This is a genomic window from Providencia sp. PROV122, from assembly GCF_028482365.1.
In the GTDB taxonomy this organism is placed as follows: domain Bacteria; phylum Pseudomonadota; class Gammaproteobacteria; order Enterobacterales; family Enterobacteriaceae; genus Providencia; species Providencia stuartii.
Window position 1 is genome coordinate 1 of record NZ_JAMPQI010000014.1, and the last position, 57,671, is coordinate 57,671.

53 protein-coding genes and 1 pseudogene (1 of these 54 running past the window's edge) are annotated in these 57,671 nt (G+C 41.9%); 14 read left to right on the forward strand and 40 right to left on the reverse strand.

Annotated features, from left to right (window positions below; all coding sequences use genetic code 11):
• The first annotated feature begins 406 nt into the window (after positions 1-406).
• A complete protein-coding gene (locus tag PSE69_RS11575) occupies positions 407-1,558 on the forward strand; it encodes an immunity 26/phosphotriesterase HocA family protein (RefSeq protein WP_272675241.1) in 1,152 nt (383 codons plus the stop codon).
• Between the two features lie 34 nt (positions 1,559-1,592).
• Here the strand turns inward: PSE69_RS11575 and PSE69_RS11580 are convergent, their stop codons facing one another.
• The 4 genes from PSE69_RS11580 to PSE69_RS11595 all read right to left on the reverse strand — a co-directional run bounded on the left by PSE69_RS11580 (position 1,593) and on the right by PSE69_RS11595 (position 7,102).
• Positions 1,593-1,940 (reverse strand): YfiM family lipoprotein, encoded by a 348-nt coding sequence (locus PSE69_RS11580; protein ID WP_014657697.1) that lies wholly within the window; start codon positions 1,938-1,940, stop codon positions 1,593-1,595.
• A gap of 73 nt (positions 1,941-2,013) precedes the next feature.
• The gene (gene pssA, locus PSE69_RS11585; protein ID WP_004917572.1) at positions 2,014-3,369 is read right to left on the reverse strand and encodes a CDP-diacylglycerol--serine O-phosphatidyltransferase; all 1,356 of its coding nucleotides are present in this window, start codon (positions 3,367-3,369) and stop codon (positions 2,014-2,016) included.
• 168 nt (positions 3,370-3,537) lie between these two features.
• On the reverse strand, positions 3,538-6,183 hold the full coding sequence (locus tag PSE69_RS11590) for a bifunctional acetate--CoA ligase family protein/GNAT family N-acetyltransferase (protein ID WP_004917574.1): 2,646 nt from the start codon (positions 6,181-6,183) through the stop codon (positions 3,538-3,540).
• A 205-nt stretch (positions 6,184-6,388) separates the two neighbouring features.
• Positions 6,389-7,102, reverse strand: coding sequence for a tRNA-uridine aminocarboxypropyltransferase (locus PSE69_RS11595; protein WP_014657699.1), 714 nt, complete (start codon positions 7,100-7,102; stop codon positions 6,389-6,391).
• A 180-nt stretch (positions 7,103-7,282) separates the two neighbouring features.
• On the opposite strand from PSE69_RS11595, the gene PSE69_RS11600 reads away from it, so the two are divergent.
• Positions 7,283-8,326, forward strand: a complete 1,044-nt coding sequence (locus PSE69_RS11600) for a tRNA/rRNA methyltransferase (protein WP_072502896.1) — start codon at positions 7,283-7,285, stop codon at positions 8,324-8,326.
• A gap of 122 nt (positions 8,327-8,448) precedes the next feature.
• Positions 8,449-8,985 (forward strand): hypothetical protein, encoded by a 537-nt coding sequence (locus PSE69_RS11605; protein ID WP_053110344.1) that lies wholly within the window; start codon positions 8,449-8,451, stop codon positions 8,983-8,985.
• Here PSE69_RS11605 and PSE69_RS11610 read toward each other — a convergent pair.
• The 12 genes from PSE69_RS11610 to nrdH form a co-directional block, all read right to left on the reverse strand.
• Complete coding sequence (locus PSE69_RS11610) at positions 8,971-9,399, reverse strand: hypothetical protein (protein WP_053110343.1); 429 nt, start codon at positions 9,397-9,399, stop codon at positions 8,971-8,973. The two genes, PSE69_RS11605 and PSE69_RS11610, sit on opposite strands and share 15 nt — an antisense overlap.
• A gap of 90 nt (positions 9,400-9,489) precedes the next feature.
• Positions 9,490-11,025 carry a multidrug efflux MFS transporter permease subunit EmrB gene (emrB, locus tag PSE69_RS11615; RefSeq protein WP_036943452.1) on the reverse strand — a complete coding sequence of 512 codons (1,536 nt, stop codon included), beginning with the start codon at positions 11,023-11,025 and terminating at the stop codon, positions 9,490-9,492.
• A 14-nt stretch (positions 11,026-11,039) separates the two neighbouring features.
• Entirely contained in the window at positions 11,040-12,221 is a 1,182-nt protein-coding gene (gene emrA, locus PSE69_RS11620; protein WP_004917588.1) for a multidrug efflux MFS transporter periplasmic adaptor subunit EmrA, read from the reverse strand.
• A 218-nt stretch (positions 12,222-12,439) separates the two neighbouring features.
• Positions 12,440-12,964: a transcriptional repressor MprA gene (gene mprA, locus PSE69_RS11625; protein ID WP_004917591.1), complete on the reverse strand. Its 525-nt coding sequence runs from the start codon at positions 12,962-12,964 to the stop codon at positions 12,440-12,442.
• A gap of 656 nt (positions 12,965-13,620) precedes the next feature.
• Positions 13,621-14,820, reverse strand: a complete 1,200-nt coding sequence (locus tag PSE69_RS11630; RefSeq protein ID WP_014657703.1) for an MFS transporter — start codon at positions 14,818-14,820, stop codon at positions 13,621-13,623.
• A 157-nt stretch (positions 14,821-14,977) separates the two neighbouring features.
• Positions 14,978-15,976 (reverse strand): glycine betaine/L-proline ABC transporter substrate-binding protein ProX, encoded by a 999-nt coding sequence (gene proX / locus PSE69_RS11635; protein ID WP_014657704.1) that lies wholly within the window; start codon positions 15,974-15,976, stop codon positions 14,978-14,980.
• A gap of 86 nt (positions 15,977-16,062) precedes the next feature.
• Entirely contained in the window at positions 16,063-17,241 is a 1,179-nt protein-coding gene (gene proW / locus PSE69_RS11640; RefSeq protein ID WP_014657705.1) for a glycine betaine/L-proline ABC transporter permease ProW, read from the reverse strand.
• A complete protein-coding gene (gene proV / locus PSE69_RS11645; RefSeq protein WP_004917599.1) occupies positions 17,231-18,433 on the reverse strand; it encodes a glycine betaine/L-proline ABC transporter ATP-binding protein ProV in 1,203 nt (400 codons plus the stop codon). The genes proW and proV overlap by 11 nt, the downstream gene beginning before the upstream one ends.
• A 726-nt stretch (positions 18,434-19,159) precedes the next feature.
• Positions 19,160-20,131, reverse strand: coding sequence for a class 1b ribonucleoside-diphosphate reductase subunit beta (gene nrdF, locus PSE69_RS11650; protein WP_004917602.1), 972 nt, complete (start codon positions 20,129-20,131; stop codon positions 19,160-19,162).
• A gap of 13 nt (positions 20,132-20,144) precedes the next feature.
• Positions 20,145-22,277 (reverse strand): class 1b ribonucleoside-diphosphate reductase subunit alpha, encoded by a 2,133-nt coding sequence (gene nrdE, locus PSE69_RS11655; protein ID WP_071599640.1) that lies wholly within the window; start codon positions 22,275-22,277, stop codon positions 20,145-20,147.
• Positions 22,278-22,287: 10 nt separating this feature from the next.
• Entirely contained in the window at positions 22,288-22,701 is a 414-nt protein-coding gene (gene nrdI, locus PSE69_RS11660) for a class Ib ribonucleoside-diphosphate reductase assembly flavoprotein NrdI (protein ID WP_004917606.1), read from the reverse strand.
• A 9-nt stretch (positions 22,702-22,710) separates the two neighbouring features.
• Positions 22,711-22,938 (reverse strand): glutaredoxin-like protein NrdH, encoded by a 228-nt coding sequence (gene nrdH / locus PSE69_RS11665; RefSeq protein WP_014657707.1) that lies wholly within the window; start codon positions 22,936-22,938, stop codon positions 22,711-22,713.
• Positions 22,939-23,228: 290 nt separating this feature from the next.
• On the opposite strand from nrdH, the gene PSE69_RS11670 reads away from it, so the two are divergent.
• The gene (locus PSE69_RS11670; RefSeq protein ID WP_004917609.1) at positions 23,229-23,699 is read left to right on the forward strand and encodes a methylated-DNA--[protein]-cysteine S-methyltransferase; all 471 of its coding nucleotides are present in this window, start codon (positions 23,229-23,231) and stop codon (positions 23,697-23,699) included.
• Between the two features lie 206 nt (positions 23,700-23,905).
• Positions 23,906-24,115 carry a transcription antiterminator/RNA stability regulator CspE gene (gene cspE / locus PSE69_RS11675; RefSeq protein ID WP_014657708.1) on the forward strand — a complete coding sequence of 70 codons (210 nt, stop codon included), beginning with the start codon at positions 23,906-23,908 and terminating at the stop codon, positions 24,113-24,115.
• Positions 24,116-24,257: 142 nt separating this feature from the next.
• On the opposite strand, the gene lipA is transcribed toward cspE, so the two are convergent.
• The 9 genes from lipA to rsfS form a co-directional block, all read right to left on the reverse strand.
• Positions 24,258-25,223 carry a lipoyl synthase gene (gene lipA, locus PSE69_RS11680; protein WP_004917612.1) on the reverse strand — a complete coding sequence of 322 codons (966 nt, stop codon included), beginning with the start codon at positions 25,221-25,223 and terminating at the stop codon, positions 24,258-24,260.
• Positions 25,224-25,346: 123 nt separating this feature from the next.
• A complete protein-coding gene (lipB, locus tag PSE69_RS11685) occupies positions 25,347-25,991 on the reverse strand; it encodes a lipoyl(octanoyl) transferase LipB (protein ID WP_014657709.1) in 645 nt (214 codons plus the stop codon).
• A 260-nt stretch (positions 25,992-26,251) separates the two neighbouring features.
• The gene (gene ybeD / locus PSE69_RS11690) at positions 26,252-26,515 is read right to left on the reverse strand and encodes a DUF493 family protein YbeD (RefSeq protein ID WP_004917614.1); all 264 of its coding nucleotides are present in this window, start codon (positions 26,513-26,515) and stop codon (positions 26,252-26,254) included.
• A gap of 99 nt (positions 26,516-26,614) precedes the next feature.
• The gene (dacA, locus tag PSE69_RS11695; protein ID WP_004917615.1) at positions 26,615-27,823 is read right to left on the reverse strand and encodes a D-alanyl-D-alanine carboxypeptidase DacA; all 1,209 of its coding nucleotides are present in this window, start codon (positions 27,821-27,823) and stop codon (positions 26,615-26,617) included.
• Positions 27,824-28,049: 226 nt separating this feature from the next.
• The gene (rlpA, locus tag PSE69_RS11700) at positions 28,050-29,027 is read right to left on the reverse strand and encodes an endolytic peptidoglycan transglycosylase RlpA (RefSeq protein WP_004917617.1); all 978 of its coding nucleotides are present in this window, start codon (positions 29,025-29,027) and stop codon (positions 28,050-28,052) included.
• A gap of 12 nt (positions 29,028-29,039) precedes the next feature.
• Positions 29,040-30,152: a peptidoglycan glycosyltransferase MrdB gene (gene mrdB, locus PSE69_RS11705; RefSeq protein WP_272675242.1), complete on the reverse strand. Its 1,113-nt coding sequence runs from the start codon at positions 30,150-30,152 to the stop codon at positions 29,040-29,042.
• Positions 30,153-30,156: 4 nt separating this feature from the next.
• Positions 30,157-32,046, reverse strand: coding sequence for a peptidoglycan DD-transpeptidase MrdA (gene mrdA / locus PSE69_RS11710; RefSeq protein ID WP_121874618.1), 1,890 nt, complete (start codon positions 32,044-32,046; stop codon positions 30,157-30,159).
• Positions 32,047-32,078: 32 nt separating this feature from the next.
• Positions 32,079-32,549 carry a 23S rRNA (pseudouridine(1915)-N(3))-methyltransferase RlmH gene (gene rlmH, locus PSE69_RS11715; protein ID WP_004917624.1) on the reverse strand — a complete coding sequence of 157 codons (471 nt, stop codon included), beginning with the start codon at positions 32,547-32,549 and terminating at the stop codon, positions 32,079-32,081.
• A gap of 2 nt (positions 32,550-32,551) precedes the next feature.
• Entirely contained in the window at positions 32,552-32,878 is a 327-nt protein-coding gene (rsfS, locus tag PSE69_RS11720; RefSeq protein ID WP_004917626.1) for a ribosome silencing factor, read from the reverse strand.
• 315 nt (positions 32,879-33,193) lie between these two features.
• On the opposite strand from rsfS, the gene PSE69_RS11725 reads away from it, so the two are divergent.
• On the forward strand, positions 33,194-33,916 hold the full coding sequence (locus PSE69_RS11725; protein WP_259465980.1) for a YbgA family protein: 723 nt from the start codon (positions 33,194-33,196) through the stop codon (positions 33,914-33,916).
• Here PSE69_RS11725 and nadD read toward each other — a convergent pair.
• Genes nadD through leuS form a run of 4 tightly spaced genes read right to left on the reverse strand, consistent with a single transcriptional unit; the run spans position 33,907 to position 38,721 of the window.
• Positions 33,907-34,563: a nicotinate-nucleotide adenylyltransferase gene (gene nadD, locus PSE69_RS11730; protein ID WP_053110339.1), complete on the reverse strand. Its 657-nt coding sequence runs from the start codon at positions 34,561-34,563 to the stop codon at positions 33,907-33,909. The two genes, PSE69_RS11725 and nadD, sit on opposite strands and share 10 nt — an antisense overlap.
• Entirely contained in the window at positions 34,553-35,587 is a 1,035-nt protein-coding gene (holA, locus tag PSE69_RS11735; RefSeq protein WP_014657714.1) for a DNA polymerase III subunit delta, read from the reverse strand. The genes nadD and holA overlap by 11 nt, the downstream gene beginning before the upstream one ends.
• Positions 35,587-36,126, reverse strand: a complete 540-nt coding sequence (gene lptE / locus PSE69_RS11740) for an LPS assembly lipoprotein LptE (RefSeq protein ID WP_014657715.1) — start codon at positions 36,124-36,126, stop codon at positions 35,587-35,589. Before lptE ends, holA begins: the two co-directional genes overlap by 1 nt.
• A 12-nt stretch (positions 36,127-36,138) precedes the next feature.
• Positions 36,139-38,721, reverse strand: a complete 2,583-nt coding sequence (gene leuS / locus PSE69_RS11745; protein ID WP_004917635.1) for a leucine--tRNA ligase — start codon at positions 38,719-38,721, stop codon at positions 36,139-36,141.
• Between the two features lie 431 nt (positions 38,722-39,152).
• Here leuS and PSE69_RS11750 point away from each other — a divergent pair.
• Positions 39,153-39,553 (forward strand): annotated as a pseudogene (locus PSE69_RS11750) (GFA family protein).
• Positions 39,554-39,563: 10 nt separating this feature from the next.
• Here the strand turns inward: PSE69_RS11750 and PSE69_RS11755 are convergent.
• The 5 genes from PSE69_RS11755 to PSE69_RS11775 form a co-directional block, all read right to left on the reverse strand.
• On the reverse strand, positions 39,564-40,097 hold the full coding sequence (locus tag PSE69_RS11755; RefSeq protein WP_040132900.1) for a GNAT family N-acetyltransferase: 534 nt from the start codon (positions 40,095-40,097) through the stop codon (positions 39,564-39,566).
• A 159-nt stretch (positions 40,098-40,256) separates the two neighbouring features.
• Positions 40,257-40,982 (reverse strand): amino acid ABC transporter ATP-binding protein, encoded by a 726-nt coding sequence (locus tag PSE69_RS11760; protein ID WP_004917638.1) that lies wholly within the window; start codon positions 40,980-40,982, stop codon positions 40,257-40,259.
• Positions 40,979-41,659 (reverse strand): glutamate/aspartate ABC transporter permease GltK, encoded by a 681-nt coding sequence (gene gltK / locus PSE69_RS11765; RefSeq protein ID WP_004917639.1) that lies wholly within the window; start codon positions 41,657-41,659, stop codon positions 40,979-40,981. Before gltK ends, PSE69_RS11760 begins: the two co-directional genes overlap by 4 nt.
• A gap of 1 nt (position 41,660) precedes the next feature.
• The gene (locus PSE69_RS11770) at positions 41,661-42,401 is read right to left on the reverse strand and encodes an amino acid ABC transporter permease (protein ID WP_004917640.1); all 741 of its coding nucleotides are present in this window, start codon (positions 42,399-42,401) and stop codon (positions 41,661-41,663) included.
• Positions 42,402-42,515: 114 nt separating this feature from the next.
• Positions 42,516-43,409, reverse strand: a complete 894-nt coding sequence (locus tag PSE69_RS11775) for an amino acid ABC transporter substrate-binding protein (RefSeq protein ID WP_014657717.1) — start codon at positions 43,407-43,409, stop codon at positions 42,516-42,518.
• A 482-nt stretch (positions 43,410-43,891) separates the two neighbouring features.
• Between PSE69_RS11775 and PSE69_RS11780 the strand changes: the two genes are divergently transcribed.
• From PSE69_RS11780 to PSE69_RS11795, 4 genes are read left to right on the forward strand one after another with little or no spacing between them, the layout of a single operon-like run.
• On the forward strand, positions 43,892-44,287 hold the full coding sequence (locus tag PSE69_RS11780) for a hypothetical protein (RefSeq protein WP_040132901.1): 396 nt from the start codon (positions 43,892-43,894) through the stop codon (positions 44,285-44,287).
• A gap of 47 nt (positions 44,288-44,334) precedes the next feature.
• Positions 44,335-46,392 (forward strand): protein-disulfide reductase DsbD family protein, encoded by a 2,058-nt coding sequence (locus PSE69_RS11785; protein ID WP_121874615.1) that lies wholly within the window; start codon positions 44,335-44,337, stop codon positions 46,390-46,392.
• A complete protein-coding gene (locus PSE69_RS11790) occupies positions 46,389-47,117 on the forward strand; it encodes a DsbA family protein (RefSeq protein WP_004917644.1) in 729 nt (242 codons plus the stop codon). Before PSE69_RS11785 ends, PSE69_RS11790 begins: the two co-directional genes overlap by 4 nt.
• Positions 47,118-47,124: 7 nt before the next feature.
• Positions 47,125-47,625 carry a protein disulfide oxidoreductase gene (locus tag PSE69_RS11795; protein WP_004917645.1) on the forward strand — a complete coding sequence of 167 codons (501 nt, stop codon included), beginning with the start codon at positions 47,125-47,127 and terminating at the stop codon, positions 47,623-47,625.
• A 74-nt stretch (positions 47,626-47,699) separates the two neighbouring features.
• Here PSE69_RS11795 and PSE69_RS11800 read toward each other — a convergent pair whose 3' ends face one another.
• Complete coding sequence (locus tag PSE69_RS11800) at positions 47,700-48,413, reverse strand: NUDIX hydrolase (RefSeq protein ID WP_004917646.1); 714 nt, start codon at positions 48,411-48,413, stop codon at positions 47,700-47,702.
• Positions 48,414-48,563: 150 nt separating this feature from the next.
• Between PSE69_RS11800 and PSE69_RS11805 the strand changes: the two genes are divergently transcribed.
• Complete coding sequence (locus tag PSE69_RS11805; RefSeq protein ID WP_121874614.1) at positions 48,564-49,586, forward strand: SPFH domain-containing protein; 1,023 nt, start codon at positions 48,564-48,566, stop codon at positions 49,584-49,586.
• Positions 49,583-50,506, forward strand: coding sequence for a sugar kinase (locus PSE69_RS11810; protein WP_036943472.1), 924 nt, complete (start codon positions 49,583-49,585; stop codon positions 50,504-50,506). Before PSE69_RS11805 ends, PSE69_RS11810 begins: the two co-directional genes overlap by 4 nt.
• Positions 50,507-50,576: 70 nt before the next feature.
• Here the strand turns inward: PSE69_RS11810 and lnt are convergent, their stop codons facing one another.
• The 5 genes from lnt to miaB form a co-directional block, all read right to left on the reverse strand.
• Positions 50,577-52,121: an apolipoprotein N-acyltransferase gene (gene lnt, locus PSE69_RS11815; protein ID WP_076914340.1), complete on the reverse strand. Its 1,545-nt coding sequence runs from the start codon at positions 52,119-52,121 to the stop codon at positions 50,577-50,579.
• Complete coding sequence (corC, locus tag PSE69_RS11820) at positions 52,121-53,005, reverse strand: CNNM family magnesium/cobalt transport protein CorC (protein WP_272675243.1); 885 nt, start codon at positions 53,003-53,005, stop codon at positions 52,121-52,123. The genes lnt and corC overlap by 1 nt, the downstream gene beginning before the upstream one ends.
• Positions 53,006-53,186: 181 nt before the next feature.
• Positions 53,187-53,654, reverse strand: coding sequence for an rRNA maturation RNase YbeY (gene ybeY / locus PSE69_RS11825; RefSeq protein WP_004917654.1), 468 nt, complete (start codon positions 53,652-53,654; stop codon positions 53,187-53,189).
• Positions 53,651-54,652, reverse strand: coding sequence for a PhoH family protein (locus tag PSE69_RS11830; protein ID WP_223854883.1), 1,002 nt, complete (start codon positions 54,650-54,652; stop codon positions 53,651-53,653). Before PSE69_RS11830 ends, ybeY begins: the two co-directional genes overlap by 4 nt.
• A gap of 86 nt (positions 54,653-54,738) precedes the next feature.
• A complete protein-coding gene (gene miaB, locus PSE69_RS11835) occupies positions 54,739-56,169 on the reverse strand; it encodes a tRNA (N6-isopentenyl adenosine(37)-C2)-methylthiotransferase MiaB (RefSeq protein WP_004917657.1) in 1,431 nt (476 codons plus the stop codon).
• Positions 56,170-56,563: 394 nt separating this feature from the next.
• On the opposite strand from miaB, the gene ubiF reads away from it, so the two are divergent.
• Positions 56,564-57,671: the 5' portion of a 3-demethoxyubiquinol 3-hydroxylase gene (ubiF, locus tag PSE69_RS11840; RefSeq protein ID WP_061064325.1), read on the forward strand. It continues 80 nt past the right edge of the window; the window shows 1,108 of its 1,188 coding nt (coding positions 1-1,108); it begins with the start codon at positions 56,564-56,566; its stop codon lies beyond the right edge, outside the window.

Genomic DNA, 57,671 nt, shown 5'->3' on the forward strand with positions numbered 1-57,671 from the left:
GGAGCACAGTCATACTGTAATCCTTTTACCTCCACTGTCACCACTAACCCCATTGATGGCTCTTTCTCGCCAATCCTGTGCCAGCGAACTGCATATTGGTAGCAAATATATTGAGTAGAGATAAAGGAATGACTCACCATTAGACATTATTTTAATGTTTGATACCATTTTATATGGAATGACTGGTATTTATTTTTTATGGATGGCAATCTGTATCTAAATAACATAATGGTTTAGATCGCTTTATCATACAGAGTACTCGATATCAATTTTATCTACTTATAGGTAAATAACTAGCAAAAATAAAAAAACTTTCTGGTATTGATAGAGGGAATGGATGATGTTGATTACCTACATTTTAGGTATTTTTACAGTTCAAATATTCAGATTTATAGAGGTATAGGTTATGGGTAGTCAATACATGGAAAATATCATCCTCACCAATGATGAAAGAGAGCTTTTTGGCTTGGAATTGATATCCGCTAAATGGGATAGAGTTGAAATCAAAAAAGGGATGGTTGTTTATTTTGATGGTGATGCTATCTGTAAAATTATCTATAACTATGAGCATAGTGGTGAGGGTTTTATCAATACCCTATATATTGAAGAAGATAATTTGATTAAAACGAGAAATAGAGAGTTTGTTTTGCCTAGAACAGCAAAAGGCAAAGAGAAAAAATTAAATTATACATCGATTAATGGAATGAAAAGTACGGGTTGTCGTTTTAGTTTAACTTTAAGCACTTCAGGAATTGGTGCGACGTTAAATGTGACGAATAGCCAAAATAGCCTTCGTTTACCTATTCCATTTCCTCAGCAAATTGGAACTGTTGATGCGTTTCGCCAATGGTTAGCCACATTTATGTCTTCAAGAGATGAACGTTATTTCTCTAAAGTGGAACGTATGAAAAATGCCCCACGAAAAAATGTTAAATATAAGAATGGCGATATTTTTTGTTATGAAATAGACCTAGAATATTATGGATTTGCTCTGATTATAGGTCAGATCACTAAGATAAAAAAAGCAGGCGTGCTGAAGCAAGAGCATATTTGGAATGATCTCATGACGGTTCCCTTAATTGTTCGAACGTATCAGTTCAAAAGCCAAGAAAAAAATATGCCTATTGAAGAAATTATACAGCACAGCTTATCGGATTCATTTTTCATGATGGATGACCATGTTATGAGAGGTGTATACGAGATTATTGGAAATAAACTTTTAACTGCCGATGATATTGATTTTCCCATTCAAGCGGGAAGATCACTATCTAATGACTCTTTTACTCGATTATGTTGGGGAGTTGGAATAAAAAGCCATCCAAATGAACACGCATCAATGCTACCTAGTGGTATTCAAGATATGGAATTGTTGAGACATGGTGTTAATTTTGGTGTCAGTTTTTCAGAAATAAAAACAGTAGAAAGTCGTAAAACACCGTTGGAAAAACTGGCTTTTGCTCATTTTGGTATATCTGAAGATATAACATTTGATGATTTTAATCGGCAATTCGGCGGTATGACTCGTGAAGAATACGCGCTATATGCGAATAAAAAGTAGGGAGCAAATAAATTTGCTAAATCATTACTGGTTCTTATTTTAAACTTTGATATAAACTATACCCAGCAACGGCTCCAGCGACATCATAAGCAAAGTCATGCCAGCTCCATCCCGTACCATTAGGTCGACTGTCATACAGCTCTTTTGCTGCTCCTAGGGTAATGGAAAATAAAACGCCAAATTGCGCAGCATCTCGATGTTGCCAATTTTGCCTATCAGCATAAGCATTGCCGGCCATCGCCATTGCGGCTGAAAAAGCAAAATGCTGTGCCTTATCCTTACCTTGCCAATTATCATTTGCCCAGTGGGCCCCTGAACAGCCTGTTATCGTAAAAATTAAGCCAATAAGTAAATAAGATAATAATGTTTTTAGCAGATTCATTTGTTTATCAACGGGTCTAATATAAAAAGCACCACAGTCGTGGCGCTTTTTATAGATACAAGATACGGATAAATTACAAAATACGACTGATCAAGCGGTCTACTCTAATTCGTCTTAAGCGGCGAATGAGTTTTTTCACTTTGATTGGATAGGTTTGGATACTATCTAATTCACGATAATGACTCACAATTTTTGTATGAGTGCGAATACAGTCAAGTTCATGCTGACGCTGCTCTTGCATCTCTTGATTTGGGTCGTGAATTAAAACCGCATTTTCAAGATCCAATCCCCACGCTCGTGGGTTAAGATTATTACCTGTAATAAGTTGCCATTGGCTATCAACCCACATCCCTTTTAAGTGATAAGTATTATCACCATCTTTCCACAGACGAATTGTTAATTGCTTACTATCAACAAATTTTTGTAAGCGGCTAACAAACCGCCGTAGATTAATCTCATAGAGGTACGGCAAAGCCCCAATAATTTTAAATGGCTCTTCAGGGGGAATATAGAAATCATTAGCAGTTTTATCACCAATAATAATTTCCACCTGCTTACCTTCACGTAATAGTCGGCTAATAATCCTAACTAATACGGCTGGAAGATTGAAATAAGGGGTACAGATTGTGAGTTTATTTTGTGTTGAACTCATTAGATGGGTAATTGTTCGGTTTAGGTCATTTTTTTTGCCTAAACCAACTAGAGGCGTGACGGCTAATTCACCATTAGTCGCATTACCCTTAAACTGATATGAGCTTCCTCTAAGTGAAAGACGGAATTGTTTGATGATATTTTTGAATTCGGCGGTTTTGGGTCTGTTTGCCTTATTCAATAGCTGAATCGCATCCGATTTTAGTAAGGCATCATCAATATAAGTCTTCATTGATGTCGTTAATGCCTTATTTTTGATCAGCTGATACCGGTCGTAGCGATATCTTTCATGGCGTTGTAGATAGACATCATTAATACTAGCGCCACTGTACAATAAAGTATCATCAAAGATAAAACCTTTTAGATGCAAGACACCTAACGCTTCCCGTGTATTCACAGGAATACCATAAATAGGGATATCAATGTCCGGGTATTGTTGCGAAACATCATAGTACCAGTCTGCATTCGTTGAATTAGCGGCTGCACCAATTCTTCCTCGTTGCGCACGGTGCCAATCAACAAGTATTTTAATCTCTAATGATGGATTCGCTTGCTTAGCGGCATACAGTGCATGAAGAATATCTTTACCTGCATCATCTTGCTCTAAATATAACGCAGTGATGTAGATGCAATGTTGAGCAATAGATATTTGTTCAAGTAGAGCATCACGAAAATCTTCTGTCTTATATAGCGTTTTAACATCAGCAATAGACTGAGCCAGTTTAGGTAAACTCGCTAAATATTGTTGATGTTTTGCTTGTTTTAATTTTGACAACATCACAGTGTAAATTTTCTCTTAATTAGTCTAATAGCAAATCGCTTGTATAAATATACACTCAGGTATTGGTAAGCGAATGATCTGTCGATGATAGCATACTTAGCCAAACCATTTAGAATAAATTAAAAACCTGTTTAATTGTTGTACAGGTTTATTTAGGCTATCGGGTTATAAATGTAATGTTAAGTTTACAACCCCATCTTCAAATTGAACGTCAATCTCGAAACCTAACTTTTTCGCTAGGCTGATCATATTACGGTTTTCGGGCATCGTGATTGCTGTCAATTTTTTTATACCATGTGAACGGGTATAGCTCAGTAATTTAGTCATTAATTGATAGCCAAGAGTTAGCCCTTTCATATCCGATCTGACGAGAACCGCAAATTCTGCCTCTTGGTTATCAGGATCTGCCATTGCGCGAGTCACCCCTATAATTTCAGGGTTTGAATCAGGATCCCTAACAGCCACGAATGCCATTTCGCGGTCATAATCAATTTGCGTCATATTGGCGAGATCATCATGCGTAAACTCACTGATTTCACTAAAATAACGATAATAAAGATCCTCTTTAGTCACTTGCTCAATAAATGATTTTAATAGTGGTTCATCTTCCGGCAATATTGGTCTTAGCAAACAAGTGAGATCATCTTTGAGTGAGATAGTTTCTTCTAGTTCGCTTGGATAAGGGCGGATCGCTAACCTTGATTTTTGGTTCTCTTGCTCTGGAATTAATGTCATTGAGACATCAAGTAAAGTGAATTCATCTCCAGAGGCGAGTAACGGATGAATATCTAGTCGTGCAATATTTGGGCAATCAATAATTAGGTTTGAAACCCTCACCAGCAAACTCGCCAGCCCTGGGATATTGAGTGGTGCCAGTGCACTGCGCGCTTTGATTTTATAGCCTTTAATGGCTTGAATAACTAGGTATCGCGCTAGGGCCAAATTCAATGGTGGTAAAGCGACCGCAGCTTGGCTCTCTTGTTGCCATTCAATACCGCCTTCCCCTAGCATAATTAATGGGCCGAAGACGGGATCAAGTTCAACGGCAATACGCAACTCTTGGGCGCCAGCACGGTTCGCCATACTTTGCACCAGTAAACCTTCGATACGTGCATTGGGGAAATTGGTGGATACACGCTCCATAATGGCTTTAGCAGCATCTCCCACTTCTTTAGCATTACGTAAGTAGAGCATTACCCCTTGTACTTCTGATTTATGCACAATATCTGGTGAACGTAATTTTAATGCGACGGGGTAGCCAATTTTCTCTGCAATTTCAATTGCCTCATCACTAGAATGAGCTATCCAAGTCGGTAGGCTGTTTAAACCATAAGCCTGTAAAATAGGCTGAACTTCATGTGTGTCTAAGTGTAAGTTGTTATTTTGTAGAGCCTGTTGAATATATTCATGTGCTTGCTGAGTGTTGGCTGTGATACCAATTGGAAGCGCTGGCGTTTCTTTTAACTGTTTTTGGTTGCGTCGGTACTCGACCATATGCATGTATGCGGTTATCGCGCCTTCAGGTGTACGATATGTTGGTATCCCTGCTTCACTAAAGAGCCGACGTGAGGTTTGTGATGAGTATTCGCCACACCAGTTAGTTAGTATGGTTAACCACTTACCTCTTGGATGCTGCTTAATGGTTTTGATGACTTTTTCTGCCATTGTCTTGCTTTCTGTTATGGCGCTAGGTGTATAGATCAATAACAGTGCATCATGGTCATGGCTATCGAGCATTTTGTTCAATACGTTAATATAGCGATCAACGGTGGCATCATCACCTAGGTCGATAGGATTTTGGGTTGAGAGGTCAAGGGGAAGGAGTGAACTAAGTTCATTTTCTGTTTCTTGACTTAAGGTAGCGAGCTTACCGTTTCGTTGCAGTAGCTCATCTAAAGCCATCGCCGCAGGGGCGGCGCCATTACTAATGATAGATAGGCGCTCCCCTCGTAGAGGCGTCATATAGCTTAGGGTTTCAACCGCAGAAAACATTTCATGAGTATCTTGTACTCGAAGCAGCCCTGCACGCTGGATGGCAGCATCGTATGCCGCATCAAGACTTGGTTTTTCACCGAGTAGTTGTTGAGCTTTTCGGGTACGACCGCTTTTTATTACTAGAATTGGCTTATTCCGTGATGCGCTACGTGAGGCGGAAAGAAAACGACGTGCATCGCGAATATTTTCAAGATAGAGCAAAATAGCACTCGTTTTACTGTCGCGAGCCAGATAATCCAGTAAATCATCAATATCGATATCAATGCTATCACCCAAGGCGATAAAGTAAGAAAAGCCAATATCTCGGTGACGCGCCCAATCCAGTACGGTATTAGAAACGGCAGCGGATTGAGAGATAAAGGCTAATTTCCCTTTTAGGATTGGGATCGGTGAAAAACTCGCATTAAGCCCTTGCCATGGAGCCAGTATACCGAGGCTATTTGGACCGAGTAGCCTTATTTGATATTGCTGGGCGATTTTCTTGAGTTCAGCGAATTGAATTGAAGGAGATGATAAAATAATAACCACATTACAGCCATATTCACCGAGCTGTTTTAAACATTCAGGGTTTTTCGAATGGTGAGTACAGATGACCGCAAGATCTGGTTTTAAAGGCAACTTATCGATGGATGGGTAAGCCAGCACGCCAAGAATAGAGCTTCGGTTAGGGTTGACAGGGAGAATAGGCCCCTTAAAACCATTAGTTAATAAGTTTTTCATCATTACCGAACCTGCACGATTCGGATTTTCAGAAGCACCAATCACAGCGATCGATTTTGGTCTAAATAACGATTCTAACTGACTCAGTAAACCCATGGCAGATAACCTTTTGCTTTAGTGAGCGAAAACACCGTTCAAAGAATATTGAGAAGCCAAGTAATACTATGCCGTATCTGATAATTAGTGCTAGTTTATCCTGTTTATTTAATGGAATTATCTAATGATGTTCACGTTTTAAACTGCTAACTATCCTAAAGTTGCATGACGTTCATCTTTGTAGATAAACAATCGCTTATTTTTTCTACTCACTTTGAGTTAGCTGCTTTTCTGCTTGGCGCATTTGTGCGAGTGGATGATGCGGCTTGCCTTCCAAGTATTTGTCTCTAAATAGGTTAAAATGGTTGAAGAGCTGTTTAGAAGCGGAAGTATCTCCTGCTAGCTCAAGGAGTGTTGCTGCAACTTCTGCTGTGCAGTGTTGATCCTCTTTTGAAGGGGTACGCAATAAATAATCTGTTCGTGCTTTTGTATTGATTGATAATACAGGGATCTGGTCAAGATAAGGGCTTTTACGGAACATTTTGCGTGCTTCTGGCCATGTACCGTCTAATAAAATAAATAATGCAGGTTTATCTGAAACGGTTGGCTGGTTGACTACCGTTCTTCCACTTTGAGCATAACTTTCAGGGAAAATAATATAAGGCTGCCGTGTTGGGTCTTGAATCGCGGCAAGGAGTTGTGGGTCTGGATCGGTTCTTGACCACTGGAAAGCCAGCGTATTCGGTAAAATATCTGCGATCAGTTTTCCTGTATTACTTGGTTTAAAGACCTCTCCTTCATACATGATTAAACAGAATTGGCTCTTAGCGTGGACCGGAACAATTTCTTGGCACAGGCATTGTGGAACGGGAAGTAGGCAATAATGACAGCGTTTAACGCGACACCCTCGTGCTTTAAAGGGTTTCGTTGAGGCGGTCAGGCGTTCTTGGCGTAATGTATAAACGGCATTTTTAGTCATGTTGGGTGCAGCTTTTGATATTGTACGGTTTTGATAAAACAAAGCGCGTATTGTACGTAAATCCGTTAAATGACGATAGAAGTATATTCGGCATCTTTTAGATGCAATAATAGCGTGAATCAGTGGCGTAGCTCGGCAACATCATGTAACCTTCGCGCCATAGCTTTGTAGGGGATAGCAATGAACGACTCGAATGATTTTAATGGTAAGAATGGTAAAGTAAAAGTGATGTATGTCCGTAGCGAAGGCCAAGATGATGGTCATAGCAAAGGCAAGCGTCAACAAGATAATAAGCGCACGAATGATAGAAGAGGTGGCGGCGGACGTCGCAATGAGCGTTCAGGTCGTTTTGATGATAGAAAAAGCCAACCACCTCGTGAGCACTCCGCTTGGCGCACCGTATCGAAGCCAAATAGTGATGAGTTAATCCATGATCATGGTGGGATTGCCGGTAAAAGCCAGATTGACCCTGAGCAATTGCGTAAACAGCGTTTAGAAGAAACGCGTATTTATGGTGAAAATGCGTGTCAGGCGATGTTTAAAAATCGCCCAGAAGCGATTGTTCGTGCATGGTTCCTACAATCAGTCACACCTCGTTTTCGTGATGCGCTAAAGTGGATGGCTGCTAACCGTAAAGCATACCATGTGGTTGATGATGAAGAATTAACGAAAGCATCTGGAACAGAGCACCACGGCGGCGTCTGTTTTCTGATTAAAAAACGCGGTGGTATGAGTGTGGAAACTTATCTGCAACAAGCACCCGCAAAAGATTGTGTTTTGGCGTTAGAAGATGTCGGTAATCCACATAACTTAGGTGGCATCATGCGTAGTTGTGCGCACTTTGGCGTGCAAGGTGTGATTTTACAAGATGCGGGCGTTGTGGAGTCTGGTGCTGCGATTCGAACGGCTGAAGGTGGCGCTGAACATATCAAAGCGATTGATGCTGATGGTCTGAGTAACACGTTAAGCCAATTCCGCCAAGCTGGTTATACGATTGTAACGACATCAAGCCATAAAGGTAGCCAAGATATTGCGAAGGCTAAGTTGCCAGCAAAAATGGTGTTAGTCTTAGGCCAAGAGCGTGATGGCTTGAGCGACAGCGTATGGAACGAGGGGGATATGAGCCTGTATATTGGTGGTACAGGTAAAGTTGAGAGCCTCAATGTTTCCGTTGCGACGGGGATTATGTTGGCACAATGGTGGCAACAGAATAAAGCTAACTAGTTATTTTAATTAATAAATAAAACTGCATATGAAAGGTGAAATTATCGCCAATTAATATGCAGTTTTTTTATTATTAGGCTCTAAGCAATGTGCGTACAACATTATTTGATGGAGAGATAGGAATGAAAATTCCGTCGTACTTAACCCATGATTTCCCCTCAATACAGGGTAACGGAGAATTGACCGAGGTTTATTTTGGCTCACAATCGACAGAGGATACGTTTGAAATTTGGTTCACGGGTGAGGTGATTTCTGTCGATGGGGAAACACACCCTTATATCATGGAAACTGATAGTCATCCCCTAATAATAATTGCTAAACACTCTGTATCAGGTCAAACATTCTTGCTGTTTGATGGCACAATTCATGGGTATGATGCGATGTTTTGTGATCAACCTTATGATGAGCCTCTTGAGCAGTTATCACCAATAAAATATGACTTTCCCCCAGCGATTTTGAAGCTCTCCTTTTTTTATAATATTGATTATGAAGATGAAAAAGAGAGCTATGAGTTTGATGCGATGGGAAATGTTATGCTATTGAATGGGCTGAGTATGCCATGGGAGCAAGTCAAATGTGACGGTTTTGATGCCTTTGCACTTTCTGTGATTGATACGCAAGGTATAGAGCATGAAATTGTGAATTTAGAACTCGCTTAATAATTCAGTGAGATAATTTAGTTCATGGTCTAAAAACTCTTCTTTAGGGTAATTGCAGGAAAATGCTTCCAATATATGATTGATAAAAGATTTGATATCTAAACGCGTGAGAGGCGTGGGCTTGCTGATAATTTTATAAGCAGCTGAAATCTCATTTAAACTTAGACAATATTCATAGTAGCCTACCTGAATGGCGTCGCTAATTTGTTGGGGTAAAGTAGTAAAATCGAGATCATCTTCTTCAAGTTTTAGCTGCATATAAGTGAAAACATCTTCAAGAATATCAAAGGAATGTTCTTCTTGATAGCGATTAACATAGGTAATAAGTTTACGGCGATATTGCTCTGCTTCTCCTTCGCTGATTGAGTTAATTAGGGCAAGTAACTCGCTATTTTCAATCCATGATTTCAACATTTTTTTCCTCGTTATAGTGTATAAATACTGTCATGTTGGTGAATAAAATAAGGTCTCATATTGAATCTATGAGACCTTATTAATTAGAGTTTAGTGTGCTCCGCCACCTTTAGAGCCTGCGCCAAAAGGTGGTTTGGCGAACCAAACAATGACCATGAGCAAAATAAAGATCCCTGCAGATAACCAGAAAATTTCATTTGCAGATAAGATCAGCCCTTGGTCGGTAATTGTTTTCGCTAAATAGGCGGCACTTTGCTGCTCATTCATACCAATTTGGGCTAATTCACTGTACATATGTTGAGAATTTGGATTGTACGGGTTAATAAACTCCGTCAGATTCTCATGGTGCATCGCTTCGCGTTGTGTCCACATTGTGGTTGTAATGGATGTACCAATCGCACCCGCTAATGTCCGTGTGAAGTTAGATAAACTTGATGCTGAGGCCATTTTTTCAGGAGGAAGCCCTGATAAAGTAATGGTCGTCAATGGCATAAAGAAACAGGCAATCGCTAGCCCCTGCACAAATTGTGGCCATGCCGCGGCGGCAAATCCCATATCCGGCTCAAATGTATAAGCACGCCAATAGTAACAAACAGCATAAACAATAAAGCTAAAGGTTACGATATAACGCATATCAATGCGATTACCGAAACGTCCAATAATTGGTGTGATCAACAAGGGCAATAAGCCTACTGGGGCGGAAGCAAGACCCGCCCAGGTTGCTGTATAACCATAAACTTCCTGTAGGAGTTGGGGAAGTAGTACGATTGTTCCGAAGTAGAGCATATATGCAAGACTTAGCGATAAACAACCGATGGTGAAGTTGCGCTCCTTAAATAACGAAAGATCAATGACAGGGTGATCGTCAGTGAGTTCCCAAACAATTAAGAACGATATCGCAACAACAGCAATGACGGTCAGCACAATAATTTCAGTGGAATTAAACCAATCTAGCTCTTTCCCTTGGTCTAGCATGATTTGCAGGGCACCAATACCGATAACTAGCAGTACTAGCCCGATAGTATCAATGGGTTGAATAGAAATTTTGGTTTCACGCCCTTTTAGTGTCTGCATAATGGCAAAGATAATTGCGATACTAAATGGAACGTTGATAAAGAATATCCAACCCCAATGATAATTATCACTGATGTAGCCACCCAATATTGGCCCACAAATTGGCGCGATAACGATGGTCATTGACCAAAGCGCCAAGGCCATATTCCGTTTGGCAGGGGGGTAGTTATTGAGCAATAAACTTTGGGATAGGGGAATTAATGGCCCCGCAACCAGCCCTTGTAACACACGGAATAAAATCAGCATTTCAAGGCTGCCAGAGATACCACATAACCATGAAGTTAGTGCAAATAGGCCTGTCGACCATAAAAATAGCCTAACTTCACCAATCCTGCGGGCTAACCATCCAGTAATAGGAATTGAAATCGCATTTGCCACACCAAAAGAGGTAATTACCCACGTTCCCTGCGAGTTAGAGGCGCCAAGATTACCTGCAATCGTTGGAATGGCAACGTTAGCAATTGTTGAATCAAGTACTTGCATAAATGTGGCCAATGACAGAGCAATGGTCATCCACGCGAGTTTTGATCCTGTTAACGGTGTATTTGTCACAATTACACCTCGGATTATTTGTTGCCTGAGTTATTGTTAATAATCTCAGTAACTATTTTGTCTGCAGGAGACATATCTATGGCAAGTGCAGAGGTGTGATATGCAGGCGCTTCACGCATACCTTTTGATAGCACTTTGCCATCTTTATTAAGCGTGTCTACCGTCACTTCTGTCGATAAGCCAATACGTAATGGATATTGCTCCAATTGGGCCGGGTCTAATACGATACGGACGGGTAAACGTTGAACTACTTTGATCCAATTCCCTGTAGCGTTTTGAGCAGGCAGTAATGAAAATGCGCTACCTGTTCCCATATCTAACCCTGCTACGGTGCCATTGAAGACAATATTTTTACCATAAAAATCAGTCGTTACTTTAACGGGCTGTCCAATGCGCATATCGGCAAGTTGGGTTTCTTTGAAATTGGCATCAATCCACATACCTTCAGAAGGAACGATAGCCATCAACGGTGTTGAAGTCGTAATTTGTGAGCCGACTTGTACGCTACGGCGTGAGACATAACCATCCACAGGGCTGACAATTTTAGTTCTCTGCAATGCTAACCATGTGTTCCTAACTTCTGTTGCGGCAGCTTCGACAGCCGGCTGTTTTTCGAGAGGAGTATCTAGAATGATCGCTTTGTTTGCATTGAGTTGCTCAATAGCCACTTCGAGCGCTGCTTTAGCGCTGACAACGGCTTCGCGAGCGTGTTGCAGTTCTTCTTTCCCGATTAGGTTACTGCTGCCAAGGACTTCACGGCGTTTTAAATCGTTTTGTAGACTAATTAGCTCAGAGCGCTTCATATCAATATTCGCTTGATATTGGCGGCTATTCACTATCTGCTGGTGGGTTTGACGAACGCTGTTTGCTAAAGTGGTTTTGGCTTTTTCTAATGCAAGTTGAGCATCTCGAGGGTCAAGCTCTACTAATACTGTACCGCTTTTGACGAAATCGGTGTTATCGACATTCACCGTCATAACACTGCCAGAAATTTGAGATTGAATTTGAACTTGGTTACCTGCAACGTAAGCGTTATCAGTCGTTTCATAATGGCGTAAAACAAGGAACCAGTATATTGCCCAGCCAACGCCAATAGCAATAAAAAGGAATGTGAGAAACATTAAAGCATTTCTGCGTTTTCTTTTTTTATTTGGTTGTGGATTTTGGGTTGGTTGCATTTCCTCATGGGCACTCATTGGGTGTTTCTCCGCTCATCGGCATTTTAGATCACGAATGTTCCCAGCAGTTAACATTAACCACTGGAAACTAAGACAACAATTGAAATATTTGCTTGATGGGATATCGTAAGCACAAGTTAGAAAGGATAACGAAATCTTTCAGACAGAAAAGTCTTTTTTCGCCTTTTTGCTTATAAATGCCTCAAATACATTACCCACAAAAATACAATGGTTAATTATTTACTATAATCTTTAACAGTATCTAGCTTTATTAGCAACTTACGCATCAACTTATTCAGTTGTTGTTGTTCTTCAGCATCTAATACTGACCAAATATCTTTTAAGGCTGCATGCTGAGGAGGCAATAACCCTGCTAAAAATTCAGAGCCTTTTTCAGTTAGGTGAAGATGCAAACAACGACGGTCATTGTGACTTTCTTTACGTTCAATCCAACCATTTTTTTCCAGTTCATCGGCAATACGGGTTGCATTAGTGCGTGAGGATCCCAAAGCAGCGCTTAGCTCAGAAGGTTGAATACTGCGGGAATCTTTTGTATCTAGGATCATTAACGCCATAAACAGTGTTTCATTAATCCCTTGAGCTTTGAGCATATTATTACGAGACTCAAGGAGCTTGCCATGAACATGCATACAAAGGCGTGTTAGGAGGATCTCCTGATAGGGAATGGGATTGCTGTGTGAACTTTGCTGTGCGACGCGAGCATTAAGTAACTCTTCAGTCGGAGTAAATGAACTTTCCATTATTTAGATACCTTATTAGTTTCAGTTGGTAAGATTACAACTGTCATCAACCATCTAAATGGTATATCAAAAGCTAAAATTAGCAATTGTAGTTAATTGATACCATCAAATTTATTTTGATAATGATACATAATTCATAAATTTTATGAATGTAATTTGCTAAATTTAGTATAGCTTAATTATACTCTTCTGCCTTTTAAATTATTTACGTATAATAAAATCATCATTTTGCTTTATTTTTCATCATGATAATAACCGAGTAAAACAAAATAAAATCACGTAATTATACTGCTGCACTCTCCTTACTGTCATGATTTCATGACATTTGTAAACCTTTCCTCTGTTACTTAGTATTGTTAGGTGACAACTAACATATTGATTACAATAACTACAAGAAATAGTAATTTATATAAATTACATTATAACTTTATAGAAAGGTATATTTTTTGTTTAACTGTGTCATTTGATGATTTTTGCCTATGTAATTATTGCAAAATAAAATCATTGGCAAAAATTTGTGATTATAAAGAGAGGAAGCGGAGAATGAGATATTAAGTATAAATTAAGTATTTTTACCGATGCATTATATTTTCTGATAGATTTATGGCAGGGTTTATAAAGAGTGCCTAAAAAAAGACACTCCTTGCGAGTATGTTTTATTCATCGGATGGGTATATGGTGGGGTCAAAGCGAATACCTATTGCCCAAATAATCAAACTGATCACACATAATATGCCGCCAGCGATAGCAACGCCTTCCCAACCTGCTTTTTCGTAAGCATAGCCAGATAATAAAGAGCCAAGTGCACCACCAATAAAATAGCTCGTCATATAGCCTGCGGTAATACGATTACGCGCATCAGGTAAAATACGGTATAGAGTACTTTGGTTAGTGACATGGACAGCTTGAATAGCCAGGTCAAGTATTAAGACGCCAATAATAAAAGCAATCAGTGAATCCTTTGCAAATCCAATTGGGATCCATGACAGAAGCAATAAAATTAAGCCAATGGTTGTCACTCGTTTTCCTTTACCTTTATCGACGAGATGACCGGCTTGGGAAGCCATGAATGCTCCGGCAGCACCAACTAAGCCAAAAAGGCCGATAGTTCCTTCTGAAAAACTAAAAGGTGGGCTGGCAAGTAGAAAAGCCATGGCAGTCCAAAGTAATGCGAAATTGGCGAAGGATAGGGCGCCCAATAGCGCACGAACGGCCAACACAGGGGTTCCAAAAAAGAGTCGACCTATTGAAAACAGCAACTGGAAGTAATTTAGGTTTGCTTTTTGATGATAACGAGGCAGTTTAATCGCAAGCACAATAATTAAGATAATAAGTAGGGTAAAAGCGACCCAATAAATGGTTCGCCATCCTCCTACCATAGCGACGGCGCCGGAAATTGTTCTAGCAAGTAAGATCCCTAATAGCAATCCACTCATGATGATACCGACAGATTTCCCTCTTTGATGAGGTTTTGCCAGCGAGGCTGCCATTGGGATGAGCACTTGAGCAACAACTGAAAATAGCCCTGTGAGTGCCGTTCCAACAAGAATTTGCCAGATATTATTTGAGAGCGCGGTGATAAGTAAGCCGATAGCTGACAAGGATGTCATTGTTAATATCAGGCCTTTACGCTCAAAGATATCACCTAGGGGAACTAAAAAAAGTAGACCTACTGCATAGCCTAATTGGGCGACAGTCACAATAAACCCCGCCATATTTGTGGTCAGGTTAAATTGAGTGGCGATAGTGTCTAGAAGGGGTTGCGCGTAGTAGTTACTAGCAACGACGAGGCCTGTTGCGATGGCCATTAATATGACTAAACCCGGAGTGAGTTCTGCTTGTGGTGCCTTATTCATTCAATATCTACTCATCATTCATAAGGCCTCTACTATAAAACAATTTTGAGTTATGAATGGGAACATTTTATCTATTAATAAAATATTTCTATAAGTTGGGAAGCGTGCAAAAAAGCCACCTAAAAAGGTGGCTTAGAAGACTCATCACTGGCAGATATTATTTTTCAGCAGCTTTGCGTGCTTGCTCTACCCAACCATCAAAAGTGGATTGGTGGGCTTTGATCCACGCATCGGTGTGACGGCGAATATCTGATTGCGAAGCTTCTCCATTATGCATTCTCAAGTTTTGTGCGTTGATATCTGCAATAGGGAGTTTCATGATCTCGAATAACTTAGCTGCCGCAGGGTTCTTTTCGGCCCATTTTTTATTGGCGACGATATGCATTGTGTTTGGTGGGAAGCCGTAATTTTTACCGTTCGGTAATGCGGTGTCGGTTTTGTCATCATTTGGCATTGATGAGAACGGTACTTCTAACCAAACCACATCACGACCTGGTTTGAGCACATCACTGATCCAGTAAGGCGTCCATGTGTAGTACAGGATAGGTTTACCTTCTTTGTAACGAGTGATGGTGTCTGCCATCATAGCGGCGTAGTTGCCTTGATTGTGCTCAACGGTTTTTTCTAAACCATAAGCTTTTAGATGGTTGTTAATCGCCGCTTCACAGCCCCAGCCTGGGTTACAACCCGTTAGGTCTGCTTTACCATTACCATCGGTATCGAATAATTTGGCTATTTTTGGATCTTTTAGCTGATCAATATTGGTGATTTTGTATTTTTCGGCGGTTTTCTTATCGATGAGATAACCTTGTGCCGCATTCACGACATAATCACCTTGGCGGTAAAAGACCTTATCACCCCCTGCCGCGTTATATTGTGCATCATGTAATGGCACCCAGCTTACCGCCAAATAGGTTGCATCCCCATTGGCAATGGAAGCATAAGCCACATTGTAGTCGACCTCTTTAATCGGCTCGACTTCATAACCGAGTTTCTCAAGGGCTTTTGCCACTAACAGCGTTTGGAACGTCTCTTCGCTGATGGTACTTTGTACCGGGGTGATTTTTACCCCTTTGCCGGGAAGATCTTCTGCATGAGCAAATGGAACGGCAAGTAAGGCTGTCAGGGCAGTTGCCAATATCATTGGTTTTTTCATTATTGATACCTCTGTTTGTCGTTTTGGCTTGCCTTGGCAAGCGAAGAGCCGATTGTCGGCTCTATCGTGAATAGAAGAGCAAAAACTTAATGTGATTTTCGGCTAAATGGGCGCGTGATAAGGCCGATGGGGCCTTGTTGATACCAGCGAGTTGAGGCTTTACTACGCGAATTTTTGCCAAGTGACTGCGTTAATCGGTCAAGCACAATCGCGAGGATAACAATGCCCACACCACCGACGGACGCGAGTCCCATATCGAGACGACCGATACCACGTAATACCATTTGACCTAAGCCACCGACGGCAATCATAGAGGCGATAACGACCATGGAAAGTGCTAACATCAAGGTTTGGTTAACACCAGCCATAATGGTTGGCATCGCCAAAGGCAGTTGGACTTTAAAGAGTAGCTGACGAGGGCTGGCGCCGAAGGATTCTGCTGCTTCAATCAAGTCTGCGGGAACTTGTTTGATACCTAAAATAGTCAAACGGATAATAGGTGGTAGCGCAAAGATGATGGTGACGACAACACCGGGCACATTACCAATACCAAAAAGCATAACAATCGGTACTAAATATACGAATGCTGGTGTTGTTTGCATCGCATCAAGGATCGGCCTAACAATGCTGGCGGCTTTATCACTACGGGCTAGCCATATGCCGAGTGGTAAGCCAATAATTAAGCAAAAGAGTAACGAGGTTAGCACCAGAGAGAGTGTTACCATCGCTTCTGACCAAGCCCCGATAGCACCAATCACAATCATCGACACAAATGTTGCAATGCCCATGACACGGCCTGCCAGTTGCCATGCTATCAACGCAAATAAAATAATCGCAATCGGTGACGGTAGTGAGGTTAAAAGCTGCTCAAAGCCGCTAAGGATAAAATCAATAGGAATACGGATCCCCTGAAAAACAGGACGGAAATGCAACACGATCCAATCAATAGCCTGAGTGACCCAAGAGTCAAGTGGGATCAGAGTATGTTGAAAAGGATCCATAATATCAAAATGTTCTGTATTTATTCCCTCAGTGGGAGCCGCATCCAGCCAATCGCTTCCGCCGGTATCTGACGGTGTTGAAGTATCTGCTGTACTTCCCCACGGATCACTCTCTGTTGATGTTTGGCTTTCAGAACTTGTTGACCAAGGGTCGCTGCCTGAAGTGGTATCCGTCGCATTATTTTGTTGCGATGTCTCATCTGCTTGGGTTTCTGCCCACGGATCCTGATAGTCAGCTTTACGCTCATTCGTGTTATTGCTCATTAGAAGTCTCCTTATCCAGCGCCTGTAGTAGCATTCCCTTCGATATCACACCAAGATAGCGATTTTTTTCATTAATAACGGGAACGGCGCAGGGAGCTTGTGCAACGGTTGAGATGACCTCATTGAGTGGGGTTTCTCCCTGAATTGGTTCTATGCTAGAAATCACCGCTGATTCAATGCCTTGGTTGTTTTGTAGCGCTTTTTCGAGTGATTCAACAGATACGACACCTGCAAATGTGTGTCCTCGAGAGATGAGATAACCATAGTATCGGTCATCATCATTAAGCACTTTCAATGCGGAACGTGGGCCAAAACCAGGCGCAATATGCAATAGGGCATCGGCTCTTCGTCGCGCAATATCTTTGGCACTAAAGACCTGACTAATATCAACACCACGGAAGAAGGTTTTGACGTAATCATTCGCGGGATTATTGAGTATCTCATCGGGAGTGCCTATTTGCACAACGACACCACCTTGCATGATGGCAATTCGGTCTCCTATGCGCATGGCTTCATCAAGGTCGTGGGAGATAAACACAATGGTGCGTTGTTTATCACCTTGAAGAGAGAGCAACTCATCTTGCATTTCGGTTCGGATCAAGGGATCTAACGCAGAAAAGGCTTCATCCATTAACAAGATATCGGGATCATTTGCCAAGGCTCGTGCAAGACCAATACGCTGCCTCATACCACCGGATAATTCATCAGGATAAGAGTAAGCCCATTTTTCAAGGTTAACTTGTCGAAGGGCATCCATTGCTTTTTGATGACGTTGCTCTTTTGAGATCCCCGAGAGTTCCATACCAAAAGCGGTGTTATCGAGAACATTCATATGTGGCATGAGCGCAAAGGATTGGAACACCATACTGATTTTTGTGCGTCTGACCTGACGTAGCGCTTTTTCTGAAATATTCGAGATATCTTCACCATCAATCAGCACTTGTCCGCTGGTGGGTTCAATTAGGCGATTGAGAAGCCGTACCAATGTTGATTTCCCAGATCCCGAAAGCCCCATCACAACAAAGATTTCACCTTCATTAATGGCTAAATTTGCATCTTGAACACCAACCGTTTGGCCTGTTTTTTCAAAGATATCATCTTTGCTCATTCCTGATTCTAAAAGTTTGAAGGCTTGATCAGGGTGTTCCCCAAAAATTTTATATAAATTTTTAACTTCTAATTTTATTGGCATACAGTAATTACCCATTTTTCAATTAATAAATTGTTCAAAGCACTTATCGAATGAAACTGGTCTTTTTATCAATTGGCCAAAAACTCGATTATCAGCTTTAGACTATTGGTTGAAAATATTTAGGGTAGATATTCCTATTTCGCTTAAGGTGAATTTAATAATTATGATTTGAATTCAACGGCTCCACTTAAAATTATTAGAAAAATAAACAAGCAATATAACCTAGCATAATAAATTGAGCTGACAACCCTTGGTTAAGGAGTATTAATCAAAAAAATAGCGAGTAAAAATAGAATACAAATTAGGAAAGTGTTGTTTTTATGGGATTCAACATTAAGGTGATTTATTTTCAAAATAAATAGGTTAACGTTTTGTTGTATATACATTTATTTTACTATTGTGCATTTGAAAACTAACCATAACAAATTAAAAAGAATAGAGATTATAACGGTTAGGTCAATTAGCAAATAAAATTGAAAATAATTTCAATATAAGGCCTTATTGATTAGTTATATTAATTAATTTTTAAGCGAAAATACTTATTCTTAAAAATTATTGCCTGATATGCATATTAAAAATGAATTATTTAACAGTAAAACATGTAAATCTCGAGTTGTCATGATGGTTTTTTATACTAAAAGATATCCCGCTAAATAAAGTTATTATTATTCAGCGGGATATGCTTATTTAGGATGTTTAAAACGATCAGTTAACTAAATTGATTGATTAAAAATCCCAGTCATCATCTTCGGTGCTTACTGCTTTGCCAATGACATATGAAGATCCTGAACCCGAAAAGAAGTCATGATTCTCATTTGCATCCGGTGAAAGTGCCGATAATATTGCTGGGCTAACATCAGTAACCACATCGGGAAATAGGGCTTCATAACCTAAATTCATTAATGCCTTATTGGCATTATAATGAAGGAACTTTTTAACATCCTCTGTCCAACCAACAGTGTCATATAATTCTTGTGTATAATTCACTTCATTTTCATATAAATCAAAAAGTAAACTGAAAGTAAAATCTTTAATTTCCTTCTGTGTTTTTTCATCATATTTTAATAAGGATTTCTGAAATTTATAACCAATATAATAGCCGTGAATTGCCTCATCACGAATAATTAAACGAATGAGGTCAGCAGTATTGGTTAACTTGCCTCGACTGGACCAATACATAGGTAAATAGAATCCCGAATAAAATAAAAATGATTCTAAAAAAACACTTGCGACTTTTTTCTTTAATGGATGTGAATCACAGTAATAAGACATAATGATTTTTGCCTTATTTTGTAGCGCAGAATTTTCTTCACTCCAACGATAAGCATCATCAACATCGCTAGTTGAGCAAAGCGTTGAAAATATAGAACTATAAGAGCGAGCGTGTACTGCTTCCATAAAACTGATATTTGATAATACCGCTTCTTCATGTGGTGTAAGGGCATCGGACATGAGGCTCGGTGCGCCAACGGTATTTTGAATTGTGTCGAGCAGCGTTAACCCAGTAAAGACTCGAATAGTTAACTGTTGCTCGGCAGCCGTTAATGTATTCCATGAAGAGATATCGTTTGATAGAGGTATTTTCTCTGGTAACCAAAAGTTAGTGGTTAAGCGGTTCCAGACCTCCAAATCTTTATCATCTTCGATTCGATTCCAGTTGATCGCTTTAACTGGTGCAGATGAAATGTGCGTTGTCATACTGATTTTCCTTTTAAAGCGTACATGAAACACAACCGTCAATTTCTGTGCCTTCTAGGGCGGTTTGGCGAAGCCTAATGTAATACAAGGTTTTTATACCTTTACGCCACGCGTAGATCTGAGCGCGGTTGATATCGCGAGTTGTTGCATCGTCTTTGAAGAACAAGGTTAGAGATAGCCCTTGGTCGACATGTTGTGTGGCAACGGCATAGGTATCGATGATTTTTTCAGGGCCAATTTGATAAGCATCTTGATAATATTCAAGGTTATCATTATTCATAAATGGGGCAGGGTAGTAGACGCGACCTATTTTCCCCTCTTTACGGATCTCTATCCGGGCAACTATCGGGTGAATACTCGATGTTGAGTTATTGATATAAGATATTGAACCAGTAGGCGGAATTGCCTGTAAGTTTTGGTTATAAATACCGTGCTCCATCACTGATTGTTTCAATGATAGCCAATCCGCCTGAGTTGGAATTTCGATGCCCGAACGTCGGAATAATTCCTGAACGGTTTGTGTTTTTGGTAGCCAGCTTTGGTTGATATATTTATCAAAATAACGACCATTGGCATACTCAGAATGCTCGAAACCTTTAAAAGTGGCTTTGCGTTCAATTGCCAATTGATTTGAAGTTTTTAAAGCATGATAAGTGATGGTATAAAAATAGATATTAGTGAAATCAAGCGCTTCTTCTGAACCATAGTGGATACGCTCTCTTGCAAGATAACCATGTAAGTTCATTTGCCCAAGCCCAATGGCGTGGGATTGATGGTTACCTTGTTCGATAGAAGGCACTGAGCGAATATGGCTCATATCGGAGACCGCCGTTAGCGCTCTGATCGCAATGGCAACGGATTGAGCAAAATCGGGAGCATCCATCATTTTGGCTATATTCATGGAGCCTAAGTTACAACTGATATCTTTCCCGACTTCGCGGTAACTTAAATCGTCTTCATAGAAGCTAGGGCGATTAACTTGCAGAATTTCTGAGCACAAGTTACTCATATTAATGCGTCCCGCTATTGGGTTCGCACGATTCGCCGTATCTTCAAATAAAATATAAGGATAACCAGACTCAAATTGGATTTCGGCGAGGGTTTGGAAGAATTCGCGTGCGTTGATTTTGTATTTTTTTATGGCCTTATTATTGACCATCTCATGATATTTTTCAGTCACGCTGATTTCTGACATGGGAACGCCATATTCACGTTCAATATCATAAGGTGAAAACAGATACATCTCTTTGTTTTCTTTCGCCAATTGGAAAGTAATATCAGGGATCACTACACCAAGCGATAATGTTTTAATGCGAATTTTTTCATCGGCATTTTCCCGCTTAGTATCCAGAAAACGCATAATGTCAGGGTGGTGAGCATGCAGATAGACAGCGCCTGCACCTTGTCGCGCCCCTAATTGATTTGCGTAGGAAAAGGCATCCTCTAACATTTTCATGACCGGAACGACGCCAGAGGATTGGTTTTCGATCAGCTTGATCGGCGCGCCTTGTTCCCGCAGGTTGGTCATCAGAAAAGCAACACCACCACCACGTTTTGATAGCTGTAGCGCTGAATTGACGGAACGACCAATTGATTCCATGTTGTCTTCAATACGCAGTAAGAAGCAGGAAACCAGCTCACCGCGTTGTTTTTTCCCACAGTTAAGGAAAGTAGGGGTGGCCGGTTGAAAGCGTCCACTGATAATTTCGTCGACTAAATAGCTAGCAAGTGCTTGATTACCTTGAGCGAGTGTTAGCGCAACCATGCAAACACGATCTTCATAGCGTTCAAGGTAACGTTTGCCATCAAAGGTTTTTAAGGTGTAGCTGGTGTAGTATTTGAATGCACCTAAAAAAGTTTGAAAACGGAATTTATGTGCATAGGCTTGCTTAAAAAGCTTCTTGATAAAGGCAAAATCATATTGTTCAATGACTTGTGGTTCATAATAATTTTCATTAACTAAGAAATCGAGCTTCTCTTTTAAGTCATGAAAAAAGACAGTATTTTGATTTACATGTTGGCGAAAATAGTGGTGAGCCGCTTCTTTATCTTTCTCAAACTGGATCTCGCCCGCACTGTTGTACAAATTCAACATGGCATTAAGTGCATGATAATCAACAGTGGTCTTGTTTTTGGTGTTTTCCATTGAATTAGCTCTAATTATGTCTTTGTTGCCAAAAGGCATTTAGTCCATCACGGACACGTTGCACATCGCGCTCCGTGCCTAATAATTCAAATCGATATAAGTAGGGAACTTGGCACTTTGTGGCGATGATATCGCCCGCAATCGCATAAGCTTCGCCAAAATTAGTGTTACCAGCGGCAATAACCCCACGAATTAATCGTCGATTTGATTCAATATTCAAAAAACGGATCACTTCTTTCGGAACTGCACCTCGGCTGCCACCTCCCCCATAGGTCGGAAGGAGCAGGACAAATGGCGTGGTGGCAATGATGCTGCTTTGTTGTTCACCGATAGGCAAACGCGTTGCTGGCAGCCCAACCTTTTCAACAAAACGGTGACAGTTGCCAGAACGGCTCGAAAAATAGATGAGTGATTCCGTTTGCATAATCCGCTCCTAAGCTGAAAGGCGGCTGATCATATCAGGGCGAAAGCCGGACCAATGTTCTTGATCAGCAACGACAACAGGAACTTGCTGGTAACCCAATTTGCGAACAAACTGTAGAGCTTCATCATCTTGAGTGAGGTCGATGACCTGATATGGAATGCTTTTACGTTCTAGGGCTTGGTAAGTGGCATGACATTGAACGCAGTCGGGTTTACTGTAAATCGTAATAATGGCCATATTAAGTACCTTTAGGTGTACTGAATACTATCAGTAGTGTGATGATTGGTATTTAAAGACTATATATAGATCTAATTTTTTTCAACCACACAATATATAGTGGTATGGAAATATTGAATGATAATTATTCTAATTAATGGCTAGGTAGTTATTTATATTGGAAAATTAAATTTTGAGGATTTGAATAGTTCTGTTATCAAGTCTGAGAAAAAATATTATTGCCAAGTAGAAATAATACAGTTTATAACTGTATATACGATCAGATAATCGCACTCTCTTAAGGGGATATTATGTATTGTCAATATTTGGCTGCACCGGAAAAATTTCCTAAACCGTGGGTACAAATCACGGCGGATGACGAGGGGGTAACCAGTATCTATTTTGTTGAGCAAAAGAGTTATCCAGAACAGAAAAATACGCATTCTGAGTTGTGTGTTAAACAACTGACAGAATATTTTAACCATCAACGTAAAGAATTCACGGTAAAGTTAAATCCACAAGGCACTGAATTTCAAAAGAAAGTATGGGGGCACCTTTGTAGTATTCCTTTTGGTGAGCGTTGGAGCTATAAGGATCTGGCTTTAAAACTCGGTTCTGTGAATTATTGCCGCGCGGTGGGGATGGCAAACTCACGTAATCCGATTTCGTTGATTGTTCCTTGCCATCGCGTATTAGGTCATGACGGCAAGCTGGTCGGCTATACCGGAGGGTTAGATATCAAGGATTGGTTATTAGCGCATGAAAAGGAATATGCTAATTAGTTCAGTGAGTTTAATATTATTATTGGGATTAATTACTATTATAAAGAATAATTCATGTTAAATGAGAAATTTATCCCAATAAATAATATTTTTTTATATATTTTGTCAATTTTCGTGATCTAGGTTGTAGACAAGTTACTTGTATATCTGTTGTACTGAACCTGACACTGATGGTGTGTCTATTTTTATTTAAAGGTAATAATTTGATGTCTAAAGTTAAAGGTAACGTTAAGTGGTTCAACGAGTCTAAAGGTTTCGGTTTTATCACTCCAGAAGATGGCAGCAAAGATGTGTTTGTTCACTTTTCTGCTATTGCGAGCGAAGGTTTCAAAACCCTAGCAGAAGGTCAGAAAGTTGAATTTGAAATCACTGAAGGTGCTAAAGGCCCATCTGCTGTAAACGTTGTCTCTCTGTAATTTAAACAAATAGAAACGAACAGCCTCTAAACTCGCCCCAGTTCATCTGGGGCGAGTTTTATTTGCCTCTTAGATTTTGGGGGCACAAATAAAAAAGCCTCGAATTTTCGAGGCTTGATAGACAGGGTGATAAACGTCGTGACTATTTAACTTCTTCGCCTTTGGCTTGTAGGTCTGCATGGTAAGATGAGCGTACGAACGGACCACAAGCCGCGTGGGTAAAGCCCATCGCCATAGCCTCTTCTTTCATTTCATCAAATTCAGCAGGGCTAACATAGCGCTTAACCGGAAGGTGATGGCGGCTTGGTTGGAGGTACTGACCAAGCGTTAGCATGGTAACGCCATGACGGCGCAAATCGCGCATTACTTCAATAATTTCTTCGTTAGTTTCACCTAAGCCAACCATCAAACCTGATTTGGTTGGGATGTCTGGATGCGCTTCTTTGAACCTTTCAAGTAGCTTTAATGACCAATCATAATTTGCGCCGGGACGTACTTGACGATAAAGACGCGGCACATTCTCAAGGTTATGGTTAAATACATCCGGTGGTGTTTCGGTCAAGATCTCTAAAGCACGATCCATTCTGCCTCTAAAATCTGGCACTAATGTTTCGATTTTAATCGAGGGGCTTTTTTCACGAATAGCGCTAATACAATCTGCAAAGTGCTGTGCTCCGCCGTCTCGTAAATCGTCACGATCCACCGAGGTGATCACGACATAGCGAAGCCCCATATCTTTAATGGTTTGAGCAAGTTTAACTGGCTCGTTAGCATCGGGTGCATTTGGGCGGCCATGGGCAACATCACAGAATGGGCAACGGCGTGTACAGATAGCACCGAGGATCATAAAAGTGGCTGTACCGTGATTAAAACATTCAGATAGGTTAGGGCAAGAGGCCTCTTCACAAACAGAGTGCAGGCCATTTTTGCGCATAGCGGCTTTGATCCCCTGAATACGGGTCGAGTCAGCCGGTAACCTAATTTTCATCCAATCAGGCTTACGTAGAATCTCTTCACGTTCTGTAACAACGTTTTTAACAGGGATCAGCGCCATTTTATCGGCGTCACGATATTTAATTCCGCGTTCTATCTGAATTGGTTTACTCATAATTATACCGGTTCCAGTTATCTTTTTGAGTTATTGGATAAGTTGATACTAGGAATAAAAGTATGGGAGCCGTGACTTATCCATTAAAATTTTTTTTAAAAATGTTAAAAAATTATAGCATCATTATTGAACAATATGAAATCCCAGTGTGTCACAGAACTGTTCAATTAGCACGGGTTGAACATCTGGTAATGTCAGGTTGGGAATGAAATGACACATCTGTGTCATCTTTAATTGCGAATAACCACAAGGGTTGATGCGGTTGAAAGGTTCTAGATCCATATTGATATTGAGCGCTAATCCATGGAAAGAGCAACCTTTTCGAATGCGTAGACCTAGCGAACAAACTTTATCACCATTGATATACACGCCGGGGGCATCAGGGCGTGGATAAGCTTCAATTTGGTAATGTGCAAGTGTCTTCACAACCGTCGTTTCAAGAGCCGTGACTAAATCGCGAACGCCTAACTTGTTACGTTTGAGATCAAGCATGACATACATCACTTGCTGACCAGGGCCATGATAAGTGACTTGGCCGCCCCTATCACTTTGGATCACGGGGATCTCTCCGGGAGCGAGCAGATGTTCAGCCTTACCTGCTTGGCCTTGGGTAAAGACGCGAGGATGTTCGACAAGCCATAGCTCATCGGCGGTCTCTTTGTCGCGGTTTTCAGTGAACTGGTGCATCGCATCAGAAACGCGTTGATAAGGGGCAAGCCCTAATTGACGTACAATAATGGTTCGTGCTGACAATGTTTTAACATCCACATTAGAAATGTGCCAGTAGTATAACGCTGGTAGCGGGTTATCGCCAGTTTTGTCATGTTATGAAAATGTTATATTGAGGGTTGACGCAATCTATTTGTGCTATGCAAAGTAACCTGTAACGCTATCTAGCGGGAAAAAAAGGCGGGTATTTGGACCCAGAAACGGTGAAAGTTTTTATATAGGGGGGAGTAACATAAAAGACGTTAGGAAAAAACCGAGTGGGTTTAAGCCACCCGATTTTTGATAAGACACAAAGTGAATTACAGAACCATTCTAACGCGCTCTAATGCACCAAGCTCTTCATATAATTTTTCGATTTGCTCAATATGCGTTGCATTAATGGTAATCGAAACGGAGTGGTAATTGCCTTTGCTACTCGGCTTCACTTCTGGAGAATAGTCGCCCGGAGCATGGCGCTGAACCACTTCAACGACCTGATCAACCAGCTCCGGCTCCGCTAATCCCATCACTTTGTAAGTGAATGAGCAGGGGAACTCAAGTAGTTCGTTTAATTTCGTTTTCATGGGCGCTCCTAATAACAATAATAGTGTTTGAAGGGGGATTCCCCCCTTCAAACTTTCAGATATACACTATATGGGGATGATATATATCTGATTCAAGGGTTAGCCAAACCAGCGATGGAACAGTAACTTAATATAGTCAATTAAACGACTGAAAAAGCCACCTTCTTCCACATCTTTCAGCACGACCAGAGGGCGTTGTTCGATGGTTTTACCATCAAGTTGGAAATTAATAGTTCCAACTGCTTGCCCTTTTTTCAGTGGTGCTTCTAGCTCGGATGTTGAGATATCATAGCTTGCTTTAAGATCTTTTAAACGTCCACGAGGGATAGTTAAGAACAGATCTTCTGTTACCCCAAGTTTAACGTTATTTTCATCACCAAACCAAACAGGCTCGGAGGCAAACTCAACCCCCGCTTGTAGCGGCTTGACGGTTTCATAAAAGCGGAAGCCATACGTGAGCAGTTTTTTACTTTCTGCATCACGGCCTTTCATACTTTTACCGCCCATTACGACGGAAATAAGGCGCATTTGGCCCTCTGTTGCGGAGGCAACTAAATTATACCCCGCAGCATTAGTGTGGCCTGTTTTAATGCCATCAACTGAGAGACTTTTATCCCATAACAAACCATTACGGTTAGTTTGGCGAATATTGTTAAAAGTGAACTCTTTTTCTTTGTAGATAGCATATTCATCGGGAACATCACGTATCAGAGCCTGCCCGAGTAATGCCATGTCACGTGCTGAGCTATATTGGCCTTCAGCATCTAAACCATGAACGGTTTGAAAATGGGTATTTTGTAAGCCCAGTTTGCTGACGTAGCCATTCATCAATTGGATGAAATTCGCTTGGTCACCCGCGACATAGTCCGCCATGGCAACACAAGCATCGTTACCTGATTGTAAGTTAATTCCACGAGTTAATTGAGAAACACTCACGCGGTCGCCGGGTTTCAGGAACATTAATGAGGAACCCTTAAATATTGGGTTACCTGTTGCCCATGCATCTTCGTTGACAGTGACAATATCCTCTGCACCGATTTTGCCTGACTTGATCGCTTGACCAATAACATAGCTGGTCATCATTTTAGTCAAACTCGCAGGGTCACGGCGTTGATCCGCATTCTTTTCAGCAAGCACTTTACCTGAGTTGTAATCAATCAAGATATAGGCTTCTGCATCAATTTCAGGTACTGCTGGAACAGGGCTATTTGGGAATGGCTCGTTAGCATTTGCCTGTGTCATAGTGAAAAGTAGCGATGCACCTAGCAAGGTATGACGAAGGGTGCGTGATGGGGCAAAATTTTTCATGTTTGTATTGTTACATCCGGAATTCGGTTAACACAAGGAGGCGCAGTTTAGCAAAAGTACAAGGATTGATTAATGCTTGCGCCAATGTTTTTACAATATTTTATACAGATCACACTTCAAGTTACTAGTCGGTTATCGAGCAAATAAAAAAGCCCCTTGATATGTTTAGGTTAAGAGGCGTCATTATTGTTGGTACTGATAATTTGAATAGTGATGAATACCTACCTTATGGAGCGACAACCATCGACGTTTGATTTAGTTCAGCCTGAATTCGGCCTTGTAGATCCACAGCCTGTTGCCTATCTGCAAATGGCCCTAATTGAACACGATAAATATTGTTGTAGGGCTGTAAGCGGCCGGGAACACCAAACTGACTTTTCAATTTTTCCAACATAGTTTTGGCGTTGCTTTGATTTCCGATAGCACCAACTTGAACTAAATAACCTCTTTCAGGAACGGCAGGAGTACTTGGCGTCGCTTGAGGGGCTTCTGGCTCAGGGGTTTTTAAGCTGCTTTCAGGCACAACGGGCTCCATTGGGGCTGTTGGCTGTTTCACGGGGAGCACATTTTCAGGGGTTGGTAAATTTTCCATTACAGGCGTTCCCATCGGGCCGGAGCCTAGCTGAGGGCGCCCTGGCAGGGCATAACTTTGTTTAACAAAGTTTGAGCCAATCGTACCTGGTCCTGATAGAGAGCCATCTTGAGCGACTTGGATAGCATCAATTTTGATGCGTGTGGTTGGCATTAAATTGAGGCGATCAGCAACGGCGCGAGAAACAGCGATGCTTTTGCCTTGTGTATAAGGGCCTCTATCATTCACACGAACAACCATCATTCGGCCATTCATCATGTTAGTGATACGCACATAGCTTGGAATAGGTAAAGTCGGGTGGGCTGCTGTTAATTCAATAGGGTTAACTCGCTCACCAATTGCTGTCATATTCCCTGCTGACTCTGAACCAAAGATAGAGGCATAACCTACTTGTGAAAATTGCGATGCGTCGCGAACAATTTGGTATTGCTGGCCGTTACGCTGATAGTCACTGTTGGCTGTTGGATGAAAAGGCTCATAATGAGGCTCTGCGCCAAGCACGTCTTGAGCAGGTACAGCCGGTACATTACTAGGCTGCTTAATGTTCTCTTCTGTGACACAACCACTAAGCAATGCAGTCGTAATGCCAAGCATAATCCATTGAAAACGCATACTAAGCCTCTTTTATAAACTCTTGGAAAGAAATTTTCTGTGTGTATGAATAGACATGATAATACCGAATCCGGCCATTAAAACAATCAGTGCCGATCCCCCATAACTGACGAGCGGTAGAGGTACTCCAACCACAGGTAAGATACCACTAACCATGCCAATATTAACGAATACATAAACAAAGAGGATCAACATTAAGCCACCAGCCATGACGCGACCAAAGGTGTTTTGTGCGTTTGCTGCGATATAAAGCCCACGCATGATCAGTAACAGATATAAGCCGAGTAAGACCAATACACCAATTAAGCCAAGCTCCTCCGCTAATACGGCAAAAATAAAGTCAGTATGGCGCTCAGGTAGAAACTCAAGCTGTGATTGTGTTCCATGTAGCCAGCCTTTACCCATCAGCCCCCCAGAACCAATCGCGATTTTTGATTGGATAATATGATAGCCAGCGCCTAATGGGTCGGTTTCAGGGTCGAGTAGCATCATGACGCGGGTTCGTTGGTAATCATGCATCAAGAAAAACCACAATAGCGGAATAAAAGCGGCAAGGGCGGTTGCGGCGATAGTGATTAAACGCCAGCTCATTCCTGCTAAAAAGAGCACAAATATCCCCGATGCGGCAACTAAGATAGAGGTACCAAGGTCGGGTTGGGCGGCAACTAACAAGGTAGGCGTAAAAATAAGCACGAGCGCTATCATAGTATTTTTTAGTGATGGCGGACAGAGGTCTCGGTTCATAAAGCGTGCCACCATCAAAGGAACCGCTATTTTAGCAATTTCGGAAGGCTGGAAGCGGATAATCCCCAGATCGAGCCACCGTTGTGCCCCTTTACTGATTTGCCCGAAAACATCGACAAAAATTAGCAAAATAACGCAAAAGATATATAAATGAGGGGCAAGGTTTTCATATAGGCGCGGAGGAATTTGTGCCATGATGATCATGACGATAAATCCTGAAGCGATTTGCCCCAATTTTCTTTCCATCATTTCAGGGTCTTGCCCGTTAGCACTCCACATAATAAACGCACTGTAAGCAAGTAACGCTAAAATAATTAACAGCATAGGCACATCGATGTGCAGGCGCGCTGAGAGTGATAATTTTTTCTTATCGTCTGTCATAGTGTTAACGGTCTTCCTCAGTGCCTGTTGGTACGCTATTAACCTCTATTTTATTATCACCTAATAAAACATGGTCAAATATTTGCCTAACGATATCGCCAACAGAAGGGCCAGAGCCACCATTTTCTAAAATAATGGCGACCGCAACGGTTGGTTTATCGTAGGGGGCATAGGCAATCATTAGTTTATGATCGCGTAAATGCTCGGCTAATTTGCTGGCGTTATAGGTTTCGTAACTAAACACCTGAGCAGTTCCTGATTTCGCTGCTGCCTTATATGGCGTGCCGATAAAACTACGTCTTCCTGTACCGTTTGGTGCATTGGCGACACCGTACATTCCTTGCTTCGCGAGCTCCCAATAACCTGAATGGATATCACCAATCTGAGCCGTCTCTTTATCTTCGTAAGGCACCATCGCATTGCCGAGCTTGGTGCCATACAATAAATGAGGGGTTTTCACTTGACCGTCATTGATGAGTGTCATCAAGGCTTTTGACATTTGAATTGGCGTTGCGGTCCAGTAGCCTTGTCCAATGCCGACAGGTATAGTATCCCCTTGATACCAAGGTTTTTTATAGCGTTTTTGCTTCCACTCTCGAGTCGGCATAATACCTGCTCGCTCTTCGGCAAGGTCGATACCAGTATAATCGCCAAAGCCAAATTTCTTCATCCAATCGGATATTCTATCAATCCCCATATCATAGGCGACTTGATAGAAGAACGTATCCGCAGACTCAATGATTGACTTCACCACATTTAATTTGCCATGCCCCCAACGCTTCCAGTCACGATAGCGTTTTTCAGAGCCTGGAAGCTGCCACCAACCTGGGTCAAAGATAGTCGTTGAAGGGGTAATCACTTTTTCGCTTAACGCCGCAACCGAAATAAAAGGTTTTACGGTTGAAGCGGGAGGATAAAGGCCTTGAGTTGTTCGGTTAATTAACGGCCTATCAGGGTTGTTTAAGAGTGCTTGATAGTCTTTGTTTGATATACCGTTAACAAATAAGTTCGGGTCATAGCTTGGGTTAGAGACCAATGCCAATATTTCACCATTACGCGGGTCAGTGACAACCACCGCGGCACGACTCGTTGTCAGCAGTTTTTCAATATAAATTTGCAGTTCAAGATCGATAGTTAAGTAGATATCTCGGCCTGCTTGCGGCGGTTGCTCATGTAGCTGGCGGATAACACGCCCGCGGCTATTCACTTCAACCTCTTCATAGCCTGTTTTCCCATGCAACACATCTTCATAGTAGCGCTCGATGCCTAATTTACCGATATCATGGCTGGCGGCATAGTTAGGCAGTTTTCCTTCTTTATCAAGGCGCTCTACGTCTTTATCGTTGATCTTAGCAACATAACCAATGACATGGGTTAATGCCGAGCCATAAGGATAGGAGCGACGTTGGTAGCTTTTTACTTCAAGCCCAGGGAAACGGTATTGGTTAACGGCAAAGCGCGCTACTTGTACTTCGTTTAGCTGTGTTTTTAGGGGGATAGAGGTAAAACGGCGGGAGCGTTTACGCTCTTTTTCAAAGTTAGCAATATCCTCATCGGTTAGACCGATGACATCACGCAGTTTATCCAGCGTGTCTTGGAGATCGGCCACTTTTTCAGGCACAATTTCTAATTGGTAAAAGGTGCTATTTAAGGCTAATTGTCTGCCATTGCGGTCATAAATAATCCCGCGGCTAGGGGCAATGGGAACGAGTTTTATCCGGTTATCATTCGATCTTGTTTGATAATCCTCGTGGCGAACAACTTGTATATGATAGAGATTAGTAACAAGAACAGCAGTTAATAGCACAATGACGCCGAATGCAATTAATGCTCGGCGAATAAATAACATTGATTCTGCTGTATGGTCGCGAAAAGGGGTGCGTTGATTTTTCATCCCACTGCCATATTGAACATATTAAAAACTGACTATTCCCGATGATAAGGGTGGTTAGTCGTAATACTCCACGCACGATAAAGACTTTCTGCAACAAGTACTCTAACAAGAGGGTGGGGCAGTGTCAGTGGAGATAATGACCAACTTTGCATGGCGGCTTCTTTACAAGCAGGTGCAAGTCCTTCAGGGCCACCGATGAGCAGGCTAACATTGCGACCATCTTGTTTCCAATTTTCAAGTTGGTTAGCAAGTTTTGGGGTATCCCACTTCTCACCGGGTATATCCAATGTGACAATCCGATTACCTTTGCCGACGGCTGCCAGCATCAGTTCACCTTCTTTCTCGAGAATGCGTTTAATATCTGCGTTTTTCCCGCGTTTCCCTGCTGGGATCTCAATCAGTTCGAAAGGCATATCTTTAGGGAAACGATGGAGATAATCCATAAAGCCGGTCTGAACCCAGTCCGGCATTTTTGTACCTACAGCAATGAGTTGTAATTTCAAACTCAGCTCCAGAGTTTCTCAAGTTCATACATACGACGGCTTTCGTCTTGCATGATATGAACAATAGCTTCACCAAGATCAACCACAATCCAGTCAGAAACCCCTTGGCCTTCAACACCGAGTGGGTGCAAGCCATTTTTACGGCAAGCTTCAATTAACCGGTCTGCAACAGACATTAAGTGACGACTTGATGTCCCAGTGCAGATGATCATTTGATCAGTGATACTTGATTTACCATGAACATCGATCGAGATGATATCTTCAGCTTTTGCATCGTCAAGCTGATTGATAATAAATTGTTGGAGTTCAGTTCCTTGCAAAAGGTTCACCTTTTATTCTAATTATACTCAGCCAATACATAATGCCAGTAGCTATCCCTTAGAAGCTATTGGCGCCACTAATTAGGAGACAACTCGAAGTATGACGGGTATAACGTTAAACACTGTTTGTAATATACCTGTTAAGGCAGGAACATTTTACCCTAGATTTTCAGAAAAATCGGCTAAATTATTTTATATTCCTTAAGGTGTGTGATTTATATGAATAACTGGCGTTCAGGGCAAGAAATTTGTACAAACTTTACAAAGTGATAAATCAATAATCAGCTATCGTGAATTTTATCTCACAAAGCAAAGGAGCCATGCGTGGAATCAATAATGTTTAATGTTGTTCTGTTTGGGGATGTTGAATTTCCTGCCGAGGATATCACCTCATTAACGGAGTCACATATTAAGTTGATTCCCATTACGGCCCTGACAGAGATAAAGTTTGCATATCAAGGGGTAATTTGTGATGAGGGAGCTCGTCAGCAACTCCTTGAACAACTTCCTGAAAACACACCACTGTTAACTACGCATGAATGGTCATGTCCAGAGCATCTCGATCGGTTTTTTATTCAACTGTATACCGGATATCGATTAACGCAATTAGCTAAGAATTTAACGCACCACCAAATTATTTGTTTTCACAGTCGTCATAAATATTTATTGATGGCTTATTCCCCGAAGGGATATAAAGCAACAGGTAAATTTGTGGCGGGTATTCAAAAAAATAGCGAACTCACTGAGGTTTACACCCAATATCGTCATCAACTACTGGATATTTTAGCCACAACACCAGCTCGCAAGTTACAAGTCAATGCGCTTCAACATATACAAGGCTATTTTAAATATAAAGCGACAAGAGATGAAAAAGTCCGTTTGGGGTGGCTAATCAATGATTATCAAGCGGGTTATCTTTCTATTAATAATCCGTTATCGATGATATTGCAGTTGCTCACTCAATACCCTGATAGTTATATCAGTGAGCAACTTTACTTATCACCATATCCGGGATGTGAAAAAATCAGAGCATTACTTCAATTTTGATAGAGGTGCTGCTGTTTGATATAAGCCATGACAGAAGCGGGGATCAAATCATCATTTAGATGGCCGGCACTTAAGCTATGACGGATTTCGGTGGCTGAAATATCAATGAGTGGCGTATCACCAAGGAAAATATAGCCGTTCGGTGCTTGGCTCAGCTTATTGGTATCCTCTGTTTTGTGTTTTTTTAACCATGCTTGCATTTGCGGCTCACTGAAATTGGTCGCATAACCGGGGCGTGAGCAAACTAATAAATGGCATTTATCCAACAGCTGTTCCCAACCATTCCATGTATGGATCGACAATAACGAATCTTGACCAATAATGAATGCTAACGGCTGCTCTGGCCCCATCTCAGTACGTAATGAGGTTAAGGTTTCTATCGTGTAGGATGGGCTATTACGCTCAAGCTCTCTGGTATCGATGGTAAACAGCGGGTTATCTTGTATCGCTAGACGTACCATATCTAATCGTTGAGCTGGGCTAGCTTCTGGTTGAGGTCGGTGTGGCGGCACATGATTTGGCAACAAAATCACTTTTTGTAAGCCAACTTGCTTGGCTAATGCTTCTACTGGACGTAGATGGCCATAATGTATCGGGTCAAATGTCCCACCAAATAACGCTTGAAGGCCTTTGGTCTTAAAGGTCATGGATAAAACTCTCTGGTAAGGCTTTGGTACATACTAACATAGACAAGGATTGTAGGTCAGGCCACACCGAGTGGCTAAAGTCTTGTTTGGCATGTAGCTCTGCTTGTGTTAGCAACAAAAGTGCGGATTGTAATTGATGTAAGCTTAGACGTTGTAATGCTGCGCTCAATAATGGTCGGCGGCTTTGCCAAATCTTATGCTGATCAAACAAGGTTTTTAATGGCGTGGTAACCGATTGGCGTTTTAATGTCAGTAGTAGCATTAATTCACGTTGGATAGCCCGTAAGAGGATGACCGTTTCAGTATCTTCACGTTGAAGCTGTTCGAGAATATGCCAAGCGCGCCGTGATTTGCCGGCTAATAAGGCATCAACCCAATGATACGGCGTAAAATGTGCAGCATCATTCACGGCAGTTTCGACACGTGGCAAGGTTAATTTACCATCGGGGTAGAGTAGCGATAATCGCTCAAGTGCTTGTGCCAACGCGAGTAAATTCCCTTCATAACAGTAGCAAAGGAGTTGGTTGGCCTCTGTTTCTAAAGAGAGCTGCATATTGTGCGCCCGTTTTGCAACCCATTGAGGTAGGCGCTGATATTCAGGCGTTAGACAACTGATATAGACAGCTTCATGGCTGATAGCTTTAAACCAAGCACTGTTTTCTTGTGCTTTGGTGAGTTTTTGCCCGCGAAGCAATAGCAGGATATCCGGGTGAAGAAGTTGAGATAATTGAATCAGCTTTTCCGCCATGGCAGCACTAGGGCCATTTTCTGGCAGGATCAACGTCAGTGATTGACGGCTTGTAAATAGGCTCAGGGCTTGGCAGAGGCTGAATATTTCGTCCCAATCAGTGTGCTGTTCAAGTGAAAAGGTGAAATGCTCTTCAAACCCTTGAGTTTGAGCCGTTTTTCGGATGGCATCTTGGCTTTCTTGAATTAATAGGGGCTCATTGCCCCAGATTAAATAGCGGCCTCTCAGAGACTCTTGTAACTGAGAGGCCAACTGTTCAGGATAGATACGGATCATTATGGTTCAACAACAGGAACAACAGCTTTAGCGTTAGCTTTCTCAAGTTCGGCAGTATGAACAATTAACAGTTTACGGACTAATATCCGCGCTGCTTGTTCCCGCATCTCTTGTTTAACCAATTCATTTTCAGCATCTTTTGCAAGAGCTTCTAATGGGTTATCAAAGAAAGTACGCTCAACTTGGCTTTGTAACGGGTAAACCGAACCATTTGGCATCATGACCTGAGCATTGAGCACAAAGGTCAATTGTTTCTCTGCCGCTTTACCATCTTGGTAAATCGATACGGTTTCTGTTTTTTCTGACGATCCCGTAATTTTTAAAATTGGGATATCAGCGCTGCCATTTTCAACAAGCGTCACATTATTGAGTCTGAGTTGCTCCCTAACGGCTCTGGTTAGAGAGCTATAAGGTGCATTAGAACTTAACTGTAACGTCTTCAGTTCCTCAGGGATCTGTGTCGTTCCTTGAAGGCGAAAACCGCAACCTGCGGTGACTAGCACCGACAGGCTCAGTAATAAAGTTATCAGATAGCGCACCTGGCCTCCTTATCAGCCAACAACCAAGTTTAGTAATTTACCTGGTACATAAATTACTTTACGAATAGTAACGCCTTCGAGGTATTTCGAGACGCTATACTCTTTTGTTGCCATATCTAACACAAAGTCTTGCACTGCATCAGCAGGTACAGTGATACGACCACGCACTTTACCATTAACTTGGATAACGACTAATTTAGTGTCATCAACCATGGCTTTTTCGTCAGCGACAGGCCAGCTTGCAAAATCGACATCATCGGTGTGACCTAATGCTTTCCACATTTCGAAACATGCATGTGGAATAATAGGTGACAGCATCAAGGTGATCGCTTCAAGTGACTCTTGCATCAATGCACGATCTTGTTCGGTCTCTTGTGGTGCACGAACTAATTTGTTCATGAACTCCATGATAGCGGCAATCGCAGTGTTAAACGCATAGCGACGGTCAAAATCATCGGTCACTTTAGCAATGGTTTTATGTAAGTCGCGACGTAAGTCTTTCTGCTCTGTCGTTAATGTGCTGACATCAAGCGGCTGAGTTGCCCCTTTTTGTGAGTGCTCATGAACGATACGCCATACACGACGGACAAAACGGTTTGCCCCTTCGACGCTAGACTCTTGCCATTCAAGGGTTAGCTCTGGTGGTGCCGCAAACATCATAAATAGGCGAACAGTATCGGCACCGTATTTTTCAACCATCAACTGTGGGTCAATACCATTGTTTTTCGACTTAGACATTTTGCTCATGCCAGTATAAACCAGCTCATGTCCTTCGGTATCAACGGCTTTGATAATACGGTTTTTGTCGTCACGCTCTACAGTGACATCACTTGGCGAAACCCAAACACGCTGACCATCACTGCCGGTATAGTAGAAGGCATCTGCCAGTACCATACCTTGACATAATAGGCGTTTTGCTGGTTCATCTGAGTTGACTAGACCTGCATCACGCATCAATTTGTGGAAGAAACGGAAATACATTAAGTGCATGATGGCGTGTTCAATACCACCAATGTATTGGTCCACTGGTAACCAGTAATTCGCAGCAGCCGGATCCAACATGCCTTCATCAAATTGAGGGCAAGTGTAACGAGCATAGTACCAAGATGACTCCATAAAGGTGTCAAAGGTATCGGTTTCACGTAAAGCTGGCTGACCATTGATGGTGGTTTTCGCCCATTCTGGATCCGCTTTAATTGGGCTGGTGATACCGTCCATTTCGACATCTTCTGGCAAAATCACTGGCAGTTGATCTTCAGGAACAGGAACAACTGTGCCATCTTCTAATGTTGCCATTGGAATTGGTGCGCCCCAGTAGCGTTGGCGAGAAACACCCCAGTCACGTAAACGGTAGTTCACTTTACGTTGACCCACGCCGATAGCGACTAATTTGTCTGCGATAGCATTGAAGCCAGCGGTATTATCTAAGCCGCTAAATTCGCCTGAGTTGATCAATGCAAATTTTTCAGTCATCGCTTCTTGAGAAATATCAGGCTCATTGCCTTCAGCGTCGGCAATAACCACTTTTAGTGGCAGGTTATATTTATGGGCAAACTCCCAGTCACGTTGGTCGTGAGCAGGTACAGCCATCACCGCACCGGTGCCATATTCCATCAACACAAAGTTGGCTACCCAGATAGGTAATTTTTCTTGGGTGAGTGGATGAATAACATAAAGGCCAGTTGGCATCCCTTTTTTATCCATGGTCGCCATATCAGCTTCGGCTGTTTTGGTATTACGGCATTCATCGATAAAGTTGGCTAATTCGGCATTTTTTTCTGCGGCTTCGAGTGCTAATGGGTGACCCGCAGCAACCGCCACATAAGTTGCACCCATGAAAGTATCAGGGCGAGTGGTATATACGGTTAATTTGTCATCACGATCGGCAACGTTAAAGGTGATTTCGACACCCTCAGAGCGCCCAATCCAGTTACGTTGCATGGTTTTGACTTGCTCAGGCCAATCATCAAGCTTATCAAGATCGTTTAGCAACTCTTCAGCATAATCGGTGATTTTAATAAACCATTGAGGAATTTCTTTACGCTCGACGGGCGTATCACAGCGCCAGCAGCAGCCATCGATAACCTGTTCGTTGGCGAGTACGGTTAAATCATGTGGACACCAGTTTACAGCAGAGGTTTTTTTGTAGACTAAGCCTTTTTCATAGAGCTTAGTAAAGAACCATTGTTCCCAACGATAGTATTCAGGCGTACAAGTGGTAACTTCGCGATCCCAATCGTAGCCAAAGCCCAGCATTTTTAACTGGCCTTTCATGTAATCGATATTGGCATAGGTCCATGGTGCAGGTGCTGTTTTATTTTTGACAGCCGCGCCTTCAGCAGGTAAGCCAAACGCATCCCAACCGATTGGTTGTAAAACGTTTTTACCTAATAGGCGTTGATAACGGGAGATCACATCACCCATAGTGTAGTTGCGCACATGGCCCATGTGTAGTCGACCAGAAGGGTAAGGTAGCATGGACAGGCAGTAGTATTTCTCTTTGCTGTTGTCTTCTGTCACTTTAAATGTGGCTTTTTCATCCCAGTGACGCTGTACTTTTGGCTCTATATCTTCTGGACGATATTGTTCTTGCATGGCACCGATAATCCTATGGTGAATAAATGCTACTCAGTAGCGTTAATGTCTTTCTATAAGTTAGATCCGCATAGCATAGCGGATCCTACCCTAAAACAACAATAGTTGATTAGCTGAACCGACGGGGAAAGCTGGATATTGTTTTTGGGGGGCGGTGTCAGAATATTTTATTCCGATGAGCATCAAACTTAACTAAAAAACAGTAAGATTGGTAGTGTTTCACGCAAAAAAACTCAAAAAGCCAGCAAATATTGGGCAATACATAGGGAGGGGTATTTATTCACTCTATTTTATTAGCACTAAAGTGCAAAGATCCCCTAGAAACATAAAAAAGCATCAATAAATTATATCAATTAACAAAACCTATTTGAGTTGTTTGAGTACCTTAATCCACTGATTTCATTTTTGCCTATGCTATTAGGGAGGGCGTTGTGATTGAAAAACAAGTTCAGAGCCATTGTGGTACAGTGAAATTTAAGGTTGCGTTGACTGATAGATATAACACAGCAAGAAGATGTCACTGCCCTTTTTGCCGAATGCGTGGGGCAATCGTAATCTTTGCGCTCTTGTCAGAGACACTATTTTAGAAGGAAAAGATAAACTAACGGAATATCGTTTTAACACAAAGCAAGCCGCCCTCTTTTTATTCAATCTGCGGAATTTATACTTTTCATCAAAGACGCTCAACCCCACAAGAGTATGGAGTAAAGGTTGCTTGCATTGAAGGTGTCTCTCCCTTTGATTTTGCATCGGTCAATGTGATGGATGGAAGACATCTTCCGAAAGAGAGGGAGGTGTTGTTGGTCAACTTATTTATAAAAGTAAACATTGAACGCTAATGTTTATAATGTTTTATACCAAAATAATGCGACTTCATGGGCATTTTCCGTGCATAAATAGAGCGCTTTATCATAACCATGAATGCGAAAACCGTGTTTGTGATAGAACTTAGCGGCTGTGGTATTCGTAGATTGAGATTCTAATCTGATGTGATGTAAACCATTGTCGGTTGCCCAAGCTTCAATTTTTTCTAGTAATTGTTTGGCGATACCTTTACCTCTATATGGCTCATCGATGGCCAATTCATCAAGTTGAGCCATTCCATTCCAGCAAAGACTTGCACAGGCATAGCCAATCGTTTTATCCCCCAATTTCGCAACATATAAAACACCTAAACTTTCTTGTTCATTCAACCACTGCTCTGGAGAGAAATGATAATCCTTTAGGTAGGGCTTAATCGCTTTTTTCCTGTTTATATCGTCATAGGGATGGAGTAACTCATCAGTTATCATCACATTAAAATTACAGGCAGAAACATCCAGAACCGTATCGTCTTGTAAAGGGGTAATTGTTATTTGTTGATCATTTTTCATCATGAGGCTTAGATTATTAGATTGATATTAATTGGGTTTTTAATCTATATCTGTATGTATTGTCGGGCAACAAATATTTAGATAAAACAAAATAGAAAGGTATAAGAGTGTCGTGCAGGGGGCGGCCATAGAGAGGTAGTCTCTCCCTATGGCTTGCAATAATTAATGCAGTATTTTCGCGAGGAAATCTTTAGCTCTATCAGATTGCGGATTAGCAAAAAAGTCTTCTTTTTTACTGTCTTCAACAATCTTTCCTTCATCCATAAAAATCACACGGTTAGCGACTTTCTTAGCGAAACCCATTTCGTGGGTAACGACCATCATAGTCATACCCTCGTTTGCTAATTCGACCATAACATCAAGCACTTCATTGATCATTTCAGGGTCAAGTGCTGATGTTGGCTCGTCAAATAACATTGCAACAGGATCCATACACAAGGCTCGAGCAATTGCCACACGCTGCTGCTGCCCACCCGAAAGCTGGGAAGGAAACTTATTTGCATGGCTTGCTAGCCCAACGCGTTCGAGTAATTTCAACCCTTTTGCTTCAGCCTCTTTTTTATTTCTATTTAGCACCTTTACTTGGGCCAGTGTTAAATTTTCTATAATAGAAAGATGCGGGAATAGCTCAAAGTGTTGGAATACCATGCCAACTTTAGAGCGAAGTTTTGCCAAATCAGTTTTTTTATCATTGACTTGGATACCATTTACAAAAATTTCACCCTGTTGAACTGGCTCAAGGCCATTCACTGTTTTTATTAATGTGGATTTACCAGAGCCTGATGGTCCACAGACAACCACGACTTCGCCTTTTTTGACTTCAGTTGTACAGTCTGTGAGTACCTGAAACTGGCCATACCATTTAGAGATATTTTTCAGGGTAATCATGTAACAGTCCTTTTCTTAAGATAATTCACCAGCATTGAAGCGCCGAAACTGATAATAAAGTACACGAAACCTGCAAACAATATCATTTCTACTTGTGTACCATCACGCTCACCAATATTGGTTGCCGTACGGAAGAAATCCGTCAAACTCAGTACATAAACTAATGATGAATCCTGAAATAGCACAATGCCTTGTGTTAATAACAGAGGGATCATCGCTTTAAAGGCTTGAGGCAAGATGACTAACCTCATTGTTTGCATATGCGTCATGCCCAGTGCAAGTGCGGCAGATGCTTGGCCTCGTGAAATACTCTGAATACCTGCTCGAATAATCTCAGAGTAGTAGGCGGCTTCAAAAAGCGAGAAGGCTACCATTGCTGAAATTAAACGGATATCACTTTTTGGTGATATGCCTAGAACATTTTGGACTAAGTTAGGCACAATCAGATAGAACCACAACAATACCATGACTAATGGGATAGAGCGGAACGTATTTACGTACAGTGCAGCGAACCAACTGATAGGTTTAAAAGTAGATAGACGCATCACGGCGAGAACCGTTCCCCACAATATCCCCACGACAATAGCCGTAATGGTAATTTTAGCGGTGACGACTAACCCATCAAGAAGAAATGGCCAACTTGGGGCGATGGAGCTCCAATCAAATTCATAGAACATATTATCGCCCTCCTAATGTGCCGGGTAAGCGAACTTTACGTTCTAACAAATTCATTAACAGCATAATGATCAAATTGATGCCGACATAGGCAAGCGTGATCGCAGTGAATGATTCCCAAGCATGGGCAGAATAATCAAGCAACTTACCTGCTTGGGCTGCCATATCAACGAGGCCGATAGTGGAAGCTATCGCCGAGTTTTTCACTAAGTTAAGCATCTCGGATGTCATTGGTGGCAAAATGACACGATACGCATTGGGTAAAAGCACATAGCGATAAGTTTGTGGCAAGGTCAGCCCCATAGCGAGACCGGCGTTTTTTTGCCCTCTTGGTAATGATTGTATTGCCGCTCTTACCTGTTCAGTCATACGGGCGGCGGTAAATAAACCAAGGCACAGTGTTGAAGAGATAAAAAATTGATAGTTAGGATCTAAGTCCATTTTGAACCAGTCGCCGATAGAACGGGGTAACAGCTCTGGGATCACTAAATACCAAGTAAAAAATTGAACAATTAAAGGGACATTACGAAATAGCTCGACATAAACGGTTCCTATCATCGCTAAAAAGCGATTAGGCACGGTACGTAAAATACCAAAGAACGAGCCGACCAGAAAAGCAATGATCCAAGCACAGATAGAAAGTGCGACAGTGACTTCTAAGCCAGATAATAACCAACCTAAATAGGTGGTATTCCCAAATGGGGCTTCCTGTAGGAAAATCCCCCAATTCCAATTGATTGACATAATTCTACTTCCTGTGGGCAATTTAGATTGACCCTACTACTGGTGAGAAAGTGCAAGGCGGGGAACGACCGCCTTGCAAATCCCACTTCAGTAACACCCTGTTTGTCTTTTTATTTAGTTAAGTGCTTTGTCATTAGGTGATTTGAACAACTCTTTCATTTCATCTGATAACGTGAATTTCAAGTTAAGATTTTTTGGTGGGATAGGTTGGTTAAACCAACGGTCAAATGATTTTTCAGCCGTACCAGAAGTTTGTGCCTTCGCGATAGTTTCATCGACTAACGCCTTAAACTGAGGATCATCTTTGCGTAGCATACAGCCATAAGCTTCTTCTGTTTGCGGTTTGCCTACAATCTCCCAAATATCTGGTTTTTTCGCTTTTGCACGTTCACCTGCTAACAACGCATCATCCATCATAAAGGCGACAGCGCGGCCAGATTCAAGGGTACGGAATGAGTCACCATGATCTTTTGCACTGATAATGCGCATTTTCATATTTTTTTCGTCGTTAAGTTTATTGAGCAAAATTTCAGACGTTGTTCCAGAGGTAACAACGACGTTTTTACCCGCGAGGTCGGCGAAGTCTTTGACTCCAGAGTCATTTTTAGTAAGTAGACGAGTACCTACTACGAAAATCGTATTTGAAAACGCAGCTTGTTTTTGTCTTTCTAAGTTATTGGTCGTTGAACCACACTCAAAATCATAGGTACCATTTTGTAATAGCGGTATACGGTTTTGTGATGTAATAGGGATAAGCTTAACTTCGAGATTAGGTTTGTTGAGTTTCTTTTTAACCGCATCAACGATTTCATTGGAGTAGTCTTGAGAGTAGCCGACCACTTTTTGGTTGTTGTCATAGTAAGAAAATGGAACGGATGACTCACGGTGGCCAACAACAATCACACCATTGTCGTTAATTTTTTTTAGAGTACCTGTTAGTTCTTCTGCTTGAACGGCACAAGTTGCTCCTAGCACCATCATCGATAATACAATCTTGCTCATACGCATATTTACAGCTCCTTTCTAAGATCGGAGATTTATCTCGTTTGTTGTGCTTGCTGATGTTTCGTGGATGCTATCAATACCACGATCACCTGCTGTATGTTTTAATATTGTTAAAAATTAAAGAAAAATGTTAAACAATGAAAATGAATTGTTTCAAAATCGGGAGCTATCTCGCATATTATTTGGGCAGTTCCTAATTTGTTGCACTATTACTGGGAAAACTTTCCTAAAAAGGGTATTTATGCACCACTAGTGTGAAAAATAATCTCATTTTCCTGTTGCTCGTGGGTATAATGCATCTTGTATGCCAATTTTTATCTTTAGAGGTGTAAATAGGATTGGGTTTGTAAAGTTAGCTCATGCTACTTGTACCGAGTCGTTTGCTGTGTAAGATGTAACCTTGATTAAATTGGTTAAATTTAAATATTGAATTAACTTATCATTATTTAACAGTGTGATTTCAGGACGAAGAAATAGAGACACGCATGAACAGGCAACTCAAATTAGGCAAAGGATTAGTAGTACTCGCCTGTCTGATGGTTTTACTTTGTATTAATCAAAGAGCCGTTGGAGAGCGTCTTTTCGCCCATTTTTCGCCTCAAGACCCTGTCGTGCAAATGCAATCCAATGGTCAGTCTATGGTGTTTAAAACGGCTGTTTCGAGTGAAAAAAGCGCGCAATTGTCTTCTTGTGAATTGAGTGCTAAATCACTACTGACATTAAGTCCTGCTGCTATTGAACCTCTCTTTTTTGTTTTCCTTTCTATCACTGCGTTAGGTATTTTTTACTCTCATTTATTTTCACGCAGAGCTAAGCGTGAGGATAAACATCCCCCACCAAGAGTTAGGCTCCATTTACAATATTGCAATCTTCGAGATTAGAACACCATCACGTTCAGCTTGTTGGTGTATTTTATTCTGGAGGAATTATGCGTTTTTTAATTAATGCGTTAATTATTTTATCTGCCTTATTTTCGGGAGTGCTACAGGCAGCTGATACTGGCTGGCTAACAGATAAACATAATGACCATGCTCAAGTAAGATTGTTAAGTGCTTCCCAAAAAGATGGGAAGGTTGCTTTATTGTTGGATGTACAACTACAAGATGGTTGGAAAACCTATTGGCGTTCTCCAGGAGAAGGCGGTATTGCGCCGGAAATCAATTGGAAATCACCAGTAACAGATATGGATTGGCAGTGGCCAGCCCCTGGTCGTTTTGATGTTGCAGGTATTTCAACTCAAGGTTATATGGGAGACGTTGTTTTTCCTATCGTCGTTAATGCCGATGAAAAGCTAGATAAACTTTCGGGAGTTTTAACGCTTTCCACCTGTAGCAATGTCTGTATTTTAACGGATTATCCTTTCGAGCTCGATTTGACTGAACCTGAGCCTGAGAATTTTGAGTGGGCATTTAATCAAGCGATGGGGCGTATTCCTCCTACAGCGGGGCTAGTGCAAAACCATAATGTCGGGTTTGATGGTGACAAACTCGTTCTTGAATTACAAAAAGTGGCTGGCGAGCCGTGGAGCCAAAAAGCAGGGGTTTTTACTGATACACCAGAAGGAACCACGCTAGGTGTGCCAAATATTCGTTTATCGGGTGACAAGCTGACGGCGACCGTTGCGGTGAGTGATGATTGGGGAGATAAAGCGCCAGACCTGACAGGAAAACCGTTCTCTTTTGTGGTGACGGATGGCGCGCTTTCACAACAGGTAACAGCGCAAATCACACCTTTTACTGGCGCTACCCAGCAGGATAATGCTGGCGGTGCGATACCTCTTTGGCAGATTTTGGCCTTTGCGTTACTAGGTGGTTTGATTTTAAACCTTATGCCTTGTGTTTTGCCGGTTCTCGCGATGAAGTTAGGCTCGGTCTTGATGGTACCGCAAGGGGAGCAGAAAACCATCCGTCGGCAATTTTTGCTTTCTTCTTCAGGGATCTTAGTCTCTTTCTGGCTATTAGCGTTATTAATGACCCTGTTGCGCGTTGGGCAACAAGCTGTTGGATGGGGGATCCAGTTCCAAAACCCATGGTTTATTGGGTTTATGGTATTAGTGACAGCATTATTTACGGCTAACCTATTTGGTTTGTTTGAGATCCATCTAGGAAGTAAAGCGAGCACTCGTTTAGCGACTGCGGGTGGTCAAGGTAACAGTGGGCATTTCTGGCAAGGTGTGTTTGCAACCTTATTGGCAACCCCTTGTTCTGCACCATTTTTGGGCACAGCAGTGGCGTTTGCACTAGCGGCTCCGATAGGAGAACTCTGGTTAGTCTTTACGGTACTGGGGATCGGAATGAGTTTACCGTGGCTATTAATCGCCGCTTTCCCTGCTATTTCTCGGCTGTTACCAAAACCTGGGGCTTGGATGAGTAAACTGAGAGTGGTTTTAGGTGTGATGATGCTATTGTCATGTCTATGGTTAATTAGCTTACTGATCCCTCATTTTGGTGAAATGGCTGCCTTAGCTATTGTGATCGTCTTTTTGCTTTTGCTGGTGGTTTTCATTGGCAAAAAATTCAGTTTACGCACTGCGGCAATTTCGTTTGTCCTGTTTGCATTATTAACAGGTGGTTTTGTTTGGGCAACGATGGAGCAAACGACAGGAAGTCGAACCCTTGTTCAGGATAATGTGGATTGGCAACCTCTGAGTGAGGAAGCGATTACACAGGCTCTGTCAGAAAATAAGCGTGTGTTTATTGATGTTACGGCAGATTGGTGTGTAACCTGTAAAGCAAATAAATATAATGTATTGCTAAGAGATGATGTTCAGCAACTCTTGAATGAACCAGATGTGGTCGCATTAAGAGGTGACTGGACTAAGCCATCACCAGAAATTACCGCATTTTTACAAAAACGTGGGCAGGTGGCTGTGCCATTTAATCAAATTTATGGCCCTAGGTTGGCTGAGGGTGAAATACTGTCAACGATACTTGATCGTGAAGTTTTATTATCAATTATGAATGAGGCCAAAGGAGCCGAAAAATGAAAAAAACAATTGTAGCTGTTCTGTTCTCGTCGCTAATGCTAGGTGCAACTGCTCATGCGGCTCCATTAACGTCTGACCAAGAAGCACAAGTGCGTAAGTTGGTACGTGATACCTTGGTTGAAAACCCTGAAATTTTAGAAGAAGCGATTGTTGCACTACAGGCTAAGCAAGGTGAAAAACAGCAAGCTCAAATGAAGGCAACGATTAAAGCCGAGCACGATAAGCTGTTTAATGATCCAGCAAGCCCACGACTGGGTGCCAAAGATGCAAAACTGGTGTTGGTTAACTTCACCGATTATAACTGCCCATTCTGTAAGCGTTTTGATCCACAGCTTGAAGAGATTGTGAAGAAATACCCTGATGTTGCTGTGGTGATAAAACCTCTGCCATTTAAAGGCAAAACATCGCTGGAGTCTTCTCAACTGGTTCTGACATTGTGGGAAAAAGATCCAAAAGCATTCCAAGCACTGCATCAAAAATTTATGCAAAAGCAAGGGATGTTAACTGAGGAAAACATCAAACAGGCGTTGAAAGCGACAGGTAATGAAAAATTAGTCGCTAACGATAAGAGCGAAGAAACTATTCGCACTAACATGATGTTAGCTGAAAAATTAGGGGTTAATGGTACACCTGCAACACTCATTGGTGAAGAAATGATCCCAGGGGCTGTAGATGCTCAACAATTAGAAATGATTGTTAAAGAGCAATTAGCAAAAGTGAAATAAGGTAAATATGGCTAGACTGAAAAAGTGGTCAAAAGAAATTATTGGGTTGGTGGTGATCTTGTTCGTCGTCTTTACCGTAATGGATTTTTGGCGTAAACCTGAAAGCCTAGCACCTATTTTGCTTGAGCCGCAATTACTTGCGACGGGTGAAACCGTATCATTAGCAGAGTTGAGTAAAGAACAACCTGTTTTAGTCTATTTTTGGGCGACATGGTGTGGGGTTTGCAAAATAACCTCTCCAACGGTAGCCGACTTAGCTAAGGCCGGTGTTCCCGTTGTTTCTGTGGCAATACGTTCTGGCAATAGTGAACGTCTGTTATCAGGGATGGAGAAAAAAGAGCTAAATTTCCCAGTAATCAATGATACACAAGGCTCGCTTGCGAATCAGGTTGGCATTAGTGCCACACCGACCTTTATGATCATCGATAACGGTAAAATGGTCAGTTTTACCAGTGGTTATACAAGCTATTGGGGAATAAAAACACGTATGTGGATGGCTTCTTTTTAGTTAATTTCTCGCTAGGCTATTTCAGGCCCTCTTGAAGATATGTTTCAAGGGGGCCTTTGTTTTACCCATCAGGGTTAAAATTCTAAATTACGAATAAAACGGTAATCAGCTGACTCAGGTTTCAGACGATATAAATTAGCTGGTCGGCCTGTTTCTTGCCGTTTTTCTCCTGTATCAATCAGTAAATCAGCCTGCTCTAAGCGACGGCGAAAAGATTTTTTTTGCAATGTTTTGCCGATTAATACTTCATGCACATGTTGCAGCTCTGTCAAAGTAAAGACTTCAGGTAAGGCAAAGCCGGGAACAATAGAATAAAGTGATTTTTGTTTTAATCGCTCTCGTGCTTGCTGATAAAGCATCGAGTGGTCAAAGGCTAATGACATGTTTTCAATGTCGCTGATAGCGACCCATTTTGCTGATCCGACACTATCAATGTAGTGCTGACATGCCTGATAGGCGATAAGGGCTGTATAACAAACGGTGACAGACCAACCTCGTTTATCACGAAAATGGTTACCGACAGTACAAAGCTGTTCAATGTAGGGGGGAATGACGCCCGTTTTTTCTTTTAGCTTTCTCAAGATAGCTTGCTCAAGAGTGCTATCTTGCTCTTCATCGATAAACCCGCCAGGTAGCCCCCACATCCCTTTATCTGGATGATTTGCACGCTCAACAAGGAGAACCTTTAACGTCTCTTCATGGTAAGTAAATAGCACCGCATCTACCGTCACTAGCGGCGAAAGATATGCATTCCTATCGTATTTAGATAAATATTCTTGTTCATTCATGAGATGACAACCCACTAAGCTATTTCATGGTTAATAGGGCGATGATACGTTAAAAAAATATTTGTGTCATTAAGACACTTAATGCTTGACACTTTGGTGTCTATAAGACAATAATTAATTATTGTCACAAGGACACTAATGAGGTTAACTATGTTTAATATTAATTATTTCAAAGCAGACTCTTCGACTTTCATTATTAAATCCGTCAACGGAAAAGTGATTAAGCAAGGGAAGGGATTAAGTTTTTGGTATAACTCAGCAACAACATCTATTGCAGCACTACCATTAAATGCGCTTGAAGCGCCGTTTATTTTTAATTTACAAACGGCGGACTTTCAAAGCTTGCGTATTCAAGGGCAAATCTCATTTCGAATTAGCCAACCGGAAAAAACAGCAGAGGTATTGAATTATAACCTGACTCAAGATGGCAGCTCGTATGCGTCTGAGGACCCATTAAAATTAAGCGATAGGGTTGTGCGTAGTGCACAGACTTTAATTCAGGCAAAAATCCAACGCACTGCGATGCGTGATGCATTGTTGATAAGTCAAACATTGATCACAGAGGTCGCCAATCAGTTATCGATACATTCGGCGCTACAAGCATTAGGCATCGATATTCTTGATGTTTCGATTGCAGCCATTACACCATCACCTGAAACATTGAAAGCTCTTGAAGCAGAAGCGAGAGAATCGATTCTAAAAGAGGCCGATGATGCGATTTATGCGAGACGTAAGTTTTCTGTCGAACAAGAGCGTATGCTTAAGGAAGCCGAGTTGGAAACCGATTTATCCGTTCAAAATAAGCAGCAACAAATTGAAGAAGCACGTTTAGAAAATGAACGTCATTTATTGCGTGAACAGGCTGAAATTGAGCAGGAAAAGTTAGCCGCTCAAGTCAATGCCGAAGCTAAACGTAATGAGCTTGTGGCATTAAGCGTTGAAAACCAACGAATTCAATCGGATGCGGATGCTTACGCTATTGAGGCGAAAATGCGTGCTTATCGAGAACTGCCTGTCGAGCATTTAAAAGCGATGGCATTGGCAAAAATGGCACCGGAGCAGTTAATGGCTATGGCGTTTGAATCATTAGCGCTAAATGCAGGGAAAATTGGTGAGTTGAATATATCCCCCGATCTCTTTAGCCAAATATTTAAAAAAGGAGCTAAAGCATGAAAAGAGGAGAGGATGTCCGTTTTGTTTTAATTATGCGTAAAACGCGGTTACAGGCACTGATTGAACGTTTTAATACTTGGCCGCAAGCCAAGTTTTATTTAGAGCATAATCATGTTGAGGTAAACGATTATCTTGAAGAGCACGATCACTATCAAAAACAATTAGTACAAGCAGAGGCGGTTCTGAAATCAATGGGGCGATTTCAATTGTTAGAACGTTCTTTACTGCCTAGCTACCAATTTACGGCTCGTGATATTGTGATTGTGATAGGACAAGACGGCTTAGTGGCAAATACATTGAAATATTTAAATGGTCAGCCTGTTATCGCAATTAATCCTGATCCTGCAAGATGGGATGGCAAATTATTACCTTTTGAAATAGGCCAACTGCGTGAAGTCGTTTTGAATACGTTAAAGGAAAAGATGCCAAGTAAAACGGTGACTTTTGCTCAGGCGACAACTAATGATGGGCAAACATTACTTGCGGTTAATGATCTATTTATTGGCCCTAAAACCCACACATCGGCACGCTATATTATGAGATGGAATGGGGAACAAGAATTTCAATCCTCCTCGGGGATCATTATTTCAACAGGCTTAGGGTCGACAGGGTGGTTTCAATCGATTTTAGCGGGTGCTCAAGCCGTTATGGGGGTAGCTCATCACCCGTTGTCACAAGGATTTTCTTGGCAAGAAAGGCGACTTCAATTTAGTGTTAGGGAGCCTTTTCCTAGTAAGACAACCGGAACTTCATTTGTTTTCGGTGCGATTGAGGAGAATTCACCGCTGCAACTTGAATCATTGATGCCGGAAAATGGCGTGATTTTTTCCGATGGCATTGAAGATGATTATTTAAATTTTAATGCAGGTTGCATCGCTTCTATTAGCGTTGCGGATGTACAAGGGCAATTGATTGGTTAAATGATAAAATTTAGGCGATGTAAAATAAAATCCCAGTCGTGTGCAATTAATGCAAAGACTGGGATTTTTGTTATTTATCTGAACTTGTTTTTGACCTGCGGCCTCGTGATATGGCTATCAGCATAAATATGATAACAACGCCCCACATTGGCCAATTACTCCAGCGTGCATAAGGTGTTAACCCCGTTGTTGGGGTAATAGATGCAGATAGTGTAGCAGCGGTAAATTGAGGCAACTTAGCTTGGACGGTACCATCTGCTCGAATAATTGCGGTGACGCCATTATTGGTAGCTCTAAGTAGTGGGCGACCAAGCTCCAGCGCTCTCATGCGCGCCATTTGGAAATGTTGCCATGGCCCAATCGACTTACCAAACCACGCATCGTTAGAAATGGTTAAGAGGTAATCGCTATTAGGTTGGAAATTATCGCGAACCTGTGTTCCAAGGATAATTTCATAGCAGATGGCGGCTGTTAGATGCATGTTGCCTACAGCAAGCTGAGCTTGTTGATAATCGCCCCGGCTAAATCCTGACATTGGCAAATTAAATAATGGTGCGATAGGGCGTAAAATATCCTCTAGCGGTACAAACTCACCAAAAGGCACTAAATGGTGCTTGTTATAGCGATTTTTTGATGGGTACAGATAGGGAGTTGTATCCCCTAATACAATGATGGTGTTATAAAACTGATAGTCACCGTCAATAGGACGGGCGTCAACAATACCCGTGATCAGTTTGGTCTGGGATTCAGCTAATATTTTGTCCAGTGATTTTAGCCATGCTTGGTTATCTAATTCGACTGACGGCACTGCGGATTCAGGCCAAACAATTAAGGAAGCTTTGCCAATATAAGGGCTAGAAAGCTTAATATAAGTATCTTTGATTTTTTGTAAGTAGCTTGTTTCCCACTTCATGGATTGGGGAATATTGCCTTGTACAAGCGCCACTTCCGTAGTTTTTGACTCCAGAGGGGTATACCACTGATAGCTCTTGATGATTAAAGGGGCGAAAAGTAGTACGGCAGCGGCGACTAACGGCGTAATACGGCGACGTACCAACGCAAGCACGAGTAACCCACTAATACTAAATAATATTAGAGTTATCAGTTCTACACCAAAGATGGGGGCAAGGCCTTTCATTGGGCCATCAATTTGGCTGTAACCGAATTGAAGCCATGGGAAGCCTGTAAGAACCCAACCTCGTAAAAACTCGGTGAGCTGCCAAATGGCTGGAGCGGCAAAGACTAATCGCCATATTGTTGATTGGGGAAAGAATTTGCTGAGTAGATAACCAAATAACCCAGTGTAGAGGGAAAGGTAAGCTGCAAGCAGGATCACCAATAGGACATTAACAACCTCTGGCATTCCACCAAAGTCAGCAATGCTGACATACACCCAATTAACACCCGAGCCAAATAGCCCAAAGCCCCATGCAAAAGCAATCGAAAAAGCTTGTTTAGAGGAGCGTTGTAGGGTCAGTAGTTGGAGAAATAGGATGGAAAGGAGAGCTGCAGGCCAGAGGTCAAATGGCGAAAAAGCCAGTGTACCACTGGCTCCGAAAATGAAAGCCAGTAGTAGTCTTAACCACTGACTTTGATAGTATGACGTTAAGCTCATTAACTCTTTTCTTCATCTAAGTTTGGTGCAGGCGCGCCATCTGGAATTTTTACGTGAAGTAAAATAATTCGGCGGCTATCCGACATGGCAACTTTAAATTGATAGCCATCTATAGTGATGGATTCACCTCGAGAGGGTAGATGACCAAAGGCTTGCATAACAAGGCCACCGACAGTATCCACTTCTTCGTCGCTAAAGTGAGTCTCAAACGCATCATTGAAGTCTTCAATTTGGGTTAAGGCTCTAACTGAGTAGGAGTGCTGACTTAGCTGACGAATATCGACATCATCTTCATCATCGTACTCATCTTCAATTTCGCCAACAATAAGCTCTAAAATATCTTCAATGGTAACAAGACCAGAGACACCGCCAAACTCATCAATGACAATAGCCATATGATAGCGTAGTGAACGGAACTCTTTTAATAACCGGTCGACCCGTTTGCTTTCAGGTACAACAACCGCTTGGCGCAACACTTTATCAATACTGAATGGCTCAGCGTCTGTACGCATAAATGGCAGCAAATCTTTTGCCATTAGTAGCCCTTCAATGTGATCTTTATCTTCGCTGATGACAGGGAAACGTGAGTGTGCGGATTCGATAATAACATCAAGGCACTCATCCAGAGTTTGATTACGTTTTAAGGTTACAATCTGGGAGCGCGGGATCATAATGTCACGTACCCGCTGATCGGCAATATCCATGACGCCTTCTAACATGTCACGGGTATCAGGATCGATAAGGTCGTTCTGCTCGGAATCACGGATCAGCTCGACCAAGTCACCACAGTTTTTAGGTTCAGCGTGGAAGAGTTGGTTTAATAGTGCAAAGAACCCTTTCTTAGGACCAGGGTTGTCACTACTCGAAGAGTTATCGTCGCTCATGGCGTTTTATTAATTATTCCTCAATTGATGATAATGGTTAATTTAGCTAAATAAGTCAATTGCTTAGGTTTTTAACTCTGCCAAATATATATTCAACGGCGTGAGATAACTATGGTATTTACTCCCAAAAAACGCGATTAGACTTATTCAGCTAATATTTAACATAAAAATAGACCGTGGGTCATTCTTTTTCTGCAAGATAAGGATCAGCATAGCCCAATTCAGCTAAAATTTCCGTTTCTAGGCTCTCCATTTCTTCTGCTTCATCGTCTTCGATATGATCATAACCAAGCAGATGCAGACAGCCATGTACAACCATGTGCGCCCAATGCTCCTCGGCACTTTTTTGCTGTTCGATGGCTTCCTGTTCAACCACTTGACGACAAATAATCAGATCGCCAAGTAGAGGTAATTCTACCTCTGGTGGCGCTTCAAAAGGAAAAGATAACACATTTGTTGGTTTATCTTTCCCCCGATAAGTCAGGTTTAAATGGTGACTTTCTTCTTCATCAACGATGCGGATTGTCACTTCACTTTGTGGTTGAAACTTAGGGAGTACGGCTTCTAACCAACGTTGAAACAGTGCTTCATCAGGTAGCCCTGTTGTTTCTTCGCAAGCGAGCTGTAAATCAAGAATGACTTCACTCATTTAATTATTTCCTGCTTTTCTAACGCTTTTTGCTGTTCTTTTTCTTCTCTAATTTGTTGACGGCGTTTGTTGTCTTGTTCTTCCCATTTTTCATAGGCAATAACAACTTTTGCGACAACAGGGTGACGAACAACGTCTTCGCTGTGGAAGAAATTAAAGCTAAGTTCATCAACATCAGAAAGCACTTCAATGGCATGACGTAAGCCTGATTTATTACCGCGAGGCAAGTCGACCTGAGTAATATCCCCCGTGATGACGGCTTTTGAATTAAAACCGATACGGGTCAGGAACATTTTCATCTGCTCAATGGTGGTGTTCTGGCTTTCATCTAAAATAATGAAAGCATCATTGAGGGTGCGACCACGCATATAAGCCAGTGGTGCTACCTCAATAACATTACGTTCAATCAGTTTTTCAACTTTTTCGAACCCTAGCATTTCAAATAATGCGTCATACAGTGGGCGCAAATAAGGATCTACTTTTTGACTGAGGTCACCGGGTAAAAAGCCAAGTTTTTCCCCCGCTTCAACAGCAGGGCGAGTCAGCAAAATACGCCGTACTTCTTGGCGCTCTAAAGCATCTACGGCGGCTGCAACGGCAAGGTATGTTTTACCTGTACCCGCAGGGCCAATGCCAAACGTAATATCGTGATCTAAAATATTCGCTATATATTGCGCTTGGTTTGGTGTGCGAGGCTTGATAACACCACGTTTGGTCTTGATATTAACGGCTTTACCATAATCTGGAATACTATCGGCAGCCTGCTCTAGTACGCGGCTTTCGGAGATAGCAAGGTGGATTTGCTCAGGGTCAATATCGGGGATCACACCGCGTATTGGAGCGGTATCAACATACAATTGGCGTAAGATTTTACTGGCCGCTTGGATATTGAGTGGTTTGCCTGATAGCTTGAAACGGTTATCACGACGATTAATTTCAATCGCAAGTCTACGCTCAAGTTGCTTGATATTATCATCAAATGGCCCGCAAAGGCTCATTAAGCGTTGGTTATCTGCGGGCTCTAGAAAGATTTCTTGTGTTGCGATTTGCAACGGTTTTTTATCGGTCACTGAGTATCCTATCGTTAGGGTTGGTAACTACCAACACCAAGCTCATCTTCTTTACGAGTACGTGCGATGACAGAAGCGGGTGATTCGTGAACGCGCAAGCCCATTTGGTCTTCTGTGCGGATCACTTTACCGCGTAGTGAATTGGCATAAACGTCAACGATCTCTACATCAACAAACTTGCCAATCATATCAGGTGAACCTTCAAAGTTCACAACACGGTTGCTCTCTGTACGACCTGAAAGCTCCATAACGTTTTTACGTGAAGGGCCTTCGACTAAAATACGTTGTACCGTACCTAACATAGCACGGCTGTAGCTCATTGCTTGTTGGTTTATGCGCTGTTGAAGGAGATAGAGACGCTGTTTCTTCTCATCTTCGCTCACGTCATCGGGTAGATCAGCGGCTGGTGTACCTGGGCGTGGTGAGTAGATAAAGCTAAAGCTCATATCGAAGTTCACATCAGCGATCAGTTTCATGGTTTTTTCAAAATCATCATTGGTTTCACCAGGGAAGCCAACAATAAAGTCAGAGCTAATGAGAATATCCGGACGTGCTTTACGTAATTTACGGATGATAGCCTTGTATTCAAGTGCGGTGTGTGCGCGTTTCATTAATGTCAAAATACGATCTGAACCGCTTTGCACTGGCAAATGTAGGAAGCTAACTAGCTCAGGCGTATCTTCATAGACTTCAATGATGTCATCAGTAAATTCAATTGGATGGCTAGTCGTGAAACGAATTCTGTCGATACCATCAATCGCGGCAACCAAACGAATTAATTCAGCAAAAGTACAGATTTCACCATCAAATGTTGCGCCACGATAAGCGTTAACGTTTTGACCCAATAGGTTTACTTCACGTACACCCTGCGCCGCTAATTGAGCAATTTCAAACAGGATATCATCACAAGGACGGCTAACTTCTTCACCGCGTGTATAAGGAACAACGCAGAATGTGCAATATTTATTGCAGCCTTCCATGATGGAGACAAAAGCGGTAGGGCCTTCCGCGCGTGGTTCTGGCAGACGGTCAAATTTCTCAATTTCAGGGAAACTGATATCGATAACAGGGCTACGGCTTCCTTTAACCTGATTAATCATTTCAGGGAGACGGTGTAGCGTTTGTGGACCGAAAACAATATCGACGCTTGGTGCGCGCTGGCGGATAAAATCACCTTCTTGAGACGCAACACAGCCGCCGACACCAATAATGATATCAGGGTTGCTATCTTTGAACGATTTCCAGCGACCAAGCTGATGGAAAACTTTTTCCTGTGCTTTTTCACGGATTGAACACGTGTTCAGCAGCAGTAAATCCGCTTCTTCTGGAATCTCAGTGATCTGATAACCATGGGTGCTTTCTAATAATGAAGCCATTTTTGATGAGTCATACTCATTCATTTGGCAGCCCCATGTTTTAATATATAACTTTTTATTCGTCGACATGTCTATATCCGGTGTTTTCGAAGTGGCTTAGTATAATGGACTCCGAAACGCGTTGTATACCCGTTATACTTTGAGCATAGAGCCTTTATGCGTAGTTGCTCGAAATATAATGGATATAAATCCAAAGTCCTGTCCCGTTTTGGGAAGGCGCACGCATTTTTGATCATAAACATCACTCTATGATATGAAAAATGCCAAAATAGCCTGAGTTAGTACCCAAAGGCTATGTAATACGCGGTCTCAAAGACAGGTTATCGCCTATTTTTTCAAGATTAACCTGTATTGTATTCATTTGCAGCATCAGTGACCAGAGTCTCTGAAAGAGATATTCCCTGTCAGCGTAACAATTTTTCGGTACACTACGTAAATCAAATAGTTAATAGTAGCTAATGTAATGAATAAATTAACAGAATATTATGATGTTGTCGTCGTTGGTGCGGGTATGACTGGTGCCGCCGCGGCTCTTGGGTTTGCTCAAGAAGGGATGCGAGTTGCATTACTGGAAAAAGCAGAGCCAACCGCTTTTGACGCCAATAGTGCTCCTGATGTCCGTATTTCTGCCATTAGCCGTTCCTCTGTCGATTTACTTAAACAGTTAGGTGCTTGGCAACATGTTGAAGCAATGCGCAGTGCGCCTTATCGACAACTTGAAACATGGGAAGAAGAAGGGAGCAACGTTGTTTTTGACGCCCATGACTTAGGGTTGCCTGAACTTGGTTTTATGGTAGAAAACCGAATATTGCAGCTGGCTCTGTGGCAGGAGTGCGAAAAATACGCCAATCTTGAACGTATTTGCCCCGCTCAATTACTGTATCTTTATCAACCTAAAGGCCAAAAAGAGTGGGTAGTCTCTCTGGATGATGGGCGTGAGCTACAAGCGAAATTAGTCATCGGTGCGGATGGCGCAAACTCCCAAGTACGTAAATTAGCAGGAATTGGCAGCCGTGGTTGGCAATATCGCCAGTCTTGCATGTTGGTCACCGTCCAAACAGCTGGGCCGCAGCAAGATAAGACATGGCAGCAATTTTTCCCGTCAGGCCCTCGGGCATTTTTACCGCTTTATGATCATTGGGCCTCGCTGGTGTGGTATGACAGCCCAGCCAAAATCCGCCGATTACAATCAATGTCGATGGAGCAACTGACTGGGGCGATTACGGAAGCTTTTCCTGAGCGTTTAGGGAAAGTCACCGCATATGCTTCCGGCGCATTTCCGTTGACACGCCACCATGCGAATCGTTATGTGATTGAGGGGCTTGCGTTGGTTGGCGACGCCGCACATACCATAAACCCACTGGCAGGACAGGGGGTTAACCTAGGCTATCGAGATGTTGATGTTTTGCTGAAAGTGGTTACACAGGCAAAAGAGTACCTTGAACCTTGGTCTTCCGTAGAGGTATTAAAACGCTATCAACGTCGACGCTTGCCAGATAACTTAGTCATGCAAGCGGGGATGGATGCATTTTATATGGCATTTAGTGAAACGCTACCCGGCTTGAAAATGT

Bases quoted from the DNA above. Each gene is read 5' to 3' on its own strand.
- PSE69_RS11575 (WP_272675241.1), top strand. From the start codon at position 407: ATGGGTAGTCAATACATGGAAAATATCATCCTCACCAATGATGAAAGA.
- PSE69_RS11580 (WP_014657697.1), bottom strand. From the start codon at position 1,940: ATGAATCTGCTAAAAACATTATTATCTTATTTACTTATTGGCTTAATT.
- pssA (WP_004917572.1), bottom strand. From the start codon at position 3,369: ATGTTGTCAAAATTAAAACAAGCAAAACATCAACAATATTTAGCGAGT.
- PSE69_RS11590 (WP_004917574.1), bottom strand. From the start codon at position 6,183: ATGGGTTTACTGAGTCAGTTAGAATCGTTATTTAGACCAAAATCGATC.
- PSE69_RS11595 (WP_014657699.1), bottom strand. From the start codon at position 7,102: ATGACTAAAAATGCCGTTTATACATTACGCCAAGAACGCCTGACCGCC.
- PSE69_RS11600 (WP_072502896.1), top strand. From the start codon at position 7,283: ATGAACGACTCGAATGATTTTAATGGTAAGAATGGTAAAGTAAAAGTG.
- PSE69_RS11605 (WP_053110344.1), top strand. From the start codon at position 8,449: ATGAAAATTCCGTCGTACTTAACCCATGATTTCCCCTCAATACAGGGT.
- PSE69_RS11610 (WP_053110343.1), bottom strand. From the start codon at position 9,399: ATGTTGAAATCATGGATTGAAAATAGCGAGTTACTTGCCCTAATTAAC.
- emrA (WP_004917588.1), bottom strand. From the start codon at position 12,221: ATGAGTGCCCATGAGGAAATGCAACCAACCCAAAATCCACAACCAAAT.
- mprA (WP_004917591.1), bottom strand. From the start codon at position 12,964: ATGGAAAGTTCATTTACTCCGACTGAAGAGTTACTTAATGCTCGCGTC.
- PSE69_RS11630 (WP_014657703.1), bottom strand. From the start codon at position 14,820: ATGAATAAGGCACCACAAGCAGAACTCACTCCGGGTTTAGTCATATTA.
- proX (WP_014657704.1), bottom strand. From the start codon at position 15,976: ATGAAAAAACCAATGATATTGGCAACTGCCCTGACAGCCTTACTTGCC.
- proW (WP_014657705.1), bottom strand. From the start codon at position 17,241: ATGAGCAATAACACGAATGAGCGTAAAGCTGACTATCAGGATCCGTGG.
- proV (WP_004917599.1), bottom strand. From the start codon at position 18,433: ATGCCAATAAAATTAGAAGTTAAAAATTTATATAAAATTTTTGGGGAA.
- nrdF (WP_004917602.1), bottom strand. From the start codon at position 20,131: ATGACAACGCACATTTCATCTGCACCAGTTAAAGCGATCAACTGGAAT.
- nrdE (WP_071599640.1), bottom strand. From the start codon at position 22,277: ATGGAAAACACCAAAAACAAGACCACTGTTGATTATCATGCACTTAAT.
- nrdI (WP_004917606.1), bottom strand. From the start codon at position 22,701: ATGCAAACGGAATCACTCATCTATTTTTCGAGCCGTTCTGGCAACTGT.
- nrdH (WP_014657707.1), bottom strand. From the start codon at position 22,938: ATGGCCATTATTACGATTTACAGTAAACCCGACTGCGTTCAATGTCAT.
- PSE69_RS11670 (WP_004917609.1), top strand. From the start codon at position 23,229: ATGTATTGTCAATATTTGGCTGCACCGGAAAAATTTCCTAAACCGTGG.
- cspE (WP_014657708.1), top strand. From the start codon at position 23,906: ATGTCTAAAGTTAAAGGTAACGTTAAGTGGTTCAACGAGTCTAAAGGT.
- lipA (WP_004917612.1), bottom strand. From the start codon at position 25,223: ATGAGTAAACCAATTCAGATAGAACGCGGAATTAAATATCGTGACGCC.
- ybeD (WP_004917614.1), bottom strand. From the start codon at position 26,515: ATGAAAACGAAATTAAACGAACTACTTGAGTTCCCCTGCTCATTCACT.
- dacA (WP_004917615.1), bottom strand. From the start codon at position 27,823: ATGAAAAATTTTGCCCCATCACGCACCCTTCGTCATACCTTGCTAGGT.
- rlpA (WP_004917617.1), bottom strand. From the start codon at position 29,027: ATGCGTTTTCAATGGATTATGCTTGGCATTACGACTGCATTGCTTAGT.
- mrdB (WP_272675242.1), bottom strand. From the start codon at position 30,152: ATGACAGACGATAAGAAAAAATTATCACTCTCAGCGCGCCTGCACATC.
- mrdA (WP_121874618.1), bottom strand. From the start codon at position 32,046: ATGAAAAATCAACGCACCCCTTTTCGCGACCATACAGCAGAATCAATG.
- nadD (WP_053110339.1), bottom strand. From the start codon at position 34,563: ATGACCTTTAAGACCAAAGGCCTTCAAGCGTTATTTGGTGGGACATTT.
- holA (WP_014657714.1), bottom strand. From the start codon at position 35,587: ATGATCCGTATCTATCCTGAACAGTTGGCCTCTCAGTTACAAGAGTCT.
- leuS (WP_004917635.1), bottom strand. From the start codon at position 38,721: ATGCAAGAACAATATCGTCCAGAAGATATAGAGCCAAAAGTACAGCGT.
- PSE69_RS11755 (WP_040132900.1), bottom strand. From the start codon at position 40,097: ATGATGAAAAATGATCAACAAATAACAATTACCCCTTTACAAGACGAT.
- PSE69_RS11760 (WP_004917638.1), bottom strand. From the start codon at position 40,982: ATGATTACCCTGAAAAATATCTCTAAATGGTATGGCCAGTTTCAGGTA.
- gltK (WP_004917639.1), bottom strand. From the start codon at position 41,659: ATGTTCTATGAATTTGATTGGAGCTCCATCGCCCCAAGTTGGCCATTT.
- PSE69_RS11770 (WP_004917640.1), bottom strand. From the start codon at position 42,401: ATGTCAATCAATTGGAATTGGGGGATTTTCCTACAGGAAGCCCCATTT.
- PSE69_RS11775 (WP_014657717.1), bottom strand. From the start codon at position 43,409: ATGCGTATGAGCAAGATTGTATTATCGATGATGGTGCTAGGAGCAACT.
- PSE69_RS11780 (WP_040132901.1), top strand. From the start codon at position 43,892: ATGAACAGGCAACTCAAATTAGGCAAAGGATTAGTAGTACTCGCCTGT.
- PSE69_RS11785 (WP_121874615.1), top strand. From the start codon at position 44,335: ATGCGTTTTTTAATTAATGCGTTAATTATTTTATCTGCCTTATTTTCG.
- PSE69_RS11790 (WP_004917644.1), top strand. From the start codon at position 46,389: ATGAAAAAAACAATTGTAGCTGTTCTGTTCTCGTCGCTAATGCTAGGT.
- PSE69_RS11795 (WP_004917645.1), top strand. From the start codon at position 47,125: ATGGCTAGACTGAAAAAGTGGTCAAAAGAAATTATTGGGTTGGTGGTG.
- PSE69_RS11800 (WP_004917646.1), bottom strand. From the start codon at position 48,413: ATGAATGAACAAGAATATTTATCTAAATACGATAGGAATGCATATCTT.
- PSE69_RS11805 (WP_121874614.1), top strand. From the start codon at position 48,564: ATGTTTAATATTAATTATTTCAAAGCAGACTCTTCGACTTTCATTATT.
- PSE69_RS11810 (WP_036943472.1), top strand. From the start codon at position 49,583: ATGAAAAGAGGAGAGGATGTCCGTTTTGTTTTAATTATGCGTAAAACG.
- lnt (WP_076914340.1), bottom strand. From the start codon at position 52,121: ATGAGCTTAACGTCATACTATCAAAGTCAGTGGTTAAGACTACTACTG.
- corC (WP_272675243.1), bottom strand. From the start codon at position 53,005: ATGAGCGACGATAACTCTTCGAGTAGTGACAACCCTGGTCCTAAGAAA.
- ybeY (WP_004917654.1), bottom strand. From the start codon at position 53,654: ATGAGTGAAGTCATTCTTGATTTACAGCTCGCTTGCGAAGAAACAACA.
- PSE69_RS11830 (WP_223854883.1), bottom strand. From the start codon at position 54,652: ATGAGCCTTTGCGGGCCATTTGATGATAATATCAAGCAACTTGAGCGT.
- miaB (WP_004917657.1), bottom strand. From the start codon at position 56,169: ATGTCGACGAATAAAAAGTTATATATTAAAACATGGGGCTGCCAAATG.